The following is a 57,671-nucleotide window of genomic DNA, read 5'->3' as shown; positions in this document are numbered from 1 at the left end:
CGACGACCACGGCAAAGACCCTACATTGCATACATTGAAAAGTGAATATTGGTTTTCGCTAATAGCAGAACACCTAACTCACCGCCGATAATCTCGTGTGCGGCTGATATACGGCCGCTTACAAAGTCTCCCATTGTTGTTATTTCCTTTTTTAACCGATGTAGTAACCACCTATTACCCACAGCAAGATAGATGCTGATTTAATACTAAGGTAACAAGCCGTTACTCGCAAAAATAGGAACGCATAATGAACATATTAATGATTACTGGCGACTACGTTGAAGATTACGAAAACATGGTGCCTTTCCAAGCCCTTAAAGCGTGTGGATATGAAGTAGATGCCGTTTGTCCAAATAAAGTCAAAGGCGACACCATCGCCACATCAATCCATGATTTCGAAGGCGACCAAACCTACTCGGAAAAACGTGGCCACAACTTTGCACTTAATGCTAATTTTGCTGATGTTGATGTTGCTAAATATGATGGTCTTTATTTACCCGGCGGCCGAGCACCTGAATACTTGCGCTTGAATGCTCGCGTCATTGAAATAATTCAGGCATTTGAGGCCGCTCACAAACCAATCGCGTCAATTTGCCATGGCCCGCAATTACTGACTGCGGCTAACGTGATCCACGGCAAGCGTGTTTCGGCTTACCCTGCGTGTGAACCAGAAGTACGTTTAGCAGGTGCAGATTATATTTCGCTTGAAATGGACCAAGCAATCACCGATGGTAACTTAGTGACAGCACCTGCATGGCCTGCACACCCTGAGTTTTTAAAACAGTTCATGGCGCTTTTAGCCGCACGCTAACAAAACATGAAACGGAACTAATTCAATTCCAAAGTGGCTACACACTTCGGTTATTCAATCTAAGGAGGTACGGCATGTGCCAATTGTTCGTTAAAGCTGACGCTAATCTATGGGAAAGCCATACTCGTTCACTGCGCATTGCAGGCGTAGTTACCTCTATTCGACTAGAGCAGTATTTTTGGAATGTGCTTCAAGAGGTAGCCTATCGCGACCAAATGAATGTGAATCAGCTCATTACCAAACTGTATTTAGAATCTTTAGATGCCGACCACGATATTGGGAATTTCACGTCGTTTTTACGTGTATGTTGCGCCCGTTATCTTTCACTCATGGCAGATGGATACGTAGAAAGACAACCCAATTCGTCATTATCAGCGCTGGAATCAAAAACTATTATGGACAAGGAAAAGGAGGACACTCAGTTACGAAAACTCACGTTTTCAAACATCCGTAACGAGCAACATTAAAGGACATCGACAATGCATATTGCCCAAAAAGACTTATTCCGCCAACTTGAAGTCGTTGTCGGAAAGTCCAATTTACTGAAGTCACCTCGCAAAATTGCCCCCTATGTAAAAGGCTTTCGAGAGGGGCAAGGTAAAGCAATTGCCGTTGTCAAACCTCAAAGTTTGCTAGAGCTTTGGCAAACTCTGGAAATACTTGTACCTGCAAATGTCGCTATCATAATGCAAGCCGCAAATACCGGACTCACGGGCGGTTCTACACCGCATGAAGCCTGCGATCGTGACGCGGTTATCATTTCCACTCTTGCGCTGGATGACATTCACCTATTGGAAAGCCACAACCAATTTATCGCTTTCCCTGGCGCCAGTTTATTTAAGTTAGAAAAAACGCTCGACCCGTTAGGCCGCGTACCTCATTCCGTTATTGGTTCATCCTGTATAGGAGCCTCCATTGTCGGCGGTGTTTGCAATAATTCCGGCGGGGCGTTGGTAGAACGCGGACCAGCCTACACAGAATTGTCACTTTACGCACGCGTTGACGAGCACGGTGAATTACAACTGGTTAATGATCTTGACGTTGACCTTGGTGAGACACCGATCGAGATCCTCACCAATTTACAACGTCGGCAGTACCAAGCACATGATATCAAAGTAACAAGCAAACAAGCCTCTGATAGCGAATACAAATCTTGGGTACGCGACACACAAAGCGAACGCCCTGCACGGTACAACGCCGACAAACGTCGTTTGCACGCGGCAAGCGGGTGCGCTGGTAAACTTGTGGTCTTTGCCGTGCGCTTAGACAGCTTTGTAAAACCTGAACACAAACAAACTTTTGTCATAAGTACCGACAGCGCGCAAAGTTTAAATGCGCTAAGAGTGGCGATTTTAAAATCGATGACCGAGCTGCCTATTTCCGCTGAGTATATGCATCGTGATGTTATCGAACTCACCGATGAGTATGGCCGCGATACCATGTTGGTACTTAAGTATTTTGGCACAGAAGTGATGCCTCGCTTTTTTAATTATAAGAAATCACTAGAACGCTTTTGCCGTGCATTGCCGTTGATGCAGGAAAACACCATTGATTGGCTAAGTAATCGGCTCGCCAAATGCTTTCCGAGCCAAGTTTCCAAACAAATTAAAGAATTAAAAACACGATACGAACATCATTTACTGCTTTCGATTAAAGGTCAGTCCGTGAATGAGCTTAAAGCCATCCTCGCTCAGATGAACAACTCCGCGTCACTGCATGTCCTTGAGTGTGATGAAAATGAAGCAAAGCAAGCGTATTTACTCCGATTCGCTGCAGCTGGCGCAGCCATTCAATATCAAAAGCTCAACCATCGCCGAAGCGCAGGTCTGCTCGCACTCGACATTGCGCTGCCCCGCAACTGCAGTGAATGGTATGAACAACTCCCTATGACGCTCAAACAAAAAATCAGTCACCATTTTTATTATGGCCATTACCTTTGTCATGTATTTCATCAGGACTACATCGTGAAAGCAGGCTATGACCCAATGCAAGTGAAAGCTGAATTATTGTCGTTCATTGATACTCGCGGTGCAGAATACCCAGCCGAGCACAATGTGGGACACTTATACGTTGCAAAACCCGATTTGGCGATGAACTACAAACAGCTCGATCCAACCAATACCTTTAATCCAGGCATTGGTAAAATGTCGAAAAGTCGGTTTTATCAATAAGCTGCTTTGTCGTTTAGACCGACGTTTGACCCCGTTTTGTCATACTAGATTGTTAACATCGTCGAATTGACATTGAAAATGGGGTATCTATGTCGCGTTTCAGGCAAGCTTTTTTCGGTTTTTTCTCTTTATTGGCGCTTTTATCCACTGCGTTTACTGCATCAGCTAACCAAATTGAACTCGGTCCACGACCTTACTATTTGATTTCAACAATGAATGAGGGGCCGTTAAAAAACGCCTTGTCTGCCTGTCAGAATAGTCCCATGACATCGAGCAAATTTTCTTTAGGTCATCGCGGCGCTCCGATGCAATTTCCTGAACACACCCAAGCGGCTTACGAAGCCGGTGCACGGATGGGTGCTGGGATTTTAGAGTGTGACGTAACATTCACCAAAGACAAGCAATTGGTGTGTCGCCATTCACAATGCGACCTACACACCACAACGAACATCCTTACAACTCCCCTTGCTCAAAAATGTAGCCAAACGTTCACGCCGTTTAATGTGGCAACGCAAACACCCGCGAGCGCAAGGTGCTGTACCAGCGACATAACACTTGAGGAATTCAAAACACTAAAAGGCAAAATGGATTCTTTCAATCCGCAAGCCACTTCAGCGGAGGCTTACCAACAAGGTACGCCTAGTTGGCGTACCGATTTGTACGCGCATCAAGGTCAATTGATGACCCATGCACAAAGCATCGCACTGTTTAAATCACTTGGCGTTGACATGACACCCGAGCTAAAAACACCATCGGTTGCAATGCCCTTTAAAGGACTTACGCAAACACAATACGCGCAGGCGATTATCGATGACTACAAATCGCAGCATGTGCCAGCAAAGCAAGTTTGGCTTCAGTCTTTTCACCTACCCGACCATTTGTATTGGCAAAAACATGAACCAGAGTTCGCGAAACAAGCCATTTATTTAGATGACCGCGATGAACCTCAGTCTTCTGCGCTAGAGAATCAACTGAGTCTCAAGAGAAATGGTCGACCATCCTGAGCGACTTAAACCCACGATGGCCGAACTTAAAGCCATGGGCATCAACATTATCGCACCGCCTATTTGGGCGCTGATACGAAATACAGAGGGTAAATTGGTCCCATCCAATTATGCTAAAGCAGCAAAGAAAGCAGGCCTGAACATTATTGCGTGGAGCTTCGAACGTTCAGCACCGCTTAACACTGGGGGCGGATGGTATTACCAAAGCGTCAATGGCATGCTTGGCGGCAAAAACCTTATTACACGCGACGGCGACATTTATGAAGTACTGGATGTGCTTGCTCAGCAAGTTGGTGTAATTGGTGTGTTTTCCGATTGGGCGGCCACAACCACGTACTACGCTAATTGCCGTTTAGCGAAAAATCGAAACAAGAATGGTTAAAATTCATCTTAGATTTAGTTTAGGGCTGATATGCTATTACACAACTAATCGAAAAGGAGAAACCGATGAAACCATTACTCGCACTTTTAGTTGTGGTCAGCAGCGCACTCGTATTAACAGCGTGTGAAGACGCTAATGAAGTAAAAGAGTCTGCTCAAAAAGCACAAACATCTGTCAAAGAAGCATGGAATGACGCGGTAGCAGAAGTTAAAAGTAAAAAAGACGAATGGAACAGTCAATCCATAAACGACATGGTCAAAGAGGCCAAAGAACTTGCTGCGGAAGCGACAAGTGAAGGCCAAGACAATTTATCTGACTTACTGGAAGAATCACGCAAACTTGCCTTAGAAGCGTGGGACGAATCGAAAGACGAAGCGGGTGAGCTTAGTGAAGAAGCTAAAGAAAAACTTACTGAACTACAAGCTAAAATCGCCGAAGCTAAAGCGAAACTAGCCTCAAAGTAATCCGTTTTAAATAAGTAAGACATCCAACCCAACCTTAAAAAGAGCGCTGTCGCGCTCTTTTGTCTTCCATTCTACTTTTGTTCTGAGCATGTACGTTTTTGAATTGTTGGTTAATCACAAACTGCCAATCAAGCGTTGTAGAACTCACAACACAAAACGCTTAAAACGTCGAAAACAACGTTTCGCCCTACCCTATATTACGTAGCCGCAAGGTTTCGACATTGTTGGCATAGCCTAATCTTGGTTATAATCGACTTTTCCTGCCGTAACGATTTGCCAAACAGACTGGGTATCCACAATGAAAAAACTTTCTGCCGTACAATTAAAACAACAAGCGCTCGTGTTAGACGTCGCAGATAGACTTGAAGAACAAGGTCGAGCTGAAATTCCAGGCATGACGCAATGTTGGTTCACAATGGAATACCATTTATTCCCAAGTTCTCTGTTACTTTGTTTTCAATTTGAAAATGAACAAGCCTTGGAAACAGCAAAACCAGACTTGTTGAAATGGCAAAAGCGCTTAAGTGGTGCGATGTTGAAAAAAGGCGTTATTTTGAAGGATATGCGCAAGCATCTTATCTTTACAACCAAAGGGCCAGATGACTGATTCTCTTATTTAAACGCGCTTAAAATACTAAGTTCAGGTCGACAACACGCTGAAAGTCTTAAAAGTGTCATAAAGCAACGATACACTTAAAACGGATTTAGGAACTCTATTTGCTATGCTACTTTACCAACAGATTCGTCATCATTTGCAAGAAAGACTGGCTACAGGTGAATTGCAACCCGGCTGCAAGCTCCCTTCAGAGCGAACACTACAAGAACAATTCAACTCGACTCGTATCACGGTTAGAGAAGCGCTCGCGCGCCTCGAAGCGGAAGGGTTGATTTACAGTCAAAAGCGTCGCGGTTGGTTTGTTACACCGGAAAAACTCAAGTGGAATCCTGCAAAAAAAGTAAACTTCAATTTACTTGCGCAAGAACAAGAATTTACGCCTCAAACTCGCATCGTATCACTGAACACCCTGTTGGATAACACGATATGTCCAGAGCTTGGCAATGGCGCGCTTTATTGCCTGAGCCGTGTACGTTCTTTGAATGAGCGAGCTATCATGTTTGAAGCGATCCATTGTGCCAAAGCGCGTTTTGTCGATTTAGAAAAACAACGCTTAGACGGTTCGATTACTGAGGTGATGGCAAACGTCTATGCCGTAGAAATAAGCCATGAAACCTGTCAGATAAGTGTGACCGTGTTACCTGATTATGTTGCCGAAATTCTCGAAAAGAATAATGGGACTCCTTGCTTAAAAATCACTCGCTCTCGTTATAGTGCGGACAATGATTTAATCGATTTCAATATTGAATATTGGCTTCACGACGCCATTGAGATGATTGTTGAAGGCCATTAATGCCGAGCGTGTGACAAAAAGGCGACAAAACATTCTATTATCTTTGCCCTTTCAGTCTTAAGAAATAAGGCAACTGCCGTCCACCTAGTTCGTTATTAAACCCGTTGACGTTAGTCGCCTTCAGCTTGTTACTCTCTTTACACTCAAAAACTACCAGAATTTTACTTTTGCAATCGCACTCAGTAATCGCTCAATATCTTCGCGATAGATTTCACCAATATTACCAATCCTAAAGCAATCTGCATTTGATACCTTGCCGGGATAGATAACAAATCCTTCCTGCTTCAACGCATCGTAAAAGCGCTTAAAATCGTAATTAGATGCTTTTGGCGAATAGAACGAAGTGATGATAGGTGAATGCAATCCATCTGCGAGCAAAGTTTCAAATCCTAATTCACGCATCCCTTGCACTAACAACCTCTGATTTTGTTGGTAACGTTTGAAACGCGCTTCTATTCCGCCTTCTTGTGCCAACTCATCTAACGCGGCACTGAATGCACGAACGACGTGTGTTGGCGAAGTAAAACGCCATTTACCACGAGATTTTTCCATTGTTTCCCATTGTGAGACCAAGTCGAGCGACAGCGACCTCGCAATGCCTTTGGATGACGCCATAATGGCGTTTTTTACGATTACAAAACCAAATCCAGGGACACCTTGAATGCACTTATTGGACGAACTTATCATTACGTCAATGTTCCAGTCGGCTAAATCAAATGGAATCCCACCAAAGCTACTCATTGCGTCCAAAATCATGACTTTGCCAAAACGTTTTGCAAGTAACGCAATCTCTGCAACAGGATTTAACATCCCCGTTGTGGTTTCGCAGTGGACTACCGCCAAGTGAGTAATGCCTTCCTCTTCTTGTAGTGTACGCTCGATGACTGCGAGGCTCGGTGATTCTGTTTCACCAAACTCGAGTACCACCGATTCAATGCCCAAATACTCCGTAATTTCCGCAATTCGAGCACCGTAGGCACCGTTGTTCACTACCAACAACTTACCTGTCTGTGGGATCAGTGAACCAATAGCCGATTCGACACTTGCGGTACCACTGCCTTGCATTAACGTCACTGTATATTCGGCATTATTTGACGCAAGTCGGCCCAACTCAGTACGAATTTTCTGAACCACATCAACATTGTAATCGTCATCCCAAGTACAAAAATCTTGCATCATAACCGCTTTAACCGATTGCGATGTACTCAATGGCCCAGGGGTTAAAAGTAAATATTCGTTTTTCATTGCTTTGCCTCTAACTGGTCTATACCAGATATTAAACCCGCTAGATATGACAATTTAATGGCAGAAAAAAGACTTTTAGCAATTAACTAGACTGGTCAGAACCCGCTCAAATGCTTTCAGCATTATTTGCTAACGTACATTTAGCAAAGGACCACAGGATAAATGACGAGAATTAACCCTATGGTAAAAGTGACATAAAGAAAGCCGACCAGTAAATCAACGGGACAAAAACAGGGGTGACGCTAGGCTAAGCGTCTACAAACTAGTGCCGAATACGTTTGTGTGTGCCTGCCTTGATTCGGCTAGACCACCAACCATCTTCTTCCAAACGTGTCGTCAAACTCGTTACCATACCATTTGATTCAACACCGAAAAGTAGATTGTTTTTACCCAAAGTCCCTTTGAAATCAAATATTTCTTTTGAAAGAGGTAAAAGTTCAAACAGAAACGCGTTTTCTGAGCGCGCGAAGATACGCTCGTTTTTCATTAACACTTCAATTTGTGTACCGTCTGCTAAGGCGTAAACGCCAACATAGTGCTGCAAGGTATCTAGGCTTAAAGGAAATGGCTTTGTGAAATCCGTTTCAATGACTAACTCAATATCTTCTGATAACCACTGCTTTGCCTTAGGATACAGGTCAAAGTCTGATAAAAGACGATTGATTATCTCATCCTTTGCTATCTCTTTTGCTGTTTGCCCTTCATTGAAAAGCTCGCCAATGCGGTGAGTGTAAGCAATGTGTTTTTGGCGGATCTTTAGAAGTGTTTTCTTATTGCTTAGGTAAAAATCCGGATGCTTAGATGTATTACCTGTCACGATAACTGTTTTGTCATCTGCCAGTGCAATAGCTTTGTCAAAGGTGTCTAGTAATCCTTTTAGACCATTTGGTCCGTGTGACGTGAGCCAATGTGCTTTGTAACCGTCACTCATAAACAGCACGTTGCTGGTTTCGAAAAACACATCAATATGATTCAACTGATGGGCTGACGAATGGTAGATTTTAACCGTTTCATTTCCGAACTGCATGGTCAATTGCTCGTTTACCAACAGTTCGGAATAAGCCTTTTCGTAACGCATGTTTTCATGTGAAATGATTGTAGCTCCACGCTCTGCAAAATAGCGATTTGCATGGTGATTGTAGGGGTCGGAGTCAATATTAATCACATATCGAACTGGCTTATCCGTAATTAGTTTTAGCTGGTGTTCAAGCGCTGGAGCACTTTTAGTCATTAATGTTCCAACAAGTAACACGCCCTTTTCCGTGATTAAAACACCTGCATTGCCATTGTTATCACCATTCCAGAGTTCCGTTAACACGTAAACTCTGTCATTTATCTTGTTTACCGCATATTGTGGAGCGGCATCTTCATTAGCCTGAGTCATTGCGATGACTAAAAAGGCGAAGACAGGCCATAAACGGTTCAACATTTGTGTGCATCCTTATGTTATTTGCGCTGTGTGAAAAACAACCAAAAATGCAACTTACTATTTAAAAAGTTACAGTTCAAGCGTTCCACAACAAGAGAAAATAAATAAGGTGTAACAAAGTGTTAGATGATCTAGATGACTATTTGTGAAGATAGTCTTTGGCACATTTTCCAACAAAGCGCCTTCCGGGGTTTTCACCCTCAATCCATTCATTTACCGAGAACAACTCGAACAGGCCAACTTTAATAAGTGTTGGCACAGCAAGCCGAAGTTCTTCTTCAACCTGACCGCGCTCACCTCGATTGTACAGTGCAACATTGTGAAGCATCGTTGCGACCGTTCCGGTTTGAACGTGAGTACCATCTTTTAATATCACCGATGGAAGTACTTCTCCGTCCTTCACCACTTTTAAATTCACGCAAGCCAATTGTTCATTGTTTTCTATCAACTGAGTCATGTTCAATTCCTTTTGAGTCAATCTATTTTCACGTAATAACAGAGAATTAGAGCAAAGTTAGCAGCCACAACACCGTGCCCGCGGTGCCCCATAAAAAGACTGGGAGCAACTTTTTCTTGTTTGGTAGTAGCAACCAAAGACCCGACAAACAGAAAATAACGATGATAACGGCCATCACGTCCAGCATCCAGTTCCACAACTTGGGTGTGTGTCTACCTTTATGCCAATCGTTTAATTTTGCCATCCAACCATAGTCAATATGGGTCGCAACAACCTCTTTTGTTTCTCCGTCAATTTCAAGTTGCCACTGCTCTCCGGCGAGCTGAGCATCAATCAACCATAATCCCTCATCTTGCTCGATGGTCGCATCAGCAAAAGCAAAATTGGTTTTCGCTTCAACACTGGCTTGAATATTCGCTTTATTTAACGTGTCTTCGACACTCGATATTGTCCATGTATGTTTGGTGATAACTGGCTCACCGACCCAATTCGCATGGTTTAGTGTAATGCCCGTAATTGCAAAGAAACACAAGACAAACAGCATCAACACGGCGGTATAAATGTGAATACTGCGCGCTAACTTAACCGCCTGACTGTTTGCCTTTACTGGCCAAATAGCATGCTTAACCTTCATAACGCATCAACTGTTCTAGGTTTTTAATGTTCGCACGAAGTTCATGACGCTGAGGGTTGTGTTTTAACACTTGTCGAAGTAGCGCTACCGCTTTGGCGTAGTCTTTTCCATCAATGTAAAGTTGAGCTTGCCCCAACAGCGCGGCTTCTTTAACTTCTTCAATAGCACTGGCACGCTGATAATAAACAACGGCATCCACACGATTGCCCGCTTCACGATATAAATTAGCAAGCAATAGCAAGCCATTTCCATCACTCGGCGACGACGATAATCCATCTAGTAATAGCTTTTCCGCTTTTGAAACTTGTTTTGTCGCTAATTCGTGTTTTGCTTTCGCGAGCCACATTGCTGATGACGCTTTGCTCAGTTTACGTTTTTCACTCAAAGTAAATAAGTCCTGCAAGGCACTCCATTTCTCTTGAGACGCAAACCACGCGGCCAATTGCACCACATCATGCTCTGCTTTTGCCGTGTCTTTTTTGTCCGTTTGACTAAGTGCAGAATCAAGTGCCGTCAGACCCGCTTGCGTACTGCCATATTGAATGTGTAATTTTGCGAGTAGCAACAAATTGTCCGCGTTGTAGCTCGTCGACTTTTGCATTTTGGCCAATCGCATCGCTACGTCCAAGCGATGTAACGCTTTTTCGAATTGCTGCTGATTCAATTCTAAGAATGCGGCTTGTAACCACCACTGCACATTGTCCGTATCTTGATTGATTAGTTCCGTTAGTAGAGACTCCTGCCTCGCTGTAGGCATGGGCTTGAGTTAGCGCATGTGCCAAACCTTGTTTCCACTGCGCGTTGGTCGGTTCTAAAAAAAGCGCCTGACGGTAACCGGCTATCGCACTCCAAGGCCCATATTGCTGTAAATTTAAAAACGCCAGTTGCCCATATAGCGCAGCTTCGTTTGCACCTAAACTTAACGCTGTTTGGATTGGTGCTCTTGCCTCGTTTGGTTGCTTATTTAAAATGTAGGCAAGCGCTAAACTACGCTGTGCGCTGACCAATTCCGGCGCTTTCGATACGGCTGCGCTCAGCACCTTAATGGCGTCTGGGTAACGTTTTAACGTAAGTAGAACCTGTCCTTGTAACTGCAAAAGGGCTGGGCTGTCTTTTTCAATGACTCGACCTGAAAATGCCTCTGCCACTTTTGCGTACTGTTGTTTTTCGAGTAGCGGCTTTAGATCAGTCATAAATGCCGCTTCATGAGGTGCAACGGTCAAACTTTGTTGTTTGTCTCGATAAGTAAAAACAGGAACAGACACTGAAGGGGCTTCTAACAACAATTCCGAGCGACTGTAATCAATACCTGCAAAAGCGCTTGGCACAGCACTAAACAGACCGAGAGATAACCAGATAAAAGAAAACTTAACCATCTAAATTCTTACTATTGAGTTAATTCAATTGGCCAGACGAAACGCGCTCTGACCGCTTGTTGATTTTGTTTTGGGGCCGTAAATCGACTTTGTTTCACCAACTTGTCAATTTGTGGCTTCAGTTCAGGGTACGGATTGCTTACAACACTCACCAGTGTTACAGCCCCCTGCTCGTCTATCACTACATCCAGCTTAACCAGAACCGTTTTAACGCCCTGGTTTACCAATGACTTAGGAAACACCACGCGTAAAGGCGTCAGCAGGCTCGGCAGCCCATCCAGTGAATCTAGATTCACAGCTTGCCAATCGACTTCTACGTCCTGCCACTGAGGATCTGTAATACTCAGTTGAGGTGTTTCAATGGTGACGTCCAACGAAGGCGCAGTTAAATCAAGCGTGATAGGCAAACTTGCGCCCGCGCCAGGTACTGCCAGTGCCAACATTTGCGATTGCTGCGGTTGCTCTGCTGCAGGTGGAGGCGGTGGTGGCGGTGGAAGTGGCAAAGCCAGTTCCACTTCTCGAACGGTATAGGTTGGTTCCACTTCACTTTGCAGTAATTGGACTCCTTTGAGCAGCATCATCAAGGCAGCCACTAAAACCAAACTGGCGGCAACCGCCCGTTGCTGTACTTGCTTACTTACGTTTGATTTCATCAATGCGCGCCTACTGCTTTGTTGCGATACTAACGGCAGCGGCTCCAGCCAATTTGGCCTCATCCATCACCTGAACAAGCAGTGACGTCGGGACCGTTTTATCAACTTGCAACAGCACCGGCTTATCATCTTGTGTCAGCAATGGTTGTAACGTAGCCCGTACCCCCGCGACACCAATGTTTGCACCGTCGTAAAACACCTGACCCTGCGCGGTAATACCAAGTAAGATAACTCGACTTGGTATCTGACTCGCTGTCATGGATTGAGGTTTATCGACCTCAACCCCTGTTTCACGCACAAATACAGTAGTAACTATAAAGAAAATCAGCAGAATAAATACAACGTCGATTAACGGCGACATATCAATGCCTTTATCCTGCGATTCTAAACGATGTTGGAGCCGGCTTTGCATCAGTTCAAGGCTCCGCTTGATTTAGGCTTTTGTGAACCGAGTAACCAACCAGGGATAGCCAAAAGTAAACCGAGTTCTGTTGTATACAAGGCATCCGCAATACCTGCGGTTAAACTGGCGCTGTCTGCCCCTAACCCTAAAGATAATGCATTGAAAGATTGTAATAATCCCACAATCGTACCGAGTAGACCAAGTAGCGGCAACGCAGCCGTCAGGACTTGTGCGGTATCAAGCCCCAACATCACTTTTGGGCAAACTTGTTCACTGAATAAACACACAAAGCTGTAATAGTAACTTGCCGCCGCCACAGCAAACATAAACCAGCATAGTGGATTTGTTAGGATCTCATTCATGCGGCCTCCTTCGCGGTGTTTTCAGCATTCACTACTTGCTGGCTGAGCGACAACGCGATGCTTTCTAATTGGTGGTAGTAACTTTTCACTTTACGATTTAGTAAGGCATGACAAATCAATGCAGGGATCGCAACCACAAGGCCAAGCTCTGTTGTGATCAACGCTTGTGAAATGCCGCCTGAAACAACTTGAGGGTCACCCGCTCCAAACAACGTCATCATTTTAAAGGTGTCTATCATGCCAGAAACAGTACCCAGTAGACCAAGTAATGGCGCAACGGATGCTGTAATCGCGATAGCACCGACATAACGTTCTAATTTCTCTCGCGCGGCTAACAAAGTGTTGTATAACTCGTCGTCGCGCTGCTGACCAGGGGCAAACTGATGCCACACGTGTAAAAGTTGACCCGCGATGCCCATCCCAGCAAATCGTTCAGGAGAGGATTGCAATACACGAAGTCCTGCAACACTTGGCAGACTAGGAAGTCGCCACAATTGCAGCGCTTTGTATGCCGCGATACACAACGCGAACAGTGCAAATAGCACAATTGGGATAACCCACACACCACCTTTTGTTAGGTGTTGATAAACGGTTTCTTTGGTTTGCGCTTGCAATAGGAACTCGGCTTTGGCTTGGATCGAATACTAGCTGAGCATTTTTTTCACCCCGCCAGGACGCTGATTGCGTGTCTGAATAGCCATATTCAGCGCGCCACGTGTTGTCGACGAACGACGCCAGTCCAACCTCACCGGAATGTTGGTAAAGTTTTACAGGACCCAAATCTAGAATGTGCCCCGGCTCAATTTTACCATCTGTAAGTACTAAAGACTGAGATTGCCATTGTGGTGCCAAACTCGCAGCCATGTGTTTGGCAACAACATTAAGTGCGTCTAACTGCGCTTCAAAATCAGAGCCTGTATCGACTTTAACATCACGTGCAAAAGTAGAGAGCATATGCTGCTGGTACTGAGCTTGCTCTTTCCACGTTTGTAAACGTTTTTCCAGCGTACTCAAACTTAAATTTTGTTCGTCTAACACGCGCTGAGCAACCGCAGCCTGTTCACGCAACTTTTCGACTGCTTGAGATTGCTTAAATAACGCTTTTCCAAGTTGACGACGTTCCGCTCGAATTTGCTCTGTTGTTTTAGCAAGCGCTTGCTGACTTTTTTGAATATCGTTTATTAGACTTTGCTCGGTAGATGCTGCATTCACATCCAAACTCGCAAACACGCCGGAAAAAGCCAAAAGTACGGGTAATGCAAAACTAAGCTTAACCATTTGAAGGGCCTCCTAACGTCGGTGTCGCAACGTAAGGCAACTGGATAAGAGACGCCGGCTGCTGTTTGCGATACATTGCAATCGCACTTACAAGTGCTGCGGTATCTAAGTCATTCACGGCAGTCCAAACCCATGATGTTCCCTTAGGCGCACCTACCCCAGTGGTTTTTCCATCTTTACTAATAAACCACGCTTGGCTTACGCCAACATAAAGCTGATCCACCATAAACTCTTCGCCATTGAGCTGAATCGGCGCTTCATGTACCACTATGCGTTTTTGAAAATCTGCCCACTGTTGATAAAGCGCAAGTACATCCTGTAACTGATTGGCATCCGTTTGTGCACTGATGTCTCCTTGCCATTTAAGCAACGTCTCATTCCACGCGTTTTGCAGTACTGGCGGTAAACGAGAAACAATTTGACTCAATTGTTTACGATGGAATTTCAACGCGGATTGCAATTCGAATTGTTGCTTTTCAAGACGTTGCTGTTCACTGGCCAACGACTCACGCTTCTGAGCGACTTCCGATTGCCCCCCTTGCTTCGAGGAAACATTCCGATTTAATGTTTCAAACTCTTGTTGAAGCAATTGCAACTGTTGTTCTAGCAGTGGTTTTTCCGCCGCCCATTCGCTTTCAACTCGCTGTTGCTGCGCACTTAATTGCAACCACTTCTCAACTAAATTTGGCATGCTTTCAGCTTGGTTATTGGCTTTAACCGACAATACTGGCATAGCCAGTATTGTCGTCACGATTAGTATCGCTTTTTTACTTTTCCCCATCCCTTTCATTGCGTTAGTTCACCTGCACTTCTAAGGCAAGACCCAGTGAACTGCGAAGGAATTTGGCTTCTGCATCGTTCTCAAGCTCTTCAGATACACCCGCTTTAACCCAATAGCGACCAGCATCATCTAACGTTACACTCAGCTTACCCGCCTCATCCGTGGTAAACGTCCATGATTGTGGCTGGTCAAGATACGCGCCACCTTCTTTCACAAACGTCACTTCAAGTTGGCTTGCCGCCTTGCCTTGATTGAAAAATTGCAGTTCAAACGCTTCTTCTGCAACGATATCCGCAGGCAAGGTTAACGCTTTAACATCCAAATAATTCGCGGCTACATCCATTGATGCTGTTGGTGCTCCAACGGTCAAAAAGCTCACTAAACGAGTGAACGTGCGCGTTGGTGGACGTTTACTTTTCGTGCCTGGCTTTGGTTTACGAACGGTTGGACCAAATTCAGCAACTAGCTTATGAGTGCCTTCATGCTGAAGCTCAACAAGCACGTTGCTTTTTAAACTATTCAGCTCCGTGACCTCTAATGTGTGCACTGTATTTTTTGCGTCAATCAGTTTTACAGCATCTGGTTTCAATGCGCGTTCAATTTCAAAGGGATGCTCACCAAGCGCGATATCTACATCAACAAATTGAGCACGCTCCTCCTTTGGAAGATTAAAAACTGAAGGCTTAAACCACATCGTGTGGGCAGCTGCGGTAGTCGACATCAATGCAAGTGCAGCAACAAGGATAGATTTTTTCATGAGGACTCCTAAGACTTAACAACAAACGAAATAGCGGCTAGCTCATGCGAACCTTGTACTGATTTGGCATCTTTGCCGTATTGGAAAGGTAAACATTGAATTTCACGCCCACCTTTTTCACGTGCAGCTTCAACGCACAAACTGTAGCGACCTTGTGCCAACACTTCATTGTTATCCGATAGCCCATTCCATAGGATCTGATGTTGACCTGAGTACTTTGTTGCACCAGTAAAGCCATCAAGCACCGTTTCATTCGCGCGAAGCACTCGGCGGTAATATCGTTTAAGATCAGGCAACCATTTGTCTTTTTGTTTCCAAAGCGCTAGGTTTTTCAATACTTGCTTGCTGTCATCTTCAATCCAGATAGCCACGTATGGGCGGTGATACTGGCCTTCACTAATAACAGGCAACTCGACATTCAATTCATATTCAACGGCAGTTGCATTTGCCGCGGCACTCGCGACAAGTCCCAAAAATGTAAACGCTTTAATTACCTTCATATCGTTATTATTCAGTCTAATAGGATGATGGTCAGAATTATGCCCTGTATAAAATAATAGTTCAAGCGATAATTATTCTCATTTACATTGGTATTTATGTTTGCTAGAGTTCGCTCCGATTTTAACAATAATGCCGTTATCAATTTGACGGCGCGCTCGAATAATTGGAGTCAAAATGTCTAATTCTGTTTCTTCAAAAGGTAAATTGGTGAAGTTAGCACCGATGTTACCATTGGCTGTTGCAGGTGTAGTTAGCACCGCTCATGCGACTGAAATTAAAGAACTTGCAGTGTCAAAAGCAAAAGCTGAACAGCAGCAGAGTTACCAAGCTACGCAATCTACAAACCACAAAAACACACAATCACTTGCTGAAACGCCTAAAACAGTCAGCGTGATCACGCAATCTCTTATGCAAGACCAAGGTGTTGACAGCCTACGTGACGCGCTTCGCAACGTTGCAGGTATTTCTCTTGCGGCTGGTGAAGGTGGTGCGCCAACAGGTGATAGCCTGTCTATTCGTGGTTTCAGTGCAAGCACAGACATCTTTATCGATGGCATCCGTGATGTTGCTGGCTACTATCGTGACACGTACAATTTAGAAGCGGTTGAAGTAAGCAAAGGCCCAAGTTCTGCGCAAGCTGGCAGAGGTTCAACTGGTGGTAGCATTAACCTTGCAACCAAAGGGGCTAAACTAGACAACTTCAACGAAGTTTCAGCGCGTCTTGGTAGCGAAAGTGATTACCGTGCAACTATCGATTCAAACGTTCAAATTAATGACACAAGTGCAGTGCGCGTAAACGCGGTCATCGACGATGCTGACGTGTCAGGCCGTGATTTTGTTAATAACAGCAAACATGCTATCGCCCTTTCAGCAGCTACGGGCCTTGGCACAGATACACGTTTCCAAATCAATGGTGAATACCAATCACAGGACAACCTGCCAGATTATGGTTTACCATGGGTACCAACGGGTACTGATGAAAAGCCGTTAATTGACGCACTTAAATCGCAAGAAAACAGCGCGCCAAACGTACCTTTCTCTAACTTCTACGGTAGCGTTGACCGTGACTACGAAGAAATTGATGCGCACTCTATCACCGCGAAATTCGAGCACGACTTGTCTGCAAACACAACGGTTCGCGTACAAGGCCGTGTCGGCTCTGTTGAGCGTGAGTCGATTGTTTCGGCACCACGTTTTAAAGATGCGTCAAAATCTGCAGAAATTCGTCTAGATACACAAAAAACACGTGATACCAAGGACAGCCTAACCGCAATCCAAGCAGACCTTTCGGGCCGCTATTTTGTTGGTTCTATACAACATGACTTGGTTGCTGGTGTTGAATATTCAAAAGAAAGCTTCAAGCGCTGGAATTTAGTCAGCGAAACTGACAACTACAAGAACGACAAAGTAACAATTGATCTGTTTAATCCAGTTCAAGTTGACTTTACAGGCAGCTACACTCGCGCGCCTGGCAGTACGTTAGCGGAAGGTGTGACAAAGGCGGCGTACGTTTTCGATACCATTACACTTAATGAGCAATGGCAACTGACTGGTGGCCTTCGTTTAGATCACTTTGATGTTGATTATCAATACGATTATGACGACCCATCGCTTTCAGTATCAAAAACAGAAAGTGAACTGAGCTGGAATGCTGCAGCCCTTTACAAGCTAAACGCTGAATCTAACCTGTATTTTGCGATGGGCAATAGCTTCAACCCGTCTGCGGAAGGTTTAACTATCCGTACAGGTCGTGGCCTTGAAGATCTTGACCCTGAAGAAACACGCGACGCTGAATTCGGTATCAAACAACAATGGTTTGATGGTGATTTAAGCACTCACGTTGCACTTTTCCGTGTTGAGAAAGACAATGCTCGTACACGTGAACTAGATGACACATATACCTTAAATGGCGGTCAACGCGTTCAAGGTATTGAATTTAGCGCGATGGGTCAGGTTAACCGTGACTTTAACATCGTGACTTCATTTAGCTTCCAAGACAGCGAAGTGTTGTCTGCAAGCGAGCGTGAGATTGCAACGGTTGGTTCTGAATTAGCTCGTACGCCTAAGTTCTCAAGCTCAGTTTGGGGTCGCTACCAAATTTCTGAGAAACTTGCGGTTGGCTTGGGTGCAAACTATGTAGGCAAACGTTACAACAGTGCTGATGCAAACACGCGCAAAGAAGCGGATGCCTATACACTTCTTAACTTGATGGTAACCTATCAAGTAAACAAAGACTTAGGTGTACAATTCAACGCAACAAACCTAACAGACAAAGAATACATTGAACAACTTGGTGGTGGCCACTTTGTACCTGGCGAAGGCCGTTACATGGGTCTATCAGCGAACTATAAGTTCTAATCGCTGTACTGGGGTAAAAGCATGTCTTTTACCCCAATTAAATCTAGAATGTTGAGGAGTAGTAATGTTACTTAAAATCCCTGGTGTTTTGACCAAAGAACAAGTCGCCCAGTGTAAAGCAAAGCTGGAAGACGCTGAGTGGCTAGACGGAAACGTCACTGCTGGCTATCAATCAAGCCAAGCAAAAAACAACTTACAACTACCTGAGCAATCTGCAACGGCTATTGAAATTGGTGATGTCATTTTACGAGCGCTTGCACAAAACAATTTGTTTATGTCGGCGGCCCTCCCTTTAAAGATTTTCCCACCTCTTTTCAACTGCTATCAAGGTGGCCAAAATTTCGGTATTCACGTAGACAACGCGATACGCCAAGTGCCAGGGACCCCCGTCAAGGTGCGTACAGATTTGAGTATGACGGTGTTCTTTTCAGAACCCGAAGAATACCAAGGTGGCGAGCTTGTCATCGAAGATACCTACGGCGCACATTCAGTGAAACTCGCGGCGGGCGACATGGTGTTATACCCATCCACCAGTTTACACCGGGTTATGCCTGTGACTGCGGGCCGCCGACTAGCCTCATTTTTCTGGCTGCAGTCTATGGTGAGCAGCGACGAGAAGCGTACGATCTTATTTGACATGGACATGGCTATTCAGCAGCTCCGTACACAAGTACAAGATTCTCCTGAAATTGTAAAATTGACGGGTGTTTACCATAACTTATTGCGCCAGTGGGCCGTGACTTAACTTAAATCTCAACCCACTCGCCTTTCCTCTCCCTAGACGGTGGATGCAGAAATTCGACATCTGCCGTCAAACTTACTTCTATTTCGAGTTGCACGAGTTCGCGCGCTGGCTATGATTAAAAAACCCCTTCCTTTTCAGGATTTGGATTATGTTTTTAGTGCGATTGGTCTACGTCAGTACTTTTAGTAAAGATTTTCAAAGTCAGGACATTGAAGCAATTCTCAATGTATCTCGAGAAAACAACCTGAAGAAGTATGTCACCGGTATGTTGTGTTTTAACCGTAAGTATTTTTTACAATGTATTGAAGGTACGAGGCAGAGTGTTAACGAAACCTATAACCGCATTGTGACCGATCCTCGCCACCACAACTTAATCATATTGGACTACAAAGAAATTGCGGTGAGGGAATTTTCAGATTGGTCTATGGGTTACATCCCTGAATCAAAACTCACGAATGACATCAACATTAATTTTGGCGGCACCAGTATTTTTTCGCCTTATGACATGTCGGGAGAGAGTGCATTTATGATGATGCTTGCGCTGAAAAGTACGGTACCGGCATTATAAGCGGCAGAAACACATTGTATTTCTGCCGCCACAGATAGTCTGACGAAGATTTGTCGAGTCATTAAGTTATATCAATGAATGACATTGTTCGATAACTTGACCGAGGCTCCTTGTAGCAGAGTTTATGCTCCGACGCATTGACTTCAAACCACGTAACTAGCGCTGGACTGCTCGTGAAGTATGGTTGTGCTATTCCTTTGCTGCATTTTAAATAACCATTTTCAACATAACAGGTCGTGGTGCCGTCGGCTTGTATACCGAATACGGTATTCAACCCTTTAAGTTGGGTTTGATAACGCGCTGCATTATCTCCCACACAGGCCCAACTTAAATCAACGAATTGAGCGCACACCGTGGTGTTGTCTACTGCGTCCAGTTTGAGCACGTTGCTCAACGTTAAAATTGCTGAATTAATCTTCGTATTTTGACCAGCACACGAGGCAACGTCATCGCTATCCAACACACATGCATAATTACCTTTGGTAATAACCTGCCGCGGTGCAGTAAACACCTTAGCGAAGGTCAAAGCTTGATAACGGTCATCCTTACATTGGACGTTTCGCGCACTCCACGTACATTGATACACTTCGCCTTTTACCGTGTAATAGCTGCTTGTGTTAATGGATACGCTCGTCTCTACCTCGTTTTGATTTGCGTCTTTTGCTACTAGCTTGAATGAAGGCGCTAACGAATAACTGTCACTCACCGTGACTTTCGTTACGGCGCTAGTTGGGTTTTGGATAACATGTTTCGTGCTGTTCGTCACTTTCCATGTCCCATTGAATGGCAACACAACGTCTTTATCGAGTACCAGTCCGGTTAGGTAAAATGAACTACCTTGCAGATATTGCTCTTCAAGACCTGCGTAAGCCTTCAACTTGGACGTAGAAAGCTCTGCATTCAAATTGTGTCGAGACACGTTTGTGCCGGTTTTCAGCAAGGCAACAATGGGCACGGAAGATGCTCGCAGTGGTGAGTCAATGCGAGCAGTCACCGTGACGTAACGACCTTGTTGGTTTGCTTCAAGTACATTAAATGTATTTAGACTCGAGACTCGATTCAAGGGTAATTGAATCAACAAGATGGTTTGGGTCACTTAACGTGTAAACGTGTTCAACTTGTTCTTGAGGATAAATGTGCATCGTACTTGAGCTAGTTAGGGCAACCTGACTCGCTACAGCTGCATCGCCATAATACGTAATAGTGGTTTGTGCAGTTTGTGTTTGTCCTGATTTGAGTTTCGCTTTATAGGTAAAGAGATAAGGTAACGCCTCGGCATTCACACTTGGGAAAGTCACGTCCAATTTGCCTTTGCTGCTGACCACAAATTGTTGACCAATATTGCCAATTTCCCACTGAAACTCAGCAATCTCATCGAGGTTTATTTCAGTGACGGAAATCACCGCTTTATGCCCTGTCGCTGCTGTTTGTCTATCCGCTTTTAAAATAATCGGAGAGGCTGCCGTTGCGTTTTTCACTGTCACTTTCGTGGTATCCGACGCTTGCAATCCCGATTTGGTGGTCAATTTAAGCGACACATCAAAGGTGGTATCATTCTCCACGTCTGGCGCTTTAAACTTAAACTGCTTTGTCCCAATGCTGATGACTTCAGGTTCTGGTTTTGGTTGCCAGTCCCATTCAATAAACTCAATTTCTTCGTCTGTCACAACATTTGCAACCAGCTCCCCTTCTTGAGCTTCAATCACTTCAATTGGCTCGGGCAAATCGACCGTAATCGAATGAATAGATTCGGCTTTGACGGTTAGTTTTGTTTTGGCTTCATACAGTGCTTGGGTTGTGGACAAGGTAACGACAACATCAAAGTCGGCATCTTGGCTCAACGTTGGAGCGCGAAATTCTGCCGAAGTGGTGCCTGAATAATCTGAAAAATCGTTCACCTTTTGAAGTTCTCGTGGAGTAAAGCCCACAAACGACCAATCAACAGCGGTAATTGGATAGGGACTATCAAATTTGACTGGAATTTTAATCACATCGTTTTGCTTCACCGAATAGGCTGTGGCCAAGTCAAATAAGGCCACGTTGCTAGATGCCTTCGGAGTGACCGTAACAACATGCGTCTTCACCGTCGAATTGTTCGCGGAATCTGTCACGGTTAAAGTGAGCGTTACCGTTGTTAAGGTCTGAACGGCTGGCATTGATACTTCAGCTTGTGTATTGGTGACATTTGAAAAAACAACGCCCGCCAGACTGCTTGACCACTGAACCTGTAAAACGTCATTTTCTCTATCGTTAAGCTGAGTCCGTAACAAGAAATGCGACTCGGCTTGCACCTTAGTTTCGCCTTCAATCACAATCGTTGGAGCTTGATTTTTTGTGTCACCCGGAGAGACCGTACCTGAAGCGCCTCCCCCACCACCACAGGCGGTTAATGTAAGTATCAGACTAGCAATTAAGAGCTTACGCATAATTTATCCTTATCCATGCGAATGTTTCCAAATCAAATACTAGCTGAATATTGCTCTAAGAAACAAGCGAATAAAAGAAATATTCCAGTTAAAGAACAACCACGTAACCCTTTGTAATCATGAAAATTATTGTTAAAAACCAGACTTAAACCCGGCTGACAAAGTTTCGAAAAGCTGAATAAAAAATCAACACATTGAATTCGCACAAATTACTGGACGCGAAAAACGCAAGAATTAAGTTCGACTCCAGTGCAATAGTTTTAGATAATGTCGGGCCGATGGTCCGTTCAACCGCCTAGATTGGCATTTATTTATTGAGAACGTCCTAAATTTCTCAAAGAATAATGAATACAGAAGGTATAAATCACCATGACGCAGCTAGTTCTAATTAACCCAAAAAGCCCAACGAATGTCGGCGGAGTAATGCGCGCTGCGGGGGTGCTATGGAGCACAACGAGTTTGGTATACCGGAGAACGATACGGTTATGCACGGAAATTTGCGACGGACACCAAACAACGCGTAGATGAAATTCCACTCGAAGCCCTTGCGAGCCTAGCAGACATTAAGACTGCACAAACTCGTATCGTCGCTGTAGAACTCGTTGATGGAGCAACACCGCTGCCATTTTACGAACATCCTGAAAACGCCATTTATGTATTTGGCCCAGAAGATGGCTCATTAAAACAGGATGTCTTGTCGATTTGCGACGATGTTGTTTACATTCCTACCACTGGCTGTATGAATCTCGCCGCTACGGTGAATGTGGTGCTTTATGACCGCACAGCCAAGAGCCAACATACGGACTATTCACGTGAATTTATATTAAAAAATCGCGATACCAACAATCGAGTAAAAGTTAAATAACAAGTGGTTTTGGAAACAATAGCGTAAATTGGGCACCACCAAGATGAGAACGCCCGATAGAGCAAGTTGCACCATGCCAGTCGGCTATGCGCTTCACTATTGCAAGCCCTAGCCCAAAACCCTTTTTATCAGGGGAATGATTTGCGAGTCTAGAAAAGGGTTCAAATGCACGGTCATATTGAGCTTCATCAATACCATCACCATTGTCTTCAATTATCACTTCATACCCATTTGGTAACTGATTTAAGCTTAGCCAAACGATACCATTGCCGTACTTAACAGCATTGGACAGTAGATTCGAAAATAATCGTTCTAAATGTGTGCTTTCCCCTTTTATCCAGACTTCCTCCATTTCAATGTTGTCGGTAAACTTAATGTCGACTTGATTAACTTTGCTCACCGTTTGAGATAACAATGTTTTTAATTCCACAGGCGTACTTATCTCGTTTAGTACAACCTCCTCAAGTCGAGCATATTTCAACATTTCATCGATTAACGCTTCTATCTCAAGGATATTATTTTGTACCTCACTGAAGTGTTTATCTTTTGTGGTATTTTGCATCGCTAGCGCAAATTTCAACCTCGCCAATGGGGTTCGTAACTCATGAGAGACGGCGTTCACTAAGTATCGTTGATTTTCTATTAGCCCCGCCACTTTTGAAGTCAGTTTTTGAATTTCATGAGTGTGAGATGCGATAGCGCTAAAATGCACAGGGACATACTCAATATCCAGTTTACCTTCAGATAATTTTTGGGAAATTAACTTAACCTGATTTAGATCTTTCCATAAAGGTTTGAGCCACAATAGCAAAAAGCAAATTAGTGCAAAATATGACACCAGATTAAAGACTATTTTCATTTGAAAATCAGGTGCAGGTACATAATACGGACCAAGCTCATAAACGCGAAGTCCATCATTAGAAAAGAAGAAACTTACTTCTTCGCCCGAAAACAGTTCGATAATATCTCCTTTAATCAATCTATCTCGCTGGTCTTCCAACCAAGCAAAATGTTCGATTGGATAACTATCAATTTCCGCGTGATTGCCAACAGACAATTTTTCTTTTGTCACTTTGACCATTTGTCGAGCAACACTCAGAGTATCGTTATCGCCTTGGAGTTTATTCCAAGCAAATTCACTCGCTGTATTAATAACGAAAATACTTACAAAAACAACAGTCAACAAACTGACAAAAAGACGCATCATAGCGTAACATTTTCCCACGCTGTTGTTGTGCACATGTAGCCTTTCCCCCACACGGTCACTAAACGCTGTGGGTTCGTTAAATTATCACCGAGCTTTCTACGTAATTTGCAAACCCGAATGTCGATACTTCGGTCTAGTCCATCATATTCTCGACCAAGCACCCTCATGTATATGTCATCGCGTTTTAGTACTTGTCCCGCGTTACTCGCAAGAAGCCACAATAAATCATATTCTTGAGTGGTTAACTCGATGTTGGTATCACCCAAATAAACTTGCCTTGCCTGATGTACAAGTCGAAGTACGCCAAGCTCAATCACTGACGTATCAGACTGAGCCGTATGCGCTCTTCTCAAAAGTGCCCCAACGCGAGCCAAGAGAACATAAGGTTCAGCTGGCTTCACAACGTAATCATCTCCTCCAAGTTCTAGCCCTTTGACTTGATCAAAATTGTTATCTTTTGCGGTCAAAAACAAAACAGGGCCTGAATAGTTAGGTCGAATATGTTTACAAACGGTAAAACCATCTATATCTGGTAGCATTACGTCGAGAATAACTAATTCCGGTTGCATCCGAATAATTTGATTAATAGCGGCATTGCCATTATCTACAGTCCGTACTTCGTGCCCATTTTCTTTCAGAAAGTCAGAAGTTAATGATGCCAAACGGTGATCATCTTCAACGAGTAATATTTTAGCCACTAGAAAATACTCCAATCGTTTTTTAGTTTGCGCCTAAACTTTCTGCTAGTTGCGGAGACTACACGCAATTTTTCCGTTTTTATCGTATTTCCTTGTTTACTTTTCAACGCAACCAAATCATTGTTAGAAAAAGTGATATCAAAACTTTCTTTAATTCTCGATACGGTATACCAGCATTTCATAGGCACCTCCTCGAGAAACAAACAATAACTGCCTTCTTGATTAAAATCCCATTCTACGGAGACTTGCATTGAACACGTCACTTTCTGCTCTGGAACAATGCAGATTCTCGGCGTTAAGAAAGAAGAGGCTTTTGATACCTCATTTGCATCCACACAACCGCAAAATAAGAAAAGTAGTACCATTACTAAATTAAAATTCATAAACCGCAGAAATAAAGTAGTCAAACGTAGATGATTGGTGAACAAGCGGACTTCTGTACATTTCGCGACTGAGTTTTTGATAACGTATAAACATGTTAAACCGCCATTTTTCGTTAATCGGTCTCGTGTAACTCCCCCCAAAATGGTGAGACAACCCGCCATTTAACTCTATAAAATCATCATTATAATCCGTGTCTTTTTGACCTATTCCATAATAGTAATCATTTAATCCGCTGCTTGAATAATCGAACCCTACGCCAAGACCAAGGGCGTCATCACTAAAAATGACTGAACTAAAATATTTCGTAAAATCAGCACCTACATGATATCCCTTATAAACGTTGGAAATGTCATACAGCCAATTCACTCTCAACTTCATGGATTGAGACAAATAAAAGTTACTGACAAGCCCTGCATCTAATGCAAAACTTCGACTGCCCACCGTATCAACTGATGGTGGCAGGTCTCGTTTTGGATCAAAGTACACTGAGTTAATGAGTACTCCATCAATGCCTAAAAACAGGTTTGATGGATGGAATTGATGAAAAAGTGATGCTTGTTTGTTGGGTGTTGAAACCACACTTACGTCGTATTTTTCATCGTTTATAAAGGTATATCCGATTTCTGTATTTTCGATGTACCAAGATTCAGCGTAGTAGCTAAAATTGGGTATGACAACAAGTGGAAAATCTTCACCACCGTTTAGAGGATTGTCTAGCCGCCCGTACCCGAGAGCAAGATTGAACTTCCATTCACCTACGCGCTGACAAGAGGGACTGTTTTCGTCACATTCCAATTCTCTAGCAGAGGCTTGACTTATCAATAAGCCAAACACAAGCAACAAAAGTCTTTTCACAGTCTTCCCCTTGATTATAATTTGCCAAAACTACCCCACTGCATGGTCAGATAAAAAGACTTAACAACACAATATAACAAATAAAGTTCAGACCCATAGCTTGGTACACTAATCAGAATAATAAAACTCCCTGCGTGTATTTAAAATTTATCAAGTAAATAAGTCCGTTGATTTCGACTCTAGTTTGAATCCCTGCTTAGTTTTTTCGTTTCCAGACATTTAGTAAAAGAGAGACTCGTGCTAATTTCAATTAAAAATCAATGTTTAAGTAACAAACAATGAATTCAATATTACTGCTAGAGCTGCCTTCTCGAATATTTATTTACTTGGTTATATTTCAAACTCATCAAAAAGCTCAATTTGCGCATTGAAACGCTGTGCAATTTCGCTCACCCATTTAGTCACGCAGTAACTCATCGCCAGCTCTAAAGCTTGGAAACTATCGACTCCACAAGCATAGTCATGGATTTTTTCGTTTTGAAATATAACTTGAATTGGACAACGCCAGTCAAGGCCTACAACCGTTTCAACATCTTGAACAGGTAAGCCAACGCACACGGTGAGTTTCCAATTTTGAGTCCGCGTTTTCAGTATGTACTGACGCTCCGCAATCTTTTCCGAGAACGATAAATTGATTGGTGGCAACGACATAATGAACATCCCTAATTTCCATCAAATAAATTTACCTTTATTAGATACAACTGCATACAAAATAAAAAGGCCGTTTCTGTTGTGAATTGTTATTCGATAACGATAAAAACAACATTTGAAAACAATGTCTGTACAGAAAAAAACCACCTCAACGTATTACCATGCACACATCATTTATCGACAGAGGTATTCAAAATGAGACACTTTTTAACCCTATCAGCACTTACTCTAGTTTTATTATCAGGATGTGGTGGCACAAGCGACTCAAAAGTCACGCCTGTCGTCAGTGAAAAAGAAGTGCACCTAATTAAACCAGAAGATCTAAAGGGACATTTAGCTACACTGATGCAGCAATACGTGCAGGTGGGCCTAAGTGTTGAAGGAAAAGAATACACCTATCTGCAATTGCTATCAGCAGATGAGGAAACCGGAATAATCAATCTAAAATTCAGCGAAGGTATCGTGCAAATTGCGCTCGCTGACGATGAAATAAAAGAAATGGCGTTAATACTCGGTCAGTTCAAAGAGCCTAAGAAATGGAATTATGTGGAGCAAAGCGAGTTCGAGACGACACAAATACTTAAATTCAGAGACGGTATCTCGACAGATTTAAACGAAGATACTGTCGCATTTGAAGCCAACTTGGCAGACTCGAACACAAGTGAACTTTACACTGTAACGTTAAGATTCAATGACTCAATAACTGAAGCTGGCAATGCAACGCTTGAACTAGAAGGTGATACCGTTAAGGTAGCTGGTACACTTGGTTGGAAAACCTATGTAGATTTAGAAAATTTGCTAGCAGATAACCCTAACACTACTCGTTTTGAGTTAGTAAACGTGTCAGGTTCAGTCGATGATTCCGTGAATATGCACACAGGCCGCTTAATCCGACAACATAAACTTGAAACCTATATTGCGAATGGCAACCAAGCGTATTCTGGTGGTGTAGACCTCTTTGCTGCAGGCACTAAACGAACAGCTGAAACTAACGCAATCCTTGGCGTACATTCTTGGTGCTGCTCTGTTGATGGTAAGCCAGCGAATAAGCTCCCGGAAAATCACCCTGAACATGGTGCGCAACTAACCTATTTCCGCGAGATGTTAGGTAAAACGAAAGGACCTGAATTTTACTTTTTTACCATTAATGCAGCAAATCCTGACGAAATTCACAAAATGACTCGCGCGGAAATGGAGAAATACTCGCTCGTTTCACAATAATAAGTTCTTATGTGTGCTTTTTAATCAAACTAGGGAATGAGGAACTAAAAAGCACACCCCCTTAATAAATTTAATCTCCTATGAAAATTCAATACCTGAACACCGATTTAATTTTAAAATCCCCCAATGATTTAACGCCTATCGTTAATGCATTCGCTCACAATGTCATTGTATTGCACAATGATAAACGATCCGGATACTACTACACGGTATTCGAGAGCATAGATGAGAACCTGAGACATCCAAATTCCGTTATTACGCATTTTGCGCAACTCGTTGATTCACTGAATCCAGATGAGCGTAGACTATGGAATGAATGCTATTCAAAGACCTTTGACATTGGTTATGAAGGCGGTACAGCGCATCAAAGTTATACGGACGAAATACGAGCAGATACACTTGTTTCTGCAGCGCACATTGGTGCTGGTATTGCGGTAACGGTTTACCCTATGTGCAAAGATTTTCTGGAAATCATCGAGATGCAAAGTGCATCATGAACACGCTTTACGCAATCATCTAAATAGCGAAATGTAATCTGCGATTCAACTCGTTTTCATATTATGGATGAGGCATTCGACGTTTGGTCATCGAGCATTCCTTGCAAATCTATCGAATGCCTCAAAATAGCGGATTAAGAATGTTGCGCTGAAGACGTGAGCGCTGTGTCTTGCGTGTCTGCTTCTGCTTTTGCTTTTTTACGGCGTAAGAGGAAATAGAACACCGGCGTTAGAATTAAACCAAATACGGTTACCCCTATCATTCCAGAAAACACTGCAATACCCATGGCCTGACGCATTTCGGCACCTGCTCCTGTCGATGTAACCATCGGCAGTACACCCATAATAAAGGCAATAGACGTCATTAATATTGGACGCAGACGTAAGCGGCTCGCTTCTTTAATCGCATTGAGCGTGGACATGCCTTTGTCTTCAAGCTCTTTGGCAAACTCAACAATAAGGATGGCGTTTTTCGTTGCAAGGCCCACCAAGACAATGAAACCAATTTGCGTGAAAATGTTGTTGTCACCACCATACATAATAACCCCTGTCATCGCAGACAACAGTGTCATGGGCACGATGAGAATAATCGCAAGCGGTAACGACAAACTTTCATATTGCGCAGCCAACACCATGAACACCAACACGACAACTAACGGGAACACGAGTAACGAGGTATTGCCGGCTAGAATCTGTTGATACGTTAATTCAGTCCACTCGTAACTCATACCAAGTGGTAACGTCTCGTCTAAGATTTTCTCAATGGCTGCACGCGCTTGACCTGAACTGAATCCTGGCGCAGGCGCACCATTCACTTCCGCGGTTGGATACGCATTGTAATGCATCACTCGGTCAGGTCCTGCCGCATGCTTCACAGAAAGGAAAGCGCCCAGTGGTACCATTTCACCAAATTCGTTACGTACTTTTATCTGGCGGATCTGCTCCGGCTCTTGACGGAAAGACTCCTCGGCTTGCACGTTCACCTGATAAGTACGACCGAAGCGGTTAAAATCGTTCACGTACAGCGAACCCAAATACGCTTGCATTGTGTCGAAAATTGTATCGACGTCAACACCTTGACTCATCGCTTTCGTGCGATCCAAATCAACATCAAGTTGAGGCACATTGACTTGGAAACTTGAAAAGTTGCCCGTCAGCTCTGGCGCTGCCCATGCTTTTCCAACCACTTGCTGAGTCACTTGATACAGCGTTTCAAAACCTAAGCCTGCTTTATCTTGAATCTGTAATCGGAATCCACCAATCGTCCCTAAGCCTTGTACTGGTGGCGGTGGGAATATCGCAACAAATGCCCCTTGAATTGCACCAAACTGCTGATTAAGTTGTGCAGCGATTGCCCCCGCAGAAAGCTCTGGTGATTGTCGCTCAGCGAACGATTTCAAACGAACAAACACAATGCCGCTGCTTGGACTGTTAGTAAAGCCATTGATGTTGAGACCAGGAAACGCTACCGCGTGTTCAACCCCCGGGTGTTTCAACATAATGTCTGACATCTGGCGAATTACTTCTTCGGTTCTGTCTAATGATGCAGCATCTGGTAGTTGAGCAAACGACACTAAATACTCTTTATCTTGCCCTGGTACATAGCCTGTCGGCGTTGATGAGAATTGGTGATATGTCAAACCAATGAGTCCAGCATACAACACCACGATGATACCGCTCATACGGACAAGTTTACCGACACCTTTGGTGTAACTCGACGCACCACGATCAAACAAACGATTGAACGGTGCAAAGAGCCAACGACCAAACGCTTTGTCCATAAACTTAGTAAGCCAATCTTTCGGTGCATTTGGTGACTTTAGCAATAACGCGGACAATGCAGGACTCAGCGTTAATGAATTTATTGCAGAGATCACCGTCGATATGGTGATTGTCAGGGCGAACTGTTTGTAGAATTGACCCGTTAATCCCGACATAAATGCGGTTGGAATAAATACCGCACCAAGCACAAGTGTCGTTGCCACAATAGGCCCAGTCACTTCCTGCATAGCACGCTTTGTTGCCTCAATTGGCGTAAGCCCTTCATGAATATTACGCTCTACGTTCTCAACAACAACGATGGCGTCATCAACAACAATACCAATCGCCAGCACCAGACCAAAAAGGGACAACGCATTGAGTGAAAATCCCATCATGTGCATAAACGCAAACGTGCCGACAAGTGAAATAGGCACAGCCACCAGAGGGATAACAGACGCACGCCAGTTTTGTAAAAACAACACAACGACGAGTACAACCAGTAAAATGGCTTCAAACAAGGTATTTACAACCGCTTTAATCGAGCCACGCACAAACACCGTTGGGTCATAAACAATGCTGTAATCCACGCCTTCAGGGAACGACTTCTTCAATTCAGCCATTTTCGCACGAACGTCATCCGAGATTTGGATAGCGTTAGAGCCTGGAGCTTGGAAAACTGGTAACGCAACGGCGGGTTGATTGTCGAGCAATGACCGCAGCGCATAGGTGCTAGCACCAAGTTCAATTCGCGCCACGTCACGCAGACGCGTTACCGCCCCATTTTCACCCACTTTGATGATGATGTCCGCGAACTCGTTTTCATCCGCTAAACGTCCTTTAACGTTGATCAACAATTGAAAATCGCTATCGCCTGTAGGCTGAGCACCTAAACTGCCCGCAGCTGCTTGTTGGTTCTGGCTTCGTATCGCATTTACAATATCCGATGGATTCAAACCAATTGCCGCGACCTTATGTGGGTCAAGCCATACGCGCATCGAGTATTCACCCGCGCCAAACATACGTACGTTACCAACACCATCAATACGTGCGAGCTCGTCTTTGACGTTTTGCTCAGCAAAGTTCGATAGATACAGCATGTCGTAGCGATTATCAGGAGATGTTAGATGCACCACCATGGTCAAGTCAGGTGACGATTTCTCCGTAACTACACCTAAACGCTGCACTTCTTGCGGTAAACGAGGTACTGCTCGAGCAACACGATTTTGCACCAATGTTGTGGCGTTGTCCGGATCAGTGCCAATCGCAAAGGTAATGGTCAACGTCATACGGCCGTCGGAGGTTGCTTGAGAGGACATATACAACATGTCTTCAACACCATTAATAGCGCGCTCAAGCGGTGTTGCTACGGTTTCCGCGATGACTTTTGGGTTTGCACCAGGATAGTTAGCGGTCACCACAACGGTCGGTGGCACTACTTCTGGGTATTCCGTAATAGGTAATTGCCAAACGGAAATTGCACCACCGATGAAAATCAGCAGTGAGATTACCGCAGCGAAAATCGGCCGATGAATAAAAAACTGAGAAAACTTCATCTTAGTCCTCCAAACCTAAACCCGCGGTCGCAGTTAACAGCGCCATTTGCGAGTCCTCCAAGTGATCATCTAAACGCTTTTGCAATTTGTTGAGCTGCTGAAGGTTATAGGCGTTTCCCATATCGACTTGCTGTGGCGAAACTGGCGTACCTGGTCGTACACGTTGTAAACCATTAACCACAATTTGTTCACTGCCTGTGAGGCCAGATTTGATGACGCGAAGACCCGCAATTTTATTACCAAGCTCAACCGCACGATATTGCACCGTGTTTGATTCATCTAAAACCAGTACAAACTTATGATTTAAATCAGTACCGATGGCCTTATCCTCAATCAGCACACCATTGTAACTCTCACCACCGCTGAGTTTAATGCGGGCAAACATACCGGGTAAGAATGAACCATCTTGGTTTTTAAAGACGGCGCGAGCACGGATCGTTCCCGTCGTTGGGTCGATTTGATTATCCATAAAATCAACGACACCAGCGTGGGTAAACTCATCTTCGCCCGCCAGTTGCATAAAGACAGGGTGTGCAACTTCACGGACTTCTTGTTGGCTATTTGCTTTAGCAAAACGCATATACTCTAAGAATGTTTGTTCATCCGCATCAAAGTAAGCGTATACACGATCGCTGGAAACCAACGTGGTTAATAAGCTTTGACCCGCATTAACGAAGTTACCACGTGTGATAAGCGCTCGTGAAACTCGACCGCTAATTGGCGCTTTTACTTCAGTGTACTGCAAATCAAGTAAGGCAAGTTGTAGTGATGATTGTACTGATTTAACTAGGCCTTCCATTTGCTGGACTTGAGCCTTGCGCTTGTCGACTTCTTCCTCTGCAATCGCTGCACTTTGACGTAATTTGCTGGCGCGAGCAAACTCTGTTTTAGCAAGTTGTAGGCGGCTATTCGCTTGCACAAGTTCTGCTTCTAATCGCGCAACTTCTGCTTTGAAAGGCACTTGATCGATAACAAAAAGCGTCTCCCCTTCTTCTACCATTGCACCTTCTGCGAATGTTACACGGCTGATATAACCTGAAACGCGTGGACGAAGCGCCACGTGCTCAGGCGCTTCAAGACGACCTGTGAATTCGTCCCAATCACTGATTTTTTCATTGATAACCTGTGCGACCGACACTTGTGGTGCGGCGCGTGGTGTAGGTTCTGAACTTGATACATCACTACACGCCGACAAAGTTAATATCCCTAACATTGCAAACGCGCTGACCAATTTATTTAGTTTCATGATGCCTTCCTCATTGATGACCATTTTTCAATAAGTGCATTATGAACAGAACAAAACAATAAAAAATAATTATTTGTTTATATGAAATACATCATTGTTTATGATATATAATGGAGTGGATAAAATGCAAAAACCCCGTGTTAAACGAGGTCATAACATGAGAAAAAGTAAAAGAAAGCAATCCCTTGCCTTCATAGGTAAGAATTCGTTACTCGGAGGCTTCCAACGTTTTAGGCTCATCCGTTAATAGCCAAGCGGCTAATCGACGAACCATCGGCCCAACTATAAGGATTGTGGGAAATGCAACAACAAATGCACCAGCCCATGCTCGAAGCCAAATGGTTAAAAGATGGTTCACGAATCCGGCATTCATAACCGTGATTACAAATGACATGATGCATGACATAAACAAAGCCATTAGAAAAGGGAATAATAGATTCTCGTACTTTCTAGGGATCATCGTCTTTCCTTCTTCAAGTTGAGACTGGTTTGGTCTCAGTATTTACTGATACGCAATTATGACCAAGTTCGAAAAATAAAAAAAATGATTTGTTGATATAGCATTCATCATATATTTTTATATATTGAATGAGGTGAGAGGATAATCGTGATGCGAACACAAGATTTGAACTTATTGATGGTATTTGATGCCATCATGACTGAAGGCTCGATAACTCGGGCTGCCAATCGCTTAGCCATGACGCAACCAGCCGTCTCTAATGCGTTATCGCGCATGCGTGTCGCTTGGAAAGACGAGTTATTTGTAAAAGATGGCCGAGGTGTTCAACCCACTGCGTACGCTCGCAACTTGTGGACTCAGATCCGCGATCCATTGCGTTTACTCGAAGAAGCCGTTGACCCAGAACAGTTCGATCCTGCTACAGCTAAGCGTACTTTCCGTGTTGTCGTGTCAGACATAATGGTGAACATCATTTGGGCACCGCTTCGCAAACACCTTGAACAGCACGCACCCAATGTGAACGTCTACGCGATTCCAAACACCATCATAAACAATGAGTCAGTGCTTCACGATGCAGAAGTCGATTTAGTGTGCGGTACGCCCATGGTGGTTGACACCGTGCTTCGCTCAGAGTTTCTATTTAACCCTCGTTATGTGTGTGTAATGCGCCCAGAACACCCCTTAGCCACACCGTCTCTCAGTCTTGATGCGTTTTTAAGTGCCGACCATGTGTTGGTTTCTATGTCTGGCGATACGACTGGTCTGACTGATGTCGCTTTGTTGCAAATGGGTTTGCAACGCCGTGTTGCAATGACAGTCAACCATTTTTCAGCCGTTGCGCCTTTAGTGAAATCTTCAGATTTGATAAGTGTTGTTCCTTCAATGGCTGTCGACAGGGAGATCTTTAATGGTGAACTGGCGGTATATGAAACGCCCGTCAATATGCAATACAATCAGATTGGGATGCTTTGGCACAAACGACAGGACAACGATCAAGGGCTTATTTGGTTAAGACGCCTCATCGGTGACATTGTGAAAGACAGTGCGAATGACCACTTCTCTCGTTTGGAAAAATGCTGCCGCAAAGGAAATTGCCCGTCGAGACCGGGCAATTCAGCGGCTTATTTAACTGAAGTTAGTTAACTACAATGGACTAGTGCGAATGTGTTTCACCGTTTTCATGGGTATGCACATTGGCCTCCTCATGCGAGTGAGAGCGTCGAGCCAATTGAGGAGTCGCTGAAAACGAGGTGTCTATAGTGCCTTTGAAACAATTCAGTACCCACGGGTATTGGTCTGTAACGTAATAACCATATACGCCGTTTCGTGTCATCCCATTACATTCGTCGAGATCGCCAAGTCCAGCCTGATAGGCCCAATCACCGCGAAATTGTCCGTCATAACGGTTGCTCGCAATTGAACCTTGCCCTGCGACCGGAGTCTGATAGCCACTGACACTTTGCCTTATGCCACCGTTATCTTTGAGTGCGTAGCTGCTGACCACTTTTCGAATGTCTCCACTTTGCGGATCTATGATGCAGCTACCAAAAAGTGGAAATCCGTCTGCAGCAAACCCAATAACACCGGACTCCTTACCATTACAGTCTTGATTAAACAGCGCCATTGGGTTGCCATGATAATGATATTCGCCCGACGGTTGGACATGAGCATGATGCTCATCCGTGCCAAATTGATTTAGAGAAGACATGGGATCATAGCGCCATGGATTAGCATTTTGATTTGGTCCACAACCAATTTTTTCCTCTCCTAAAGGCTCATTTCCAACGCCATAACAGGCTGCAGCAAGTAAGTCGACGGTTACGCCATTGAGTAAAATAGCCTCGGTCGTACCGAGTGACAATGCCGTGGATGACGCCGCCATACTCGGCTGCACCGCTACTTTGAAAGTCATGGATTGTTCACTCACATTGGTCGCAAATGCGGCAGATTGGTCGTTAAAATCGTGGTTGGGAATCGCGTTTGAATTGAACACACAATAAGTTGTGTTCTCTATAATTTCTACGTCACCAACAAATGCCGCATTGCGCTTAATGTCTGTCGCACTCGCGTAAAACTGGCCAATGTAATTTCGACAATCATTGGAGCGATTTTCAAAAATTCGATTGGTAATGTCCATCGAATCACTGCTTGCCGTTATTATCACAAAATCTTTTTCTGATTGAGTGCCATTGACGGTCACTTGCAATCCAATTTCATAGGCCCCTGGGCTGTCTACCGCAAGTGTAGCCTGTTGTGCTGTCGCCTGCTGGATAGCGGCATTACTCGTGTCAGGTTTATTCTCTAACGTCCAAAGGTAACTTACGCTATCGCCCGTTTGCGCATTGCTACTGGCAGTTAACGTTGCCGTTTCACCAACGTTAACTTGAATATCCATCCCCGCATTTGCCACAGGCGTTGTAGGTGTACTCGGCGTTGAAGGCTCTGTTACAACAGGTGTAGCAACGTCATTGGATGTTGAGCTACTGGTGCCACCACAGCCATTTAATAAAATACTACTGATTGCCATCACCAGCAGCTGAAGTTGGAAGTGAGTTTTCATTTTGCGACCCTTTAACGAATTAACTGAACTACATTAGTTATATCTCGTTTTTGGACATAAAGTGTGCAAACAATGTGCATTTACGCTGCTTTACATTTTCAGACGTTTCTATGCTTTTATAATGTTCAATTGCATCAAAACTCATTTGTAGCAAGCAACACTATATCGCGGCTTCTTGAGTACCGCTTTCCTAAAATCAGAGTACTACCTCGAACATCTTGAAGCCAAACACCAGGTTTTATTGAATCCACTATTTCTCGTTTATCGTCGTAAACACGAATAATCAGCCCTTGTTTTGTTGAAATAAAGAGGCTCGAACTATCGATTCTAAGCCCATTAGCCAAGCCATTAGAGTTTACCAAGATGCGTTAAACGAAAATCCGGAGTCTCCCCAACTTTGGGCTGAGATTGCACAAATGTATGAAATGAATGACCAAAAATCCTTGGCTATTCGCAGTTATCAAGAAACGATACAACGCCTTACCGTTACCGATAAAAAACGTTTTGTCTATGAGGCTAAAGTGGAAGCATTACAAAGATAGTCTTGTTATTAAAAGACAACGCTCGGCCAACAAGGGCCGAGCGGCAGACTCGGTGAATCACATTAGAGAGTTAAGCTTGAATAATACGGATCAATGCGGCAAACGCGATTTCCAGTTCTTCAAAGGATTCCCCAGTGACCTCTTTTATGTCTGCACCGTGATAAATTTTCAAATAGGTATCAAAGCCAAAGCGCTCAATTAAAAACTGAGTAAACGCCCCTTCTTGGGCATAAGCAAGGTGGCGACCTAAGCCCGACTCCGATTTATTACGTACTTTTTCACAATCAGCCAGTGGTACTAGCCCTTTATTTTTCAAGGCTTTTTCAGCGACGACCTGATAAAGGTCGCGCCCAAAGTCAGGATATTCTTGTGATTCTCCAAAACGGTGCTGTAAAAATACAGCCAGCCCATCATCATAGAAACGATGGCCTTTACCTTCCTCTTCCCCTTGGCGATACGAGCTGACGGCGTAGACATGTGTCAATTCATGAATAACGGCTAATCCAGTCCGTTCGGCGTTATTTTGATCATTTCCAAAAGCAGCCAGTACGCGCTTTTCTGGAATATAGATCTGATTTTTAGCTTGATAAGGTATATACTCCTTTTTTGAAATGTTCGCAATCAATCGCTCTTTAATGGGTGTCCCTTTGTATTCAACTGATTGAGTTAGGTAAGCGAGCACAACTTGTCTGTTATTTTCAACGCGTTGCGAGAATTTCTTGACGATTTCAAGAGGCACATTGTCATCGTATTGAACAGTAAAATGTTCTGTTTCATACGTTGCAGCCAGCAGACTGGTAGACCAGACACAGAAGAAAAGACTAAATAGTTTTTTCAAAACTCTTTTTCCTTGTTGTTTATTATTATTGAACAAATATAAAGTGAGGAATAACGTATAACCACTTGATATTATTTAAATAAAACTAACATAAACACAAAAAAGGAACAAGGTTTAAATTAACCAATATTGAGGTTACGTCATTAATATTGACCTACTCGCCTACCATAATTTTCTTTGGCGTATAGTTAATCCAGTCCTCTTGTAAAACGATTTTTCCAGATGCGTTAAATTCTTGCCAAATTACAAATTCCCATGGACCCATCGTCTTTCCATTGAAAGAAAACACGTTAAATGTCCCTTTTGTCACCACGCTGTGCTGGTTGATCATTTGCTGGGTGATAGTAAGCGTTGGTTGGCTATCAAGGGTTGAAAACTGCCCCGAAGACCAGTCAAAAAACGACGCAATTTGCGCCTTATTTTTCGCAACATAGCCATAAACAACATCTTTCAATGTTGCCTCTTCGGCATAGAATGCCATAAACGTTTCAAAGTCTGTTCTTTTCGCATACGTTGAGAAATACGCATCTACCGTAGATTGAAGCGAGTCATTTGCACTTACAGACGTGCACAACATCACCAGTATCAAGCCTAAAAACCGTTTCATAGAAATCTCATCCCTCCTAAGAGTCTATTTAATATAATGAAAAATGCATTCAAGATACATGCAAATACGACACACTTTACAGACCGCTGTCGATTTGGATAGGTGACGAATGTCCGATTAAATCACACTTCAATGGGGGTCACTAAACATCAGTACCTGAGGCATATAACGAAAGGAAGTTTGGGGATAAGTAGGGTTTAAAACAATGAAGGGAAAAGAAAGCCAAGGCATTCGCCTTAGCTTTCTTTTTGTTCAAGCGTTACGATTTTTTCGCAGCGATCGCTGCACGCGCTTTGTGAAGTTTTTGATAGCTTTCGATTAGGCGTAAATGGCGGTCTAATCCCTCTAATTTCATACTTGTTGGCGTCAAACCATAGAATCGTACGTCACCATTGATAGAACCGATAACCGCGTCCATTACTTCCTTGCCGAACATCCGCGTGAAGTTGTGAATGTAATCTTGCATTTCGAGTTCATCTTCATCCAACGCGATTTCCAATGTTGCATGCATCGCTTGATAGAACAAATTACGTGCTACTGTATTACTATTGAACTGCAAATAGGCTTCGACTAATTCATGCGCTTCTTCGATTTCACCAAGTGCAAGATAAATCAGAATCTTAAGTTCAATAATGGTCAGTTGACCCCACACCGTATTTTCATCGAACTCAATACCAATAAGTGTGATGATGTCAATGTAGTTGTCGAGCTGGCTCTCTTCTAAACGTTCAACAAGCGCAACAAGTTGCTCTTCGTCTAACGAATGCAGGTTTAAAATATCTTCGCGGTACGCCAAGGCTTTATTGGTGTTGTCCCAAACTAGGTCTTCAACTGGATACACTTCTGAATAATCCGGTACAAGAATACGACAAGCGCAGCCTAAGTCCGTAAATTCAGCAATGTACGCCTCTTTCCCCATCGATTCTAAGATAGCAAACAAACGCTCGCACTCTTGTTCATTGGTGCCCGAGAAATCCCATTCTACGAAGTCATAATCTTTCTTCGCGCTGAAGAAACGCCACGAGATCACACCGGTTGAATCGATAAAGTGCTCAACAAAGTTCTCTGGCTCTTGAACTGCCATACTATTAAAGGTTGGCTTCGGTACATCATTTAAGCCTTCGAAACTGCGACCCTGCAACAGTTCGGTTAAACTGCGCTCGAGTGCCACTTCAAGACTTGGATGCGCTCCAAATGAGGCAAACACGCCGCCTGTTTTCGGGTTCATGAGTGTCACGCACATAACGGGGAATTGACCGCCAAGTGATGCATCTTTAACGACTACAGGGAAGCCTTGCTCTTCAAGTCCCTTGATACCCGCAACAACTTTTGGAAACTTCGCAAGAACGTCTTGCGGTACATCCGGTAACACAATTTCTTGTTCAATAATTTGGCGTTTAACAGCGCGTTCAAAGATTTCAGACAGACACTGTACCTTCGCTTCAAACAGATTGTTTCCCGCGCTCATGCCATTACTTAAGAACAAGTTTTCAATTAAGTTTGATGGGAAATACACCGTTTCACCGTCTGAGTGACGTTTAAACGGCAAAGCGCAAATTCCACGCTCAGCATTACCTGAATTCGTATCAATCAAATGTGAACCACATAACTCGCCGTCTGGGTTGTATATCTCTAAACAATATTCATCCAAAATGCCTTCTGGTAATTCATCCTCTTCGTTTAGTTTGAACCACTGCTCATTTGGATAATGCACGAAATCTGCATTGGCAATTTCTTCACCAAAGAACTGATCATTGTAGAAGAAGTTACAATTCAAACGTTCAATAAACTCGCCCAGTGCAGAACACAACGCACTTTCTTTCGTCGCACCTTTACCGTTAGTAAAACACATTGGAGACGCTGCATCTCGAATATGCAAAGACCAAACGTTTGGCACAATGTTACGCCAAGATGAAATCTCGATTTTCATGCCTAAGTCTTCAAGGATTGAAGTCATGTTGGCAATCGTTTGTTCAAGTGGCAGATCTTTACCTAGAATAAACGTATTCGCGTCATCATTAGGATGTACCATGAGCATTGCTTGAGCATCTTCATCCAAGTTTTCAACGACTTCGATTTGGAACTCTGGCCCATTTTGCACTACACGCTTAACCGTACAACGGTCGATTGAACGCACAATTCCTTCACGGTCTTTTTCCGAAATACTCTCAGGTAATTCAACTTGGATCTTAAAGATTTGGTTGTAGCGGTTTTCAGGATCGACGATGTTGTTTTGCGACAAGCGGATCCCATCGGTTGGGATCTCACGCGCATTACAATATACTTTTACGAAGTACGCAGCACACAGCGCAGACGAAGCTAGAAAATAATCGAATGGACCTGGCGCAGAGCCATCGCCTTTATATCGAATTGGTTGGTCAGCAATAACCGTAAAATCATCAAACTTGGCTTCTAAGCGCAAGTTATCAAGAAAATTAACTTTAATTTCCATGGAATGTGTCCCGACTTGGTCAGTTTAGGCCAGCAAGAGATCGTTACAATCAAACTCGATGCCGAATGCATGCTGGTTAGATGTTCTCAATAGTAGCAATTATCCAGTTTTTTGGGGCATTAGTCTTGGACTATTTCGAATTCTTTGCTTGGCCAATCGATATTTGCGCTACTCGAACATACGATTAAAAAGGAAGGTTTGTCAGAAAAGCAGAAAATGCCTGCTTTAATGGGAGTGGCCTCGTTGTTAACCCCGAGGCCAAAACAGCAGTTGTTATCTTCTAAACAACACAAATTCTTTCGGCACACCGTCTTGGGTGTACTCAACTTTTAAACTGCGTTCAATAAGGTTATAAACACGCTCGTCTTGTTTCGCGATATTAAGCAGCAAATGACCAAAAAAGCGCACATAGAAACCGTGCTCGCCCATGTCGTCAAAAAGACGGTAAGCTTTTACTAAGACTTCTTTTTTGCCGTTCAATGCGACAGCTTGATTAATTAGCGCAAAACCTTCAATTAAATGCTCAACATCAATTCGGATACTCGGATGCGTTTGGCAAACGTGAGCAATAAGAGAATGGCTTCCTTTTTTTCTCCAATCCTTTTCTTTTTTCCCTGCGTCTGAATAGCCGTATTTTCTAAGTAGTCTACTGGTGCTATCCGCAATTTCATCCGTTGTTTTTAAACTTCCTTGCAAGATAGCGTCAAAAATAGGGGCATAAAAGAAAGCACGCACACCGGTTGACCTAACTTCTTTCAATCCACTATTCAAAGGAAGCGCTACAGCCAAAGATTTAGCGATCAGCTCTGTAGGCAAAGAAGCCATCAATGGCAAAAGTTTTCGCAACCCTTCCGGTTTAACATGAAGCAATTTGATAAATTTAATATTGCTGGCGTGAACAAGATTAGTTTCAAGTTCCTGCTTCAATTCGCTTATTTGTTCAAGGCTGGCGAGATCCCAGATGATAAGGTCATCTACGATGTTTTCGATGTCGCTTGCGTCAACCGCGCCTTCTTCCAGTATATGAGCAAGGTTCAAGCTCAAGTCAAACGAATTGACCGTTATCGCTTGAAGTGCCTCATAGTCCGGCATGACTGCGTCAAACTCGATATAGAAATTGCGTTTGTTCCCACCCACTTTATCTTGGTATCCGCGTTTTGCGACCGTTGATAACTGTACTAGTCCTGATGTGTCACGGTTTTCAATATATTGAATTTTATCGAAGTCTTTACTCGATGCTTTCCATTTTGCGAAACCTAGATTAAAACCCCAAGACTGTTCAATCGTGGTGCTTTTTTGCCAAAAGAAATGCTCAATGGCAATGTCTTCACTTTGCTGCGACAGCGCTGTAATGTCTAAAATACGTCCAGAAATAGCGAGTTGATGTACATCACCAAACTTCGCTGGTTTCACAACAACCTCTAATATCGACTTGCTCGCTGACAAGCGAGCATATTCATACGCAAAACTAAGCTCGGCTTTTTCACTCGCCGCCTTTTTGAGTCTCTGAGGCAACGCTCTCTTTGACTTCTTGGACTTTGGCTTGTAATTTCTGAAGTTGTTCAACCTCATCATCAATCCCAAATCGAACAAACAACGCTTCAACAACTTGTTTGTCGCCATCCTCTAACGTCTCTAACGAAACATAATTTGCAATTGCATCAACTACAGCCTGCGGCTGTTTAAAAATGGCCTCTAACGTCTCATCCACAAGACTATTGAATTGTAGAGTTTCCTGTAATTGTGCCGTAATACCTGCACTGACATCGACACCAACACCTCGATTACTTGAGCGTTTAATACCGACACGCAGGTTGCTAGGCGTAACGGCGTCTTTGGAAAACACGACTTTAAATCCACCTTCAATCACTACATGTATTTTTGCTTTTAGTGAGGCGTCTAGTTTCAGGTTGATCACCTCACCTTCACCTAACCACTTGCTGAAAAGGCTCATTCGCTGTGCAAATATATCGCCCCAACTAAACGTCGCTTCCGCCTTTAGTGTGCCCACAGTGTCGAAAACCATCGCTTCCGCGTCAGACAAGTTTTCTAAATCACTTTGATCAAAAACAAACGGCATCACTTGAAGGTCGCTAACAATCGTTTGTCCAAGAAATTTATTCGCATCGTGTCTTTTATAGGCAGATACATAGGAGGTGACATTCGCATTGGCGCCAATCGCTAAGTCATTTATCGAATGTTGTGCAGACCCTTTCAACGTTGTTTTCACCTTGTATTTCATCCAACAAGCGTTACCATCAAATTCAATGGCAGGCGAAAGACTCGTCATATCAACCTTGCTGGGTTTAACACCGATAATGGCGTCACTGTCCGTATCATCTTTTGAGTTGAATAACTCAATAGAAAGGTCACCAGAAAGTTTCCCTTTTCCTGCAGCAAAATCAAAATTCCATGCTTCAATCGGCAAGTTTTCTTCAAAGACAGTTTGTTTGGCAAAATCACCAAGCGAGGACGTTAGGGTATTGAAAATAGCGGTAGAGGTTTGTAAATCGATTTGCTTTGTCATAATGGGCATCCTTGTTTGACCGCCTCAATTTGGCGAGCCAATGCGTGTTTGAGTAACCTAACAAGCGACTGCAAATCGCTCGAATTCCTATAGGAGCGAACAAAGACTATAACCACAAAAATGAAACAATCAAGTTACAGTTTTGCGCTTAATTAATTGCACCGGCAAGCGGTAAGGCGGGCGAATTCGAACGCTCTTCACGCTCTTTTTTGATGAAAAACAAGAGCGAACCAAGCGTCAGAACGCCCCCTACCAACCCACTAACGATGCTAAGTTGTGTCAAGAAAGTGTTCCAATTCACTTCAGAAGTTGAAACGCTTTGATACAGCATGACACCAACCGTACCCAAATAACCGAACGAGTCAGCAAGATACGTTAGAAAGCCGACATTGGCTGGTCGATTGAATGTTGCAATTAAGCGTTCAAAAAGACTGGAGGTAAACGGCACATAGGCCAAATAAAGCCCAATGCCATTTAGAACCATCCAAGTAATGGGTTCAAGCATTTGATTGGCGTAAGCCAAGGACGTACAAAAACAAAGTAAAAAACCGACCAATATCAGAGCATGGTTTACCACCATCGCCACATGATTATTACGAATAAGCTTGAGCAACGCCACGATAGCAAGCACGACAAGTGCAATTGGAATTTCCGTGTACGTAAAGAGCGCTGGCGTGCCTGACAATCCGGTTTCGAGCCAGATGTCCGCCATAAAGCTGTCTCTCAAATCACGTAGAATAGTCAGCAAAATGTAGCCAATAATTAGCAAGGTCAAACCAAAGCCTAAAGCATGCAACAGCGCTTTGCGATCTGACTTGGTCATGGAGCTCACGCTTTTTCCTATGAGCAATATCCTGCGGATTCGGTGGAGGTACTTGGCTTAACATCCAAACCGACAATCCAAGCAAAGGAAAAAACACCGTTGCGGTAGCAAATGGCATCCAATATTCCGATACCGACCAGTCTAACATCAAATAGCTGCCCACACTTTTCACCAATCCTGATGCCACGATAAAGCTGGTGCACAAACCGGCCGCTAGGACTTCTGTCACTCTACGTCCTTCTAAATAGCTAAAAACAATTCCCCAAACCATGCCAAGCGGGAGACCGTTGATAAGCATAAATACGCTGTTCCAAGGTGCAGGGATGAGTGCAAATCCTAGTAAAGCAAGCCACGCAACCGTTACAAGGAAGAGAATCGCTTTTTCACGGCCGTGACTTTGTAATTCGGAAATAATTTTAATGCCGATAAATTTGGACAACGCATAACCAAATATTTGCGACGCAAGGTACAAGGCTTTCAATGACAACCCAAAAAGAGACTCTTCTTGAAATAAACCAACTGCAATGGGCTTACGAAAACCATACATAAATGCGTACGTACTGCATGCTGCAATAATCGTATAAATACAAAACAACACACTATTTCGGCTGAGATAAGATTGGAGTTGAAAATTCATGCACGTCACTTCGATGAAATAGGCATTTAGACGGATTTGGTATGGACCAATACGTCATCTTTACTTCATCAAAAGTGTACTGAAAAATTATTGCAGTTGTTTTACAAGCCAATCCACTCACCTTTAAGGGACGCCTCGCATTCGTCAGTCGGGCAATACAGTGAGCATGGAAAAAGAGGTATAACGTAAATAACAACCGTGCTAAAACGGCTTAGCCTAGCTCATTAGGCTATCAATATAAGTAGTAGAGTAAACTAAAGGACTGACCTTGATTACGTTGGTTCCAAGGTAACGCCATACTAAGTAGCAACCACACGCATTAAAAGTTGAGTTTGGTTTTGTTCTCAATCATAAGCGCATCGTGTCGCCAAAATTCACGATCATACTCAAAAGGCACTCCGTCTTTATCACGCACAATACGCGTGACTTTCAAGCCTAAAGCGCCATCGTAGGTATCAAGATGCTGCGCAATTGGGTTAAACAAACAACAAGATTCTACGCTGATATCATAGAACACGTCATGATGGTGATAATGGTTTTTTAATAATAAGGTGATAGACAGCGACAGATCATGTTTATCAATATCAGGTAATAATTTGTTTGAGAAATTAAGATCTTCAACCACAACCGCCCGCCCATCAACAGAGCGAACACGTAAAATACTGGTGATGCTTTGTCGCCCGTCTAGCTCCAGTGCCGCGCCAATTTCTTTTGTAGGCTTTTGTTTTCGCTGCTCAATCAATTCCGTTGAAGGCTGAAAACCTTGTGCGGTGGTGTAATGCAAAAAAGAAACGTGCTGCATGGGGTCATATTTAAGTTTTCGTGGGCATACGTACCACCCGCTGCGATTCTTGCGATAAATTAACCCCATGTTTTCAAGCTGACCAAGAGCCTGTCTAAGCGTTGACCTTGCAACATTAAACTCGGCACACAGCTCACGTTCAGCAGGCAAACTCCCTGACATGGTTTGCTCCACAATTTTTTGTGTTATCGCTTCTCGAACTTGAGCATAGGCATAGTTTGGGGTGGTCATTACTCTTTTAACTTTTCATCGTAAATCATCGACGTGATATGTAAGCACAAAAAGATTAGAGCAACAACTCCAGCCCAAAAATAAAATTTTTGGTATGTACCAAAAAATTAAATTATACATATTTCTGTAAACTCTCTGTAATAAGACGTGATTAGTATTTGTCCCGCTTTCTACTTTGGTATGTACCAATTCGTTACGAGGATAAAATGAAAACACGTACTCTCTCTGCGCTCTCTAGACCTAATTTACTTGCTTTAGCCATTGCGGCAACCTTTACAACGCACGCGTTTGCTGAAGAAACAACAACAAAAACGACGGACAAAGAAATCGAAGAAGTCGTTGCCGTTGGCAAAAGCGTGTCTTATGCAAACAACGCGACGTCTGAAGAAATGTTCAAGCAACAATCTTCAATGACAAGTGCGCTTGCCGTTATTGATAACCTTCCTGGTGTTTTGGTTAACGAAGGTGACACATTTGGTTCAGACGATTGGTCAACGACGGTGTCTATTCGTGGCTTCCAGTTGAGCTTGGATGAACAGCAAGTGGGTATCACGATTGATGGTATCGCGAATGGCAACTCAAACTACGGCGGTGGCGCAAAAGCGAATCGTTATATTGATACAGAAAACCTAGAAACAGTTGAAGTATCGCAAGGTACTGCGGACATCGGCTCGCGCTCTAATGAAGCACTTGGCGGTACCCTTAACTTTACAACCATTAATCCAGGTACTGAAAAAGCGATTATTACCAGCCTTTCATTAGGTAATTTTGACGCGCAAAAATATTACATGCGTATTGAAACAGGTGAACTGTTTAAAGATACCTATGGCTGGGTTAGCTACTCGAACTCAACCAACAGCGACTGGATCACAGGCACAGCAGAAAACAAACGTGACCACTTTGCTGCAAAATTCGTCAACGGCATGGACAGCAACTTTGAAGTAACGGCTTACCTATCATACGACGACGTGCATGAAGACAACTACCAACGTGTGTCGTTAGCTGATTTCAAGAAAAACCCAGAGTCAGACGGTCTTTTAGGCGAATGGACTGGTATTCCGTATGTCGACCAAGTGTACCGTCAAGGTTGGTCTACTCTTCGTGAAAACCTTTTTGGTTATGTTGAAGTTAACACCATGATTGGTGAAGTAGAGCTAAAAGCGAATGCTTACTTCCACAATAACGAAGGCCGTGGTGACTGGGTACCACCGTACTTAGTCGACGTTACAAACGATGGCACGAATGGCAACAGCGAACTGATTTCAGGTAATACGGTTCATGGTGGCAGCTCACTTGGCAAAATTTTCTTCGTTGATGCGGATGGTAAAGCACTTGCACCAAATGCGGGTTGCCAAAGTGCTATCACCTTCCCTTACGGCGGAGCTGGTGCTGAATACGACCCTGCATGTTACGAAAATGGCGCAATCCCAGTGGGTTCTTACCGTCATACACACTATGAAAAAGACCGCTACGGGATCAATGCGGATTTAACATGGGAAAAGAAAATCGGCGAAGACACAAACGTCGTTCGCGCGGGTTTCTGGTATGAAGATTACGAGCGTTCAGAGCACCGTGATTGGCATAAGATTCTCGACTCTAAGAGCAGCTACGAGTTTGACCATACTCCATACTGGGTACAATACGACCGTACATACCCTGTAGAAACGATGATGGCTTACCTTGAAGATTCTTATGAAATGGAGTCGTTGACACTCCGTGCTGGCGTGAAGCAATACTTCGTTGACCTAGAAAGCAAAGACCATTACAGCAATGCATCAAAATCGGTTAACTCAGATTCTGATTTGTTGTTCTCAGCAGGTGCGGTGTGGTTTACGCCTGTTGAAGGCTTAGAAGTATTCGCCGGCTATGCAGAAAACTTCGCCGCAATTAAAGACCAAGTGCTTGAAGCAGACTCATCAGCACTTAGCAACGTTGAGCCAGAAACGGCTGAAAACAAAGACTTTGGTGTTCGCTTTAACAACGCGACGGTAAGCGCAAGTGTTACCGTGTACAGCATCGATTTCGAAAACCGTTTAACGTTCATCGCGCCAGGCTCACAAACTGGCAACGATTATCTTGTTGGAACAAACGGCAGCTATGTCAACACAGGTGGTATTAAATCGTCAGGTGTTGAAGCGGCTGTAACGTACTACCCTACGAATGAGTTCTCAATCTATGCTTCATACACCAGCAACGATTCAGAATACTCAACAGGCACTATCGGCTACGCCGCAGGTAACACGGTATTTGGCTCTGTAGAGAAAATGGGCGTGCTTTCACTTGATTGGCAATCAGAACAATATTCGGCTGGTGTTTCAACAAAATGGCTAGGTGACCGTTGGATGGACCCACAAAACACTATTCGTATCGATGGTTATGCTGTGAGCGACTTGTACGTTGGTGTTGACCTGAAAGATTTAGGTGCAGCATTTGACGGTGCAAGCATTCGTTTCACTGTAAACAACCTGTTCGACAAGAGCTACATGGGTGGCGTTGCCGGTGGCTGGGGTGGCTGGATTGGCGCTCCTCGCACAGCGGCTATCAACTTCCAAGCTCGCTTCTAACCAGAAAGTTTGGGGCAATGGATGCCCCTTCTGCCCACACTAAGAGTCTGACTTCCCTGAGTCGGACTTTTTTCATAAACGAGTAAGAGGAATAACGATGAGAACGCTTTGTGCCCTTTTATTAACTGGCTTTTCTACCCTTTGTAGTGCTGCTCCAAACGTGGTTTTAGTGACAATTGATGGACTTCGCTGGCAAGAAGTCTTTCGTGGCGCTGATGAAACCTTGCTATCCCATAAAGAATCCGTTAAGCATCCTGAACAATTAAAAACCGAGTTCTGGGCTGACAAACCAACAGAACGACGTGAAAAATTGATGCCATTCCTTTGGCAAACAGTGTCAAAACAAGGCGTGTTAATTGGCGATCGGGATACTGACTCACGTATGTCCGTTTCGAACAATTGGTACTTTTCGTACCCCGGCTACAATGAAATTTTAACCGGTAAAGCCGACCCTAAAATTGATAGTAATGCGCTGAAAAACAATCCCAATATCACATTTTTAGAATGGCTTAATCATAAACCACGCTACGAACAGAAACTCGCGGCATTTGGTAGTTGGGATGCCTTTCCCTTCATTTATAACGAATCTCGTTCGGGTTTATACGTCAACGCAAATGGTGACCGTTACGACATTCAACCTCAGTCTGAGAAAATGGCTATTTTGAATACGTTGCAGACTATTACACCAAGCCCTTGGCAAGAAGTTCGCCAAGACAGTTTTACACATCTGTTTGCACTTGATTATCTCACTCACATTCAGCCAAAAACCTTAGTCATCTCGTACGGTGAAACAGACGATTTTGCGCATGAAGGTCATTATGATCGATATTTACGTGCTGCAAAACGCACTGATGCTTACCTTGCGCAACTTTGGCAAACCATCCAAACGACACCCGGCTATCGCAATAACACGGTCATGATTGTGGTAACCGATCACGGCCGAGGTCAACGCCTTGAAGACTGGCAGCACCACGCTTCAAAGCAAGCGGTGCTCGGTTATATGAAAAACTTAGATACTTTTCCTGAAGGAATTGTAGGGGCTAACGAAATTTGGATGGCCGCCATTGGACCTCAAATCAAGCCGCTTGGCGTAATGAAAACGCAAAGTGAAATTAAACAAAACCAAATCGCGGCAACTGTATTGACGTTGCTTGGCGAAGATTATCAAACGTTTGATAACACCATTGGCAAACCAATTAATGAGATAGTGGCAAAATGAAAAAATCCCTATTAGCACTTAGTGCGTTATTGCTGACACAAGTTGGCCACGCAAAAACGCTCGATCATATTTTGTTTGGTTCATGCAGCCATCAAGACAAACCTATGCCAATATTCGACGCCATCAATAAAGATAATGCCGACTTGTTTATCTTTCTGGGCGATAACGTGTATGGCGACACAGAAAATATGGATGAATTACGCGATAAGTATCGTCGCCTCGCAGCAAAAAAAGGCTTCCAAGAACTCTCCGCTAAAGTACCTACGATTGCAATTTGGGACGACCATGATTTCGGCGAGAATGACGCAGGCCGCGAATATCCATTCAAAGAAACATCTAGAGAAATCATGCTGGATTTTTGGAATGAACCACAAGGCAGCGAGCGCAGAACACGCGACAGCGGCATTTATACATCCTATTTTTATGGTGAAAATGAACAAACTGTACAAGTGATCATGCCGGATCTGCGCTGGAATCGCCCAGCACTTAATTCAATCGGCGAATGGGGTTATTGGCTGCAAAGTTTCTTTAATAACAAAGGACCTTATCGTGAAGCAGACGCACAAACTTCCATGCTCGGTGAGGCGCAGTGGCAGTGGCTTGAGCAAGAGCTATTGAAACCAGCCAAAGTCAAAATCATCGCATCAAGTTTACAACTGATCCCTGAATTTACGGGATGGGAGAGTTGGGCCAATTTCCCCTATGATCGAAAACGCCTGTTTGATTTCATCGCGAAACATAAAATTGGGGGCGTCGTCATGATTAGTGGAGACACTCACTGGGGCGAGCTTTCTAAGTATCATATCAATAACAGCTATCCGTTTTGGGAAGTAACTAGCTCGGGTCTTACACAAGAATGGAAAGACGTGGTACTCGAACCAACATCGCGTGGGTGAGCCAATTTCAAGCGTGAATTATGGTTTCATCGACATAGACTGGGCTAAGTCTGACCCAACTATCCAGTTTGGTTTAAAAGACGTTAAAGGCACGGTCACTCATCATCAGTCTGTGTCGTTATCATCACTGCAATTTAAATAAACAGAGACACTATGAAGTTTATTAAAATGATTATGTTGGGCTATTGGGCTGCGCTTCTTTGTGCCTGCTCATCAGCCACCCCAACCCAAACAACGCAAGTTAAAACCAGCGCCAAGATTAAAAACGTGATTTTAATGATTGGCGATGGTATGGGGCCACAGCAAGTGGGGCTTTTGCAAGAGTATGCGAAGCGTGCACCACAGTCGATTTATCATGGTCAAGACAGTGCCATTGCTAAGCTCGCAAATCTTGGTGTGGTTGGCATGTCGCTGCATGGACCCGCCGATAGACTGGTGGTGGACTCTGCCTGTTCCGCAACACAACTTGCAACGGGTGAGCCTGCTGGTAATGAGATGATTGGCCTCAATCGTCAAGGCATGGCGGTACACACTATTTTGGAAAAAGCGAAGGCCAAGGGCAAAGCAACGGGATTGGTTTCAGACACCCGAATCACTCATGCGACGCCAGCAGCATTTGCTGCGCATCAAATTCATCGCTCGAAAGAGAATGACATTGCGCTTGAAATGCTAACCAACGGCCAAGTCGACGTGATGCTCTCTGGGGGGCTTAGGCATTTTTTACCGAAAGGCTACACGCTACCATCAACGCCGATCCATCACTTCGAACAAGGTTTGAAAGCAGCCGCGTTGCCGCTTGCCTCAAAACGTACCGACACGCAAAACGTGTTGTTACTCGCTGAGCAATCGGGCTATGAATTTGCCTTTAGCAAACAACAGTTAAATCAGGCAAAGTCCACTAAAGTCTTGGGACTTTTTGCAAGCAGTGCAATGGCCGATGCGATTGAAAGCAAACAAGGTGAAAAACCAAACGAACCAACGCTGTCCGACATGGCGATGCATGCGGTAAAGACGCTTTCGCAAAACGACAACGGATTCTTTTTGATGATTGAAGGTGGCCAAATCGATTGGGCTGGCCATAACAATGATGCAGGAACCTTACTCAACGAAATGGTTAAATTTGATACTGCCGTTGAAGCCGTATTAAATTGGGCTGCAAAACGTGATGACACCTTGGTTGTCGTAACGGCTGACCATGAAACAGGAGGTTTTGGCTTTAGTTACAATGCGGTTGATTTGCCCCAAGCCGAAGTGCTGGCAAATCCGAATCATGACCGCTATCAGCCTAACTTCAATTTCGGACAGCTTGAGGTACTCGATAAACTGTTTACACAATCAAAAAGCTACCAGAATATGTGGTCTGCTGCGCAGGCACTGAAAACACCATTAGCCGAGAACCTTGTCAATGTTGTTAACGCTGCCAGTGAGTTTAAAATAGCCAAAACAGATGCTGAGACAATTCTTGCGACCTCTAAAAACGCCTTTTTCAAACGCGGCCATTCGTCTCTTGGAAGTGAAACAGCAAGCACTATCAATGATTTTTCGTCGTTTTATGTTTACTTGGCTGAGCGTCCGCTAAACCTTATTGGACGCGCTCTTTCTGCACAGCAAAATATTGTGTGGTCAACCGGCACACATACTCACACCCCGGTTGGTGTCTTTACTTTTGGACCAAAGGAAGCGATTCGTCCTTTCGGTCAAATGCAAACCCATGTTGAACTCGGCAAAAAGCTGCAAACGGCACTTAATCTTGAATAAGATGGATTGTTAGGCAACCAAGATTGGTTGCCTTTTTACCTACCTATTTTAGGCAAAGTACAAGTCCAAATAGTGACTATCGAACAAACCCGCTACGGTTTGCACCATCAAAGAGTTTTACTTCAATATCATCGCAAAGCGCGGAACCGACCATACGAAAGTTTACAGCAACCTTTTGCTTTTGTGACTTATCCGTCATGGTGTAATGCGTCGTGCATCCGCAGCTTGAACAGTGATGAAAGCGGATATACATGTCGCCGTGGCAATAAGCCCCAGCAGCGGTTTTATCTTCAACATAAACATCAACTTCATGAGGCTCAAAGTAGCCCCACAGTGCGCCAATTCGATAGCAAAATGAGCAGTTACAGCTCGTCAGTTGACTCGGCCGATGATCAATACGGATTGAAATGTTTTTACAATGACAACGTGCTTCCATGATAACGTTCACTCCAATGAAGGTAGTTTCTCCCTCTCCCACTTTGTGGGAACGCGACTGCTTGTTTAATTATTGGGTAAAAAGGATAAACGTCAATAACGTTCATCCTTTGCTAAGTTGTCCCGTTCGTGAATGGTCGTTAATTTGTCGACAAATCCAAACCATTGACGATGTACAAGGTGTTGCTGTCTACTCGGCTTTGCGTGTTATCTAAATATTTTTGTTCCAGAACACCGTTTGTTGACCATGTAGCGAAATCATCATCATTTAAAACGCCTAACCGCCCATCATCTATCACCCACAGCCCTTCCATTTTGTCATGTGGGTATTGAACCGTACTGACCATATCAACGATTAAATCGACTTTTTCTGCAGGTGTAATGCCAAGCGAAGCAAGTTTTGCCCATCCCGCAGAAAAATCATTTCCTACCGCACTGTTTTTTACCACTTGCTCCAGTGTTTCACCCGAAACCATCAGTCCGAGTGCCGCATCTTGCGTTATTGAAGCCCGTGTCTGTAATGCTTTCAAGGTTTGTTGCATTACTTAGGTCGATTTTATACACGTGTTTCATCGCACTAGGCGTGCTATTGAAAAATGCACCATCACGCTCAAGGACCAAAAATTGCGTCGCACTGAGTGCTTTGATGGCTGAATTCGAGTTCGAGCCTTTCTCTTGCTTATATAAATATTGTGCTTGCACACCGGTTTCGAGGTTAATGGTCACAATACGAGTAAGATCGGTTCGATTTTTACTTGGATTATCCAAGCTTGATTGCATAATCCCGACCAAGGTTTTTTCGTCAGGCGTGACTGTTAATCCTTCCATCCCACGGTTTGCCCAACGATTAGCAAATTCAGCTGGCAACTGGAAGTGGATACGCTCATCTTCTGGAAACGCATTGATACGGTCAATTTCAACGCCGTCTGCGCTGTAGTGCACAATGTGAGGACCATATTCGTCACTGACCCAAAAAGTACCATCGCTCATTGCAACAAGACCTTCTGAATCTAATCCATAGTCGTCTGTTTTGATTGGGTTAGTGAGTGCATCATACGGTTGGTTCATATCAACACGGATCACTTCGCCGTGCGCATCATAGGGAGTTTCTCCCGTGCCACCCAGAGCTGAACTATTCGGCAAGCCACTAATTGGATTGCCAGCACGGTCTTTTAAAAGAATATTTTTAACAAGGGAAATCGTGCCACCAGCATGGATTTCAAACAAACCAATTCTCGGCGTATAATCTGGGACAGGGAACATTTTTCCACTCCCCTGAGCACCAGAAAATACCGCATTTGGCCCACGATCTGTCAAGGCATAAAACTGCATTGGATTACTTGGGTGACCGTCTAAATCTGAACCATAGCCACCGTTTCGGATTTCAAACGTAGAACCTGGGATTGCACCGTTTTCTAAATCGTTACGAAGTACAGAGTACGGTAAGCTCACACCACTTGATGCAAAATTATCTGGATTACACAGATAAGAGGTTTGCGTGACTTCACTACTGTCCAGCAAGCCATTACGGTCTTTGTCTAATCCAGAATCCACTTGCACGCCACCAAGCCAGCAGTGTGTATTGCCTGCATTCAGCTTAGATTGAAGCACTAAACTACTTAGCCCATTGACGCCATCTGTACCATTTAGCCCAGCTTTACCATCACTACCGTCATTACATGCCGTTAGCAATACGGAGCTTGCTGAGAGCAACCAAATCAAATTTGTCTTTTTCATTATGTTTAACCTTGAGTCCTTGCAATAAAATCGGATCAAGATAAAACCTAAACATGACGAAATTGGTCAGAAAACGTTAAAGAACAATGACATTACTTGTTGATATGGCATTTGAAGCCATTTTACTTAGCGATAAAATATCGCCAGCCAAATTGTGATTGGGTCAACGCTCGTGGCACTGACACGATGTTTCACGTGTGCTGGAATGTTGACATAATCCCCAACGTTGAGAGTTTTTGTCGACCCATCAACAAACTCCAATGTTCCACTGCCTTGTAAAATACAAACCCACTCATGTTCGTCTTGGTCGTACCAAGAATTTTCAGGTGTCTCATGCCCTTTTGACACAATTCGTTCTATACGAATAGACTGGCTGGTGATAATTGATTCAAACACTTCTTCAGCTAAATCCGTAGGGATTGCATTAAATAAATTTCCCACTTTTACTCCTTTGCTTTTTAAACGTATGTTCGAGCTGTTTGCTTTGCGTCGGCGCTAATGTGATGTTTGGTCAGCGTGCAACTTTGCTTCAACCAGCTGTTTTGTATTTGAAATTAAAGCTGAAGTTCCGCTTTCGCCATGCCCAGGTACAACAAATTGAATATCAGGGTATGTCGCCGTAACTTTCTCAAGACTTTGATACCATGTACTCACCGTCGCGTCTTTTAAATTACCGAGACTTTTTGCCCCGTTACTGCGAATAAAACAACCCCCAAACAACATTTTTTGATTTGGGATCCAAACAACAACATTGTCTTTTGTGTGTCCGCCCCCTGGAAATAACACTTCTAAGTTGCTACCTGCGACATGTATTTCTCTTTCGGAGCGAAACTCGTGCGTGGCTTTAGGTTTGCCTTTTTGAGAAAGGATTTGATTCGTCAGACTGCTTGCATACGTTGCGATGCCATGTTCATTCAACCACGCAATGCCAGCAGTGCGATCTTCATGATAGTGTGTTGATAAAGAGGCTTTCACTTCAGCATGCTGCGCTTGAATCCAATCAACGAGTGTTTTTGTGTCTTCAACTGACCAAGGTGTATCAACAATGTAGGCCTTTTGATTTTCAATAACGACGAGACCATTTGAACCTACCACACCAAATCCAGGCACATCTTGATAAGACGTATGTTGATAGACCCCTTTACCAATAGGCTTAATGTCGAATTTTGGCATTTCGGATGCGGCAATTGCTGAAAACGTCGCACCCAGCGTAAGTGCCAAAGAAATGAATTTGTTCATGATCTGTTTATCCGCGTTGAAAACGCGCATCTTGACCTGAATCGTCTGAAACTACCATGAACAAATTATGTCTTTATTTTAGTCACATTTGGTGACTGGATACCTTAAACCTGTTGGAATGGATAGACAGATCCCAATCCTAAAATGCCGGTCAATTCATCCAATGCTGACTGACTTTCAAGCAATAAATTCGGATCCGCCAAATCGGATTCAGCAAGTCGATCACGATAGTGTTTATTTATCCAAGCAGCTAGGGTTTGGTAGCGAGATTCGTTTAACAGGCATTGGCTATTTACCGCATTCAGTTCCTCGCTTGAAAGCGCTACGCGTAATCTTAAACAAGCCGGCCCGCCACCATTTTGCATACTCTGTTTAAGATCTAGGTAAATCACTTCCTCAATCGGGTTGCTAGCTTTACACAACGAGGCCAAGTAGCGCTCTACGCCATCAATCGTCTGACATTCGCTTGGAGCAACAATCGCCATCCCACCATTTGGCAAACTCACTAATTGACTATTAAACAAATAGCTTTTCACCGCTGCATCGACACTGATATCATCGCTACTGACTTCAATTAAATGTAGCGGTCGCGATCCTTGATACTTGCGACCAATTTCCTCGATGACCTGTCTTTGTTGGTAAAATGCTTGTTCGTGGAATAAAAACATGTTTTCATTTCCGATTGCGATAACGTCATTGTGAAACACACCTTGATCTATTACATCGGGATTTTGCTGTACAAAGAGTGTATGCGCATAGTCAAGTAGATGGCTACGTGCTATCGCTTCGCTCGCCTGCTTTGTTTGCCTTGCTGGGAACACCTGCGGTTTTACGTTTGAATTCGCATCTTCTCCGTAGACAAATATCGCCAACCCTGTGTGCCCATAGCTATCGACCAAACGCGTGTAATTGGCCGCGCCTTCATCTCCAAACAGTGGATGCTGAGGTAAGCTGGGATGATGAACAAATATCTGCTCATCTGGAAAGGTTGCTTTTAAAACTAAACTGGTTGTCTTGGCTTCTATCGCTCGATGAAGTTTGTTGCTTAAATTGGCGGGAGTGAAATGGACTTTCCCATCAGACGTATCACAACTAGGCGAGACCGTTGCCGCATTGGCCGTCCACATTGATGAGGCCGAATAACAGGCCTTCAAAAGGTAAGGCTCTGTTTTGGCAACCTTATTAATCACTTGAGCGTCTGTGCCATTAAACCCGAGTGACCGCAATGTGTGCAGATCCGGGCGACAATTGGGCGCGAATACACCTTGATGCAACCCGAGTTGGGTCAAAGCCCACATTTTTTCTAAGCCTTGCAGAGCCGCTTGCTTTGGGTTTGCCACTTTGTTTGCATTCGATTTTGACGCAACATTGCCAAACGACAATCCTGCGTAGTTGTGTGTTGGATCCACTAACCCATCAAAATTGACTTCGTAATAACTCACCTTGCCCCCTTCTGGTGCATCTACTGCACCATAATAGTTCTTATGTCGGATTGGTTGCTTACGAACAAACTGCGTCTTTTATCAAAGTTTATTTAATAATATGACAGCGTTTCACAATGCTTTGATACTAGCGAACCTCATACAATTCCCGAGCATTACGTCCTATCGAACCCCGCTTTTTCTCCTGTTGCTAAAGATAGAAGGCGAAAGATAGCTCATTAGACAATTTGCACAGACTTGTATGATTCATTCCCTTTTTATGAAAATTGACCCATTTGTAATCGCAACATCAACAACCTTGAAGAACAAATGAGTCAATTCCTATGCCAGCTTTCGAATCGAGTAGAAGCGAGAGAACATAATTTTTCACGATGTTTTACTTATCTAGAATTGCCTTTCTTTTAGCGAAGTAAGGCTTGCTTGCAGCATTTCAAGGTATTTATCGTTATGTTCCTTTGCAATCGCCACCGCTTTTTCCATGTGTGTAATCGCCGCAGACCTATCGCCGTTAAGCGCCAGTGCATCGGCTTTTGATTTGTAGGCCCACTGAGAATGTGGAAACATCGTCAGATGAACATCACTCGCGACCAATGCCTTTTTCGCGTCTTTCAACTCATTCACGATATGCTGAACGGGTTGTCCGATTTCCCACTCCTGACCTTGAGCCGTCGTGCCATATTTCGCATTTAATGTTTGAAAATGTGTGATAAATCGTTGTGGGTTATTCACTACGTCGTCAAAAGAAAGCAG

At 43.8% G+C, this 57,671-nt stretch carries 57 protein-coding genes and 3 pseudogenes (1 of these 60 cut by a window edge); 20 read left to right on the top strand and 40 right to left on the bottom strand.

Annotated features, from left to right (window positions below; genetic code table 11):
• From J5O05_RS16035 to J5O05_RS16000, 9 genes are all read left to right on the top strand, one after another.
• Positions 1 to 91, top strand: the 3' end of a protein-coding gene (locus tag J5O05_RS16035) for an HD domain-containing protein (RefSeq protein WP_208842918.1). The gene continues 476 nt to the left of window position 1, outside the view; the window shows 91 of its 567 coding nt (coding positions 477-567); its start codon lies beyond the left edge, outside the window; it ends in the stop codon at positions 89 to 91.
• Between the two features lie 153 nt (positions 92 to 244).
• Entirely contained in the window at positions 245 to 811 is a 567-nt protein-coding gene (locus tag J5O05_RS16030; protein ID WP_244370014.1) for a DJ-1/PfpI family protein, read from the top strand.
• 74 nt (positions 812 to 885) lie between these two features.
• A complete protein-coding gene (locus J5O05_RS16025; protein ID WP_208842916.1) occupies positions 886 to 1,278 on the top strand; it encodes a ribbon-helix-helix domain-containing protein in 393 nt (130 codons plus the stop codon).
• 12 nt (positions 1,279 to 1,290) lie between these two features.
• The gene (gene dld / locus J5O05_RS16020) at positions 1,291 to 2,982 is read left to right on the top strand and encodes a D-lactate dehydrogenase (RefSeq protein ID WP_208842915.1); all 1,692 of its coding nucleotides are present in this window, start codon (positions 1,291 to 1,293) and stop codon (positions 2,980 to 2,982) included.
• Between the two features lie 89 nt (positions 2,983 to 3,071).
• Complete coding sequence (locus J5O05_RS22920) at positions 3,072 to 3,986, top strand: glycerophosphodiester phosphodiesterase family protein (RefSeq protein ID WP_425281506.1); 915 nt, start codon at positions 3,072 to 3,074, stop codon at positions 3,984 to 3,986.
• Positions 3,970 to 4,368 carry a PI-PLC domain-containing protein gene (locus tag J5O05_RS22915; RefSeq protein ID WP_425281505.1) on the top strand — a complete coding sequence of 133 codons (399 nt, stop codon included), beginning with the start codon at positions 3,970 to 3,972 and terminating at the stop codon, positions 4,366 to 4,368. Before J5O05_RS22920 ends, J5O05_RS22915 begins: the two co-directional genes overlap by 17 nt.
• A gap of 65 nt (positions 4,369 to 4,433) precedes the next feature.
• Positions 4,434 to 4,832 carry a hypothetical protein gene (locus tag J5O05_RS16010; RefSeq protein WP_208842914.1) on the top strand — a complete coding sequence of 133 codons (399 nt, stop codon included), beginning with the start codon at positions 4,434 to 4,436 and terminating at the stop codon, positions 4,830 to 4,832.
• 298 nt (positions 4,833 to 5,130) lie between these two features.
• Positions 5,131 to 5,439: a hypothetical protein gene (locus tag J5O05_RS16005; protein ID WP_208842913.1), complete on the top strand. Its 309-nt coding sequence runs from the start codon at positions 5,131 to 5,133 to the stop codon at positions 5,437 to 5,439.
• Positions 5,440 to 5,554: 115 nt separating this feature from the next.
• Positions 5,555 to 6,241, top strand: coding sequence for a GntR family transcriptional regulator (locus J5O05_RS16000; protein ID WP_208842912.1), 687 nt, complete (start codon positions 5,555 to 5,557; stop codon positions 6,239 to 6,241).
• Between the two features lie 150 nt (positions 6,242 to 6,391).
• Here the strand turns inward: J5O05_RS16000 and phnW are convergent, their stop codons facing one another.
• From phnW to J5O05_RS15930, 14 genes and pseudogenes are all read right to left on the bottom strand, one after another.
• A complete protein-coding gene (gene phnW / locus J5O05_RS15995; protein ID WP_208842911.1) occupies positions 6,392 to 7,486 on the bottom strand; it encodes a 2-aminoethylphosphonate--pyruvate transaminase in 1,095 nt (364 codons plus the stop codon).
• Between the two features lie 262 nt (positions 7,487 to 7,748).
• Positions 7,749 to 8,915 carry an MBL fold metallo-hydrolase gene (locus J5O05_RS15990; RefSeq protein ID WP_208842910.1) on the bottom strand — a complete coding sequence of 389 codons (1,167 nt, stop codon included), beginning with the start codon at positions 8,913 to 8,915 and terminating at the stop codon, positions 7,749 to 7,751.
• Positions 8,916 to 9,054: 139 nt separating this feature from the next.
• Positions 9,055 to 9,372 (bottom strand): DUF7709 family protein, encoded by a 318-nt coding sequence (locus tag J5O05_RS15985; RefSeq protein ID WP_208842909.1) that lies wholly within the window; start codon positions 9,370 to 9,372, stop codon positions 9,055 to 9,057.
• A 46-nt stretch (positions 9,373 to 9,418) separates the two neighbouring features.
• On the bottom strand, positions 9,419 to 10,006 hold the full coding sequence (locus J5O05_RS15980; RefSeq protein ID WP_208842908.1) for a PepSY-associated TM helix domain-containing protein: 588 nt from the start codon (positions 10,004 to 10,006) through the stop codon (positions 9,419 to 9,421).
• Complete coding sequence (locus J5O05_RS15975; RefSeq protein ID WP_208842907.1) at positions 9,996 to 10,571, bottom strand: tetratricopeptide repeat protein; 576 nt, start codon at positions 10,569 to 10,571, stop codon at positions 9,996 to 9,998. The genes J5O05_RS15980 and J5O05_RS15975 overlap by 11 nt, the downstream gene beginning before the upstream one ends.
• Positions 10,510 to 11,382, bottom strand: coding sequence for a tetratricopeptide repeat protein (locus J5O05_RS15970; RefSeq protein ID WP_208842906.1), 873 nt, complete (start codon positions 11,380 to 11,382; stop codon positions 10,510 to 10,512). The genes J5O05_RS15975 and J5O05_RS15970 overlap by 62 nt, the downstream gene beginning before the upstream one ends.
• A gap of 11 nt (positions 11,383 to 11,393) precedes the next feature.
• Positions 11,394 to 12,035, bottom strand: coding sequence for an energy transducer TonB (locus J5O05_RS15965; RefSeq protein ID WP_208842905.1), 642 nt, complete (start codon positions 12,033 to 12,035; stop codon positions 11,394 to 11,396).
• A 10-nt stretch (positions 12,036 to 12,045) separates the two neighbouring features.
• The gene (locus tag J5O05_RS15960) at positions 12,046 to 12,447 is read right to left on the bottom strand and encodes an ExbD/TolR family protein (protein ID WP_208842904.1); all 402 of its coding nucleotides are present in this window, start codon (positions 12,445 to 12,447) and stop codon (positions 12,046 to 12,048) included.
• A complete protein-coding gene (locus tag J5O05_RS15955) occupies positions 12,447 to 12,800 on the bottom strand; it encodes a MotA/TolQ/ExbB proton channel family protein (RefSeq protein WP_208842903.1) in 354 nt (117 codons plus the stop codon). Before J5O05_RS15955 ends, J5O05_RS15960 begins: the two co-directional genes overlap by 1 nt.
• Positions 12,797 to 13,177, bottom strand: a pseudogene (locus tag J5O05_RS15950) (MotA/TolQ/ExbB proton channel family protein); the annotation flags it as partial. The gene J5O05_RS15955 and the pseudogene J5O05_RS15950, both read right to left, overlap by 4 nt.
• Before the next feature lie 100 nt (positions 13,178 to 13,277).
• A complete protein-coding gene (locus J5O05_RS15945; protein ID WP_208842901.1) occupies positions 13,278 to 14,078 on the bottom strand; it encodes a hypothetical protein in 801 nt (266 codons plus the stop codon).
• Positions 14,071 to 14,868 (bottom strand): DUF3450 family protein, encoded by a 798-nt coding sequence (locus J5O05_RS15940; RefSeq protein WP_208842900.1) that lies wholly within the window; start codon positions 14,866 to 14,868, stop codon positions 14,071 to 14,073. Before J5O05_RS15940 ends, J5O05_RS15945 begins: the two co-directional genes overlap by 8 nt.
• A 4-nt stretch (positions 14,869 to 14,872) precedes the next feature.
• Positions 14,873 to 15,616: a DUF4198 domain-containing protein gene (locus tag J5O05_RS15935; protein WP_208842899.1), complete on the bottom strand. Its 744-nt coding sequence runs from the start codon at positions 15,614 to 15,616 to the stop codon at positions 14,873 to 14,875.
• A gap of 8 nt (positions 15,617 to 15,624) precedes the next feature.
• Positions 15,625 to 16,116: a DUF2271 domain-containing protein gene (locus J5O05_RS15930; RefSeq protein ID WP_208842898.1), complete on the bottom strand. Its 492-nt coding sequence runs from the start codon at positions 16,114 to 16,116 to the stop codon at positions 15,625 to 15,627.
• Between the two features lie 175 nt (positions 16,117 to 16,291).
• Between J5O05_RS15930 and J5O05_RS15925 the strand changes: the two genes are divergently transcribed.
• The 3 genes from J5O05_RS15925 (at position 16,292) to J5O05_RS15915 (ending at position 19,788) form a co-directional block, all read left to right on the top strand.
• The gene (locus tag J5O05_RS15925; protein ID WP_244369689.1) at positions 16,292 to 18,475 is read left to right on the top strand and encodes a TonB-dependent receptor; all 2,184 of its coding nucleotides are present in this window, start codon (positions 16,292 to 16,294) and stop codon (positions 18,473 to 18,475) included.
• A gap of 64 nt (positions 18,476 to 18,539) precedes the next feature.
• Positions 18,540 to 19,220 (top strand): Fe2+-dependent dioxygenase, encoded by a 681-nt coding sequence (locus J5O05_RS15920; protein WP_208842897.1) that lies wholly within the window; start codon positions 18,540 to 18,542, stop codon positions 19,218 to 19,220.
• Positions 19,221 to 19,368: 148 nt separating this feature from the next.
• Positions 19,369 to 19,788, top strand: a complete 420-nt coding sequence (locus J5O05_RS15915) for a BLUF domain-containing protein (RefSeq protein ID WP_208842896.1) — start codon at positions 19,369 to 19,371, stop codon at positions 19,786 to 19,788.
• A 61-nt stretch (positions 19,789 to 19,849) separates the two neighbouring features.
• Here J5O05_RS15915 and J5O05_RS15910 read toward each other — a convergent pair whose 3' ends face one another.
• Both J5O05_RS15910 and J5O05_RS15905 read right to left on the bottom strand, forming a co-directional pair.
• Positions 19,850 to 20,869, bottom strand: a complete 1,020-nt coding sequence (locus tag J5O05_RS15910) for a hypothetical protein (RefSeq protein WP_208842895.1) — start codon at positions 20,867 to 20,869, stop codon at positions 19,850 to 19,852.
• A complete protein-coding gene (locus J5O05_RS15905) occupies positions 20,820 to 22,214 on the bottom strand; it encodes a hypothetical protein (RefSeq protein ID WP_208842894.1) in 1,395 nt (464 codons plus the stop codon). Before J5O05_RS15905 ends, J5O05_RS15910 begins: the two co-directional genes overlap by 50 nt.
• Before the next feature lie 369 nt (positions 22,215 to 22,583).
• On the opposite strand from J5O05_RS15905, the pseudogene J5O05_RS15900 reads away from it, so the two are divergent.
• Positions 22,584 to 23,079, top strand: a pseudogene (locus tag J5O05_RS15900) (RNA methyltransferase).
• Here J5O05_RS15900 and J5O05_RS15895 read toward each other — a convergent pair.
• From J5O05_RS15895 to J5O05_RS15875, 5 genes are all read right to left on the bottom strand, one after another.
• Entirely contained in the window at positions 23,072 to 24,286 is a 1,215-nt protein-coding gene (locus tag J5O05_RS15895) for a sensor histidine kinase (protein ID WP_208842893.1), read from the bottom strand. The pseudogene J5O05_RS15900 and the gene J5O05_RS15895 sit on opposite strands and share 8 nt — an antisense overlap.
• Complete coding sequence (locus J5O05_RS15890) at positions 24,283 to 24,984, bottom strand: response regulator (protein ID WP_208842892.1); 702 nt, start codon at positions 24,982 to 24,984, stop codon at positions 24,283 to 24,285. Before J5O05_RS15890 ends, J5O05_RS15895 begins: the two co-directional genes overlap by 4 nt.
• The gene (locus tag J5O05_RS22910) at positions 24,984 to 25,349 is read right to left on the bottom strand and encodes a DUF3019 domain-containing protein (RefSeq protein WP_377096508.1); all 366 of its coding nucleotides are present in this window, start codon (positions 25,347 to 25,349) and stop codon (positions 24,984 to 24,986) included. The genes J5O05_RS15890 and J5O05_RS22910 overlap by 1 nt, the downstream gene beginning before the upstream one ends.
• A gap of 7 nt (positions 25,350 to 25,356) precedes the next feature.
• On the bottom strand, positions 25,357 to 26,223 hold the full coding sequence (locus J5O05_RS15880; protein WP_208842890.1) for a MipA/OmpV family protein: 867 nt from the start codon (positions 26,221 to 26,223) through the stop codon (positions 25,357 to 25,359).
• Positions 26,224 to 26,553: 330 nt separating this feature from the next.
• Complete coding sequence (locus J5O05_RS15875; protein ID WP_208842889.1) at positions 26,554 to 26,874, bottom strand: DUF6968 family protein; 321 nt, start codon at positions 26,872 to 26,874, stop codon at positions 26,554 to 26,556.
• A gap of 195 nt (positions 26,875 to 27,069) precedes the next feature.
• Between J5O05_RS15875 and J5O05_RS15870 the strand changes: the two genes are divergently transcribed.
• Entirely contained in the window at positions 27,070 to 28,095 is a 1,026-nt protein-coding gene (locus J5O05_RS15870) for a hypothetical protein (RefSeq protein ID WP_208842888.1), read from the top strand.
• Between the two features lie 80 nt (positions 28,096 to 28,175).
• The gene (locus tag J5O05_RS15865; RefSeq protein WP_208842887.1) at positions 28,176 to 28,592 is read left to right on the top strand and encodes a hypothetical protein; all 417 of its coding nucleotides are present in this window, start codon (positions 28,176 to 28,178) and stop codon (positions 28,590 to 28,592) included.
• 134 nt (positions 28,593 to 28,726) lie between these two features.
• Here J5O05_RS15865 and J5O05_RS15860 read toward each other — a convergent pair whose 3' ends face one another.
• The 3 genes from J5O05_RS15860 to J5O05_RS15850 form a co-directional block, all read right to left on the bottom strand.
• On the bottom strand, positions 28,727 to 31,906 hold the full coding sequence (locus tag J5O05_RS15860; protein WP_208842886.1) for an efflux RND transporter permease subunit: 3,180 nt from the start codon (positions 31,904 to 31,906) through the stop codon (positions 28,727 to 28,729).
• A gap of 1 nt (position 31,907) precedes the next feature.
• Positions 31,908 to 33,152: an efflux RND transporter periplasmic adaptor subunit gene (locus tag J5O05_RS15855; RefSeq protein WP_208842885.1), complete on the bottom strand. Its 1,245-nt coding sequence runs from the start codon at positions 33,150 to 33,152 to the stop codon at positions 31,908 to 31,910.
• Positions 33,153 to 33,360: 208 nt separating this feature from the next.
• On the bottom strand, positions 33,361 to 33,612 hold the full coding sequence (locus J5O05_RS15850; RefSeq protein ID WP_208842884.1) for a DUF2798 domain-containing protein: 252 nt from the start codon (positions 33,610 to 33,612) through the stop codon (positions 33,361 to 33,363).
• A 150-nt stretch (positions 33,613 to 33,762) separates the two neighbouring features.
• On the opposite strand from J5O05_RS15850, the gene J5O05_RS15845 reads away from it, so the two are divergent.
• A complete protein-coding gene (locus J5O05_RS15845) occupies positions 33,763 to 34,755 on the top strand; it encodes a LysR family transcriptional regulator (protein WP_244369687.1) in 993 nt (330 codons plus the stop codon).
• Positions 34,756 to 34,765: 10 nt separating this feature from the next.
• Here the strand turns inward: J5O05_RS15845 and J5O05_RS15840 are convergent, their stop codons facing one another.
• From J5O05_RS15840 to J5O05_RS15800, 9 genes are all read right to left on the bottom strand, one after another.
• Positions 34,766 to 36,172: a YHYH protein gene (locus tag J5O05_RS15840; RefSeq protein WP_208842883.1), complete on the bottom strand. Its 1,407-nt coding sequence runs from the start codon at positions 36,170 to 36,172 to the stop codon at positions 34,766 to 34,768.
• Positions 36,173 to 36,784: 612 nt separating this feature from the next.
• Positions 36,785 to 37,552 carry a hypothetical protein gene (locus J5O05_RS15835; protein WP_208842882.1) on the bottom strand — a complete coding sequence of 256 codons (768 nt, stop codon included), beginning with the start codon at positions 37,550 to 37,552 and terminating at the stop codon, positions 36,785 to 36,787.
• Between the two features lie 154 nt (positions 37,553 to 37,706).
• Positions 37,707 to 38,159, bottom strand: coding sequence for a nuclear transport factor 2 family protein (locus J5O05_RS15830; RefSeq protein ID WP_208842881.1), 453 nt, complete (start codon positions 38,157 to 38,159; stop codon positions 37,707 to 37,709).
• A gap of 259 nt (positions 38,160 to 38,418) precedes the next feature.
• Positions 38,419 to 40,611, bottom strand: a complete 2,193-nt coding sequence (locus J5O05_RS15825) for an OsmC domain/YcaO domain-containing protein (protein ID WP_208842880.1) — start codon at positions 40,609 to 40,611, stop codon at positions 38,419 to 38,421.
• A gap of 273 nt (positions 40,612 to 40,884) precedes the next feature.
• On the bottom strand, positions 40,885 to 42,126 hold the full coding sequence (locus J5O05_RS15820) for a hypothetical protein (RefSeq protein WP_208842879.1): 1,242 nt from the start codon (positions 42,124 to 42,126) through the stop codon (positions 40,885 to 40,887).
• Entirely contained in the window at positions 42,095 to 43,138 is a 1,044-nt protein-coding gene (locus J5O05_RS15815) for a hypothetical protein (protein WP_208842878.1), read from the bottom strand. Before J5O05_RS15815 ends, J5O05_RS15820 begins: the two co-directional genes overlap by 32 nt.
• 148 nt (positions 43,139 to 43,286) lie before the next feature.
• The gene (locus J5O05_RS22585) at positions 43,287 to 43,961 is read right to left on the bottom strand and encodes a DUF5690 family protein (protein WP_280117666.1); all 675 of its coding nucleotides are present in this window, start codon (positions 43,959 to 43,961) and stop codon (positions 43,287 to 43,289) included.
• Positions 43,867 to 44,598 carry a DUF5690 family protein gene (locus tag J5O05_RS22580; RefSeq protein ID WP_208842876.1) on the bottom strand — a complete coding sequence of 244 codons (732 nt, stop codon included), beginning with the start codon at positions 44,596 to 44,598 and terminating at the stop codon, positions 43,867 to 43,869. Before J5O05_RS22580 ends, J5O05_RS22585 begins: the two co-directional genes overlap by 95 nt.
• 319 nt (positions 44,599 to 44,917) lie before the next feature.
• Positions 44,918 to 45,631: a GntR family transcriptional regulator gene (locus J5O05_RS15800; RefSeq protein ID WP_208842875.1), complete on the bottom strand. Its 714-nt coding sequence runs from the start codon at positions 45,629 to 45,631 to the stop codon at positions 44,918 to 44,920.
• Between the two features lie 206 nt (positions 45,632 to 45,837).
• Here J5O05_RS15800 and J5O05_RS15795 point away from each other — a divergent pair, with 206 nt between their 5' ends.
• The 4 genes and pseudogenes from J5O05_RS15795 (at position 45,838) to J5O05_RS15780 (ending at position 52,068) form a co-directional block, all read left to right on the top strand.
• Positions 45,838 to 48,195 (top strand): TonB-dependent receptor, encoded by a 2,358-nt coding sequence (locus tag J5O05_RS15795; RefSeq protein WP_208842874.1) that lies wholly within the window; start codon positions 45,838 to 45,840, stop codon positions 48,193 to 48,195.
• 97 nt (positions 48,196 to 48,292) lie between these two features.
• Complete coding sequence (locus J5O05_RS15790) at positions 48,293 to 49,414, top strand: alkaline phosphatase family protein (protein ID WP_208842873.1); 1,122 nt, start codon at positions 48,293 to 48,295, stop codon at positions 49,412 to 49,414.
• A pseudogene (locus J5O05_RS15785) lies at positions 49,411 to 50,452 on the top strand (alkaline phosphatase D family protein). Before J5O05_RS15790 ends, J5O05_RS15785 begins: the two are co-directional and overlap by 4 nt.
• Positions 50,453 to 50,463: 11 nt before the next feature.
• Positions 50,464 to 52,068 (top strand): alkaline phosphatase, encoded by a 1,605-nt coding sequence (locus J5O05_RS15780; RefSeq protein ID WP_208842872.1) that lies wholly within the window; start codon positions 50,464 to 50,466, stop codon positions 52,066 to 52,068.
• Positions 52,069 to 52,144: 76 nt separating this feature from the next.
• Here J5O05_RS15780 and J5O05_RS15775 read toward each other — a convergent pair whose 3' ends face one another.
• From J5O05_RS15775 to J5O05_RS15750, 7 genes are all read right to left on the bottom strand, one after another.
• Complete coding sequence (locus J5O05_RS15775) at positions 52,145 to 52,504, bottom strand: GFA family protein (RefSeq protein WP_208842871.1); 360 nt, start codon at positions 52,502 to 52,504, stop codon at positions 52,145 to 52,147.
• A gap of 139 nt (positions 52,505 to 52,643) precedes the next feature.
• Positions 52,644 to 53,033: an esterase-like activity of phytase family protein gene (locus J5O05_RS22000; protein ID WP_244369685.1), complete on the bottom strand. Its 390-nt coding sequence runs from the start codon at positions 53,031 to 53,033 to the stop codon at positions 52,644 to 52,646.
• Positions 52,966 to 54,240, bottom strand: coding sequence for an esterase-like activity of phytase family protein (locus J5O05_RS15770; protein WP_244369683.1), 1,275 nt, complete (start codon positions 54,238 to 54,240; stop codon positions 52,966 to 52,968). Before J5O05_RS15770 ends, J5O05_RS22000 begins: the two co-directional genes overlap by 68 nt.
• Before the next feature lie 126 nt (positions 54,241 to 54,366).
• Positions 54,367 to 54,681 carry a cupin domain-containing protein gene (locus J5O05_RS15765; protein ID WP_208842870.1) on the bottom strand — a complete coding sequence of 105 codons (315 nt, stop codon included), beginning with the start codon at positions 54,679 to 54,681 and terminating at the stop codon, positions 54,367 to 54,369.
• A gap of 54 nt (positions 54,682 to 54,735) precedes the next feature.
• The gene (gene bla, locus J5O05_RS15760) at positions 54,736 to 55,479 is read right to left on the bottom strand and encodes a subclass B1 metallo-beta-lactamase (protein ID WP_208842869.1); all 744 of its coding nucleotides are present in this window, start codon (positions 55,477 to 55,479) and stop codon (positions 54,736 to 54,738) included.
• A gap of 104 nt (positions 55,480 to 55,583) precedes the next feature.
• Positions 55,584 to 56,921 carry an N-succinylarginine dihydrolase gene (gene astB, locus J5O05_RS15755; protein WP_208842868.1) on the bottom strand — a complete coding sequence of 446 codons (1,338 nt, stop codon included), beginning with the start codon at positions 56,919 to 56,921 and terminating at the stop codon, positions 55,584 to 55,586.
• A 384-nt stretch (positions 56,922 to 57,305) separates the two neighbouring features.
• Positions 57,306 to 57,650, bottom strand: a complete 345-nt coding sequence (locus J5O05_RS15750) for a hypothetical protein (protein WP_208842867.1) — start codon at positions 57,648 to 57,650, stop codon at positions 57,306 to 57,308.
• Between the last annotated feature and the right edge of the window lie 21 nt (positions 57,651 to 57,671).

The organism is Pseudoalteromonas xiamenensis, assembly GCF_017638925.1.
In the GTDB taxonomy this organism is placed as follows: Bacteria; Pseudomonadota; Gammaproteobacteria; order Enterobacterales; family Alteromonadaceae; genus Pseudoalteromonas; species Pseudoalteromonas xiamenensis.
The sequence above is the reverse complement of the archived record's forward strand: the minus strand, read 5'-3'. Positions and strand labels throughout refer to the sequence as shown.

Coding starts and splice junctions, on each gene's coding strand:
- J5O05_RS15935 (WP_208842899.1), bottom strand. CDS start 15,616: ATGAAAAAATCTATCCTTGTTGCTGCACTTGCATTGATGTCGACTACC.
- J5O05_RS15955 (WP_208842903.1), bottom strand. CDS start 12,800: ATGAATGAGATCCTAACAAATCCACTATGCTGGTTTATGTTTGCTGTG.
- J5O05_RS15775 (WP_208842871.1), bottom strand. CDS start 52,504: ATGGAAGCACGTTGTCATTGTAAAAACATTTCAATCCGTATTGATCAT.
- J5O05_RS15815 (WP_208842878.1), bottom strand. CDS start 43,138: ATGACAAAGCAAATCGATTTACAAACCTCTACCGCTATTTTCAATACC.
- J5O05_RS16010 (WP_208842914.1), top strand. CDS start 4,434: ATGAAACCATTACTCGCACTTTTAGTTGTGGTCAGCAGCGCACTCGTA.
- J5O05_RS22915 (WP_425281505.1), top strand. CDS start 3,970: ATGGTCGACCATCCTGAGCGACTTAAACCCACGATGGCCGAACTTAAA.
- J5O05_RS15920 (WP_208842897.1), top strand. CDS start 18,540: ATGTTACTTAAAATCCCTGGTGTTTTGACCAAAGAACAAGTCGCCCAG.
- J5O05_RS15965 (WP_208842905.1), bottom strand. CDS start 12,035: ATGAAATCAAACGTAAGTAAGCAAGTACAGCAACGGGCGGTTGCCGCC.
- J5O05_RS15780 (WP_208842872.1), top strand. CDS start 50,464: ATGAAGTTTATTAAAATGATTATGTTGGGCTATTGGGCTGCGCTTCTT.
- J5O05_RS15905 (WP_208842894.1), bottom strand. CDS start 22,214: ATGCGTAAGCTCTTAATTGCTAGTCTGATACTTACATTAACCGCCTGT.
- J5O05_RS15770 (WP_244369683.1), bottom strand. CDS start 54,240: ATGAAAAAGACAAATTTGATTTGGTTGCTCTCAGCAAGCTCCGTATTG.
- J5O05_RS15945 (WP_208842901.1), bottom strand. CDS start 14,078: ATGGTTAAGCTTAGTTTTGCATTACCCGTACTTTTGGCTTTTTCCGGC.
- phnW (WP_208842911.1), bottom strand. CDS start 7,486: ATGAAAAACGAATATTTACTTTTAACCCCTGGGCCATTGAGTACATCG.
- bla (WP_208842869.1), bottom strand. CDS start 55,479: ATGAACAAATTCATTTCTTTGGCACTTACGCTGGGTGCGACGTTTTCA.
- J5O05_RS15825 (WP_208842880.1), bottom strand. CDS start 40,611: ATGGAAATTAAAGTTAATTTTCTTGATAACTTGCGCTTAGAAGCCAAG.
- J5O05_RS15840 (WP_208842883.1), bottom strand. CDS start 36,172: ATGAAAACTCACTTCCAACTTCAGCTGCTGGTGATGGCAATCAGTAGT.
- J5O05_RS15980 (WP_208842908.1), bottom strand. CDS start 10,006: ATGAAGGTTAAGCATGCTATTTGGCCAGTAAAGGCAAACAGTCAGGCG.
- J5O05_RS15845 (WP_244369687.1), top strand. CDS start 33,763: ATGCGAACACAAGATTTGAACTTATTGATGGTATTTGATGCCATCATG.
- J5O05_RS16025 (WP_208842916.1), top strand. CDS start 886: ATGTGCCAATTGTTCGTTAAAGCTGACGCTAATCTATGGGAAAGCCAT.
- J5O05_RS15830 (WP_208842881.1), bottom strand. CDS start 38,159: ATGAAACGGTTTTTAGGCTTGATACTGGTGATGTTGTGCACGTCTGTA.
- J5O05_RS15865 (WP_208842887.1), top strand. CDS start 28,176: ATGAAAATTCAATACCTGAACACCGATTTAATTTTAAAATCCCCCAAT.
- J5O05_RS15930 (WP_208842898.1), bottom strand. CDS start 16,116: ATGAAGGTAATTAAAGCGTTTACATTTTTGGGACTTGTCGCGAGTGCC.
- J5O05_RS15875 (WP_208842889.1), bottom strand. CDS start 26,874: ATGTCGTTGCCACCAATCAATTTATCGTTCTCGGAAAAGATTGCGGAG.
- J5O05_RS22910 (WP_377096508.1), bottom strand. CDS start 25,349: ATGGTACTACTTTTCTTATTTTGCGGTTGTGTGGATGCAAATGAGGTA.
- J5O05_RS15970 (WP_208842906.1), bottom strand. CDS start 11,382: ATGGTTAAGTTTTCTTTTATCTGGTTATCTCTCGGTCTGTTTAGTGCT.
- J5O05_RS15800 (WP_208842875.1), bottom strand. CDS start 45,631: ATGACCACCCCAAACTATGCCTATGCTCAAGTTCGAGAAGCGATAACA.
- J5O05_RS15960 (WP_208842904.1), bottom strand. CDS start 12,447: ATGCAAAGCCGGCTCCAACATCGTTTAGAATCGCAGGATAAAGGCATT.
- J5O05_RS15855 (WP_208842885.1), bottom strand. CDS start 33,152: ATGAAACTAAATAAATTGGTCAGCGCGTTTGCAATGTTAGGGATATTA.
- J5O05_RS15925 (WP_244369689.1), top strand. CDS start 16,292: ATGTCTAATTCTGTTTCTTCAAAAGGTAAATTGGTGAAGTTAGCACCG.
- J5O05_RS16000 (WP_208842912.1), top strand. CDS start 5,555: ATGCTACTTTACCAACAGATTCGTCATCATTTGCAAGAAAGACTGGCT.
- J5O05_RS15860 (WP_208842886.1), bottom strand. CDS start 31,906: ATGAAGTTTTCTCAGTTTTTTATTCATCGGCCGATTTTCGCTGCGGTA.
- J5O05_RS15895 (WP_208842893.1), bottom strand. CDS start 24,286: ATGATGCGTCTTTTTGTCAGTTTGTTGACTGTTGTTTTTGTAAGTATT.
- J5O05_RS15915 (WP_208842896.1), top strand. CDS start 19,369: ATGTTTTTAGTGCGATTGGTCTACGTCAGTACTTTTAGTAAAGATTTT.
- J5O05_RS15990 (WP_208842910.1), bottom strand. CDS start 8,915: ATGTTGAACCGTTTATGGCCTGTCTTCGCCTTTTTAGTCATCGCAATG.
- J5O05_RS15790 (WP_208842873.1), top strand. CDS start 48,293: ATGAGAACGCTTTGTGCCCTTTTATTAACTGGCTTTTCTACCCTTTGT.
- dld (WP_208842915.1), top strand. CDS start 1,291: ATGCATATTGCCCAAAAAGACTTATTCCGCCAACTTGAAGTCGTTGTC.
- J5O05_RS22920 (WP_425281506.1), top strand. CDS start 3,072: ATGTCGCGTTTCAGGCAAGCTTTTTTCGGTTTTTTCTCTTTATTGGCG.
- J5O05_RS15940 (WP_208842900.1), bottom strand. CDS start 14,868: ATGAAAGGGATGGGGAAAAGTAAAAAAGCGATACTAATCGTGACGACA.
- J5O05_RS15795 (WP_208842874.1), top strand. CDS start 45,838: ATGAAAACACGTACTCTCTCTGCGCTCTCTAGACCTAATTTACTTGCT.
- J5O05_RS16005 (WP_208842913.1), top strand. CDS start 5,131: ATGAAAAAACTTTCTGCCGTACAATTAAAACAACAAGCGCTCGTGTTA.
- J5O05_RS22580 (WP_208842876.1), bottom strand. CDS start 44,598: ATGAATTTTCAACTCCAATCTTATCTCAGCCGAAATAGTGTGTTGTTT.
- J5O05_RS15870 (WP_208842888.1), top strand. CDS start 27,070: ATGAGACACTTTTTAACCCTATCAGCACTTACTCTAGTTTTATTATCA.
- J5O05_RS22585 (WP_280117666.1), bottom strand. CDS start 43,961: ATGACCAAGTCAGATCGCAAAGCGCTGTTGCATGCTTTAGGCTTTGGT.
- J5O05_RS15850 (WP_208842884.1), bottom strand. CDS start 33,612: ATGATCCCTAGAAAGTACGAGAATCTATTATTCCCTTTTCTAATGGCT.
- J5O05_RS15985 (WP_208842909.1), bottom strand. CDS start 9,372: ATGACTCAGTTGATAGAAAACAATGAACAATTGGCTTGCGTGAATTTA.